The sequence below is a fragment of the Hydrogenophaga sp. A37 genome (assembly GCF_002001205.1).
GTDB lineage: Bacteria > Pseudomonadota > Gammaproteobacteria > Burkholderiales > Burkholderiaceae_C > Hydrogenophaga.
The window spans coordinates 1-56,208 of sequence record NZ_MUNZ01000068.1 but is presented as its reverse complement, the minus strand read 5'-3'; the positions used below and the strand labels follow the sequence as shown (position 1 = coordinate 56,208).

Here is a 56,208-nt window from a genome sequence, read left to right as displayed (position 1 = left end):
GCCTAACAATTCGCTCCAGAGGGACGCTACGCCAAAAAGCTGGCTTCGCGCCCCTGAGCTAGCACGTTATTTCTTTGAACGATCACGGATTCACCATGCATGACTCCAAGAAAATCGAAGAAGCGGTTCTCGCATTGTTCGGGGCCTTTGCATTCGACAACGGCCGGGTGTGGAAACGGTTCGATTTCGACGTGATGCAGTCGCAGGCGGATCAAGGTTTGATTTCGGACCCACGGGGCCGCGCCGAATCGGTTCATCTGACGCCCGAAGGCCTTGCTCGGTCCAAAGCGCTGGCCGACCGGTTGTTCGGCGCCTGAGCGGTCCCCAAACGGTCACAGGTGCCGCTCCACCCCTGTGGCAAACTCGCCCGCTTCGTATGAAACGGGCCCCCGTGGCCCCTCGGGACATGCAAAAAATCATCGCGCAGCTCGCGCAGGAAATCCGGGTCGGGGTTCACCAGATCAAGGCGGCCGTGGAGCTGCTGGACGGCGGCGCCACCGTGCCCTTCATCGCCCGCTACCGCAAGGAAGTCACCGACGGGCTGGACGACATTCAGCTGCGCGAGCTGGAGGCCCGGCTCAGTTACCTGCGTGAGCTGGAAGACCGCCGGGGCGCGGTGCTCAAGGCCATTGACGAGCAGGGCAAGCTGACCGACGCGTTGCGTGTGGCCATCGCCCAGGCGCCGACCAAGCAGGAGCTGGAAGACCTGTACCTGCCTTTCAAGCTGAAGCGCCGCACCAAGGGCCAGATCGCGCGCGAGTTCGGCATCGAGCCGCTGGCCGACAAGCTGTTTGCCGACCCGACGCTGGACCCGGCCGCCGAGGCGGCGGCGTTCACCAAGCCGGCTGAGGTGCTGGACGATGGCAAGCCTGGCGCCGACTTCTCCACCGTGCCGGCCGTGCTCGACGGCGTGCGCGACATCCTCTCCGAGCGCTGGGCCGAAGACGCTGCGCTGCTGCAGAGCCTGCGCGAGTGGCTGTGGACCGAGGGCCTGCTGCAGAGCAAGCTGGTGGCCGGCAAGGACGAGAACCACCCCGACGTGGCCAAGTTCCGAGACTACTTTGATTACGACGAACCGATTGGCCGCGTGCCCTCGCACCGCGCGCTGGCCGTGTTTCGCGGCCGCGCGCTGGAGATCCTGGACGCCAAGCTGGTGTTGCCCGAGCCCGAGGCGGTCGTGAGCGCCGCGACCGGCAAGCCCGCGCCCACCGTGTCGCTGGCCGAGGGCCGCATCGCCCTGCACCTGGGCTGGAGCCACAAGGGCCGCAAGGCCGACGACCTGCTGCGCAAGTGTGTGGCCTGGACCTGGCGCGTGAAGCTCAGCCTCTCCAGCGAACGCGACCTGTTTGCCCGCCTGCGCGAGAGTGCCGAGGCGGTGGCGATCAAGGTGTTTGCCGACAACCTGCGCGACCTGCTGCTGGCCGCGCCGGCCGGCCCGCGCGTGGTGATGGGGTTGGACCCAGGCATTCGCACCGGCGTGAAGGTGGCGGTGGTCGACGCGACCGGCAAGCTGGTGGACACCGCCACCGTGTACCCGCACGAACCCAAGCGCGACTGGGACGGCTCGCTGCACACGCTGGTGCGCCTGTGCGACAAACACGGCGTGAACCTGATCGCGATTGGCAACGGCACCGCCAGCCGCGAGACCGACAAGCTCGCCGCCGACTTGATCAAGCTGATCCAGAAGGGCGCGGCGCCCGATCACCCCTGCCACGGCCTGCAGAAGGTCGTGGTCAGCGAGGCGGGCGCCTCGGTGTACTCCGCGAGCGAATTCGCCTCGCAGGAAATGCCGGACGTGGATGTGAGCCTGCGCGGCGCGGCCTCGATTGCCCGTCGCCTGCAAGACCCGCTGGCCGAGCTGGTGAAGATCGACCCCAAGAGCATCGGTGTGGGCCAGTACCAGCACGACGTGAACCAGAGCGAGCTGGCGCGCACGCTGGAGGCGGTGGTGGAAGACTGCGTGAACGGTGTGGGCGTGGACCTGAACACCGCCAGCGTGCCGTTGCTCTCGCGGGTGTCGGGCCTCTCGGCCACGGTCGCCAAATCGGTGGTGCGCTGGCGCGAGGCGCACGGCGCGTTCAAGAGCCGCCAGCAGCTGATGGAGGTCAGCGGCCTGGGCGCCAAGACGTTCGAGCAGGCGGCCGGTTTCCTGCGCATCCGGGGCGGTGACAACCCGCTGGACATGACCGGCGTGCACCCCGAAACCTACCCGGTGGTCGAGCAGATCATCGCCAAGACCGGCCAGCCGGTCGCCACGCTCATGGGCCGCGCCGACATGCTCAAGACGCTTCGGCCCGAGCTGTTTGCCAACGAGAAGTTTGGTGTGATCACGGTCAAGGACATCCTGACCGAGCTGGAAAAACCGGGCCGCGACCCGCGCCCGGACTTTGCGGTGGCGCGCTTCAACGACGGCGTGGACGACATCAGCGATCTGCGCGAGGGCATGATCCTGGAGGGAACGGTGTCCAACGTCGCCCAATTCGGCGCCTTCATCGACCTCGGCGTGCACCAGGACGGCCTGGTCCACGTGAGCCAGCTGGCCAACAAGTTCGTCAACGACGCGCGCGAAATCGTCAAGACCGGTGACATCGTCAAGGTCAAAGTGATGGAAGTCGACGTGGCGCGCAAGCGCATCGGCCTGTCCATGCGGCTGGACGCCACGCCCGCGAAGCGCGAGCCCGGCGCCCCGCGCGACAACCGCTTCGAGCCGGCCCGGGGCGGGCCGCGGGCCGCGGGCGGGCAGGGCGGCGGTCAGCGCCAGCCCGAACCGGCCAGTGCCATGGCCTCGGCTTTCGCCAAGCTGCAGGGCGTGGGGAAGCGCTGAACGGGCGGTTCGCGGGGCGGACCGGGTCCGTTTCGCGGACCCTGAAGCGCGGTGGTTCGGTGCCATTTCGGGCGGTGTTTCGAGCCTCAAGTTGCCATCAGGCGGGCCGATAAAGGTGGTGTCACACCGCCCTATACCGACCTTCGGACTTCAGACCATGCAACTCGAAGCCCTGCTCAATTACCCCCGAGCCCTGCCGGCCATGCCGCGCGCCGTTTCGGACCTGTTGGCCGAGATGAACCGGGAAGACCCCAGCCCCAAACGGGTGGGTGAACTGATCGGGCGCGACCCGGCCCTGACCACGCGCGTGCTGCGCCTCTCGAACTCCGCCTTCTTTCGCGTCAGCCGCAAGATCGGCAGCGCCGACGAGGCCGTGGCCCTGCTGGGCATGACCCATGTGCGCTCGCTGGTGATGGCGGCAGCACTGGGCGCGAGCTTCAAGAACGTGCCCGGCATCGACCTCAAACAATTCTGGCGCTACAGCCTGCGCGCGGCCGATATTGCGCGCGCGCTCGCCGGCGTGCTGCACCAGAACCAGGGCAACGCCTTCACCGCGGGCCTGATCCACGCCATCGGTGTGCTGGTGATGCACATCGCCATGCCCGACCAAATGCTCACGCTCAACGTCAGCACCCAGCCGCTGGACTTTGACCGGGCGGCCGCCGAACAGGCGGTGTTGGGCTACAGCTACGCCCAGGTCGGCGCCGGCATGGCGGAGAAATGGCAATTCCCGCAGGAGATGGTGTCGGCCCTTGCCAACCAGCTCACTCCCTTCGAAGGCGAGGCTTACGACCCGCTGGCCGGGTTGCTGCACCTGGCTTCGTGGCGCGCGCGCGCCGAGGAGCTGCAGCTCGACATCAACGGCATGGCCGCCACCTTTCCCGACATGGTCGGGCTCACGCTCGGGCTGGACCTCGACAGCGTGCTGGGCAAGGACCCGGCCGAGTGGTCCTTCAGTCAGGCCCTGGGTGCTTTCATCGGCTGATACCGGCTTGCCGGTATGAAGCCCCGAACGACACCTCAAGTCCTGTGCGCGTTGGACGAAGAACCTAACAACAGACATCGCTTTCCATCCACGAGGCAATCACCATGCAGCTCGAAAAACTTCTCAAGCAGCCCAACGCCCTGCCTTCGGCTCCCAAAGTGGTTCGCCAGCTGATAGAGACCTTCGACCAGGAGGATGTGGACCTGCTGCGTGCGGCGGCCCTGATCGAGTCCGACCCGGTGTTGACCGCCAAGCTGATCAAGACCGCCAACTCGGCGTTCTTCGGTCTGCACCGCAGCGTGACCAACGCCCGTGAAGCCATGAACATGATGGGCCTGATCAAGGTCCGTGCGCTGGTGATTGCGGCCGCGCTGGGCGACGGCTTCCACCGCCTGGGTGGTGTCAACCTCAACCAGTTTTGGCGCTACAGCCTCAATTCGGCCAACCTCTCGCGCTACATCGCGCTGCCGATCAAGATCGACGAAAACACGGCGTTCACGGCCGGCCTCGTGCACGGCATCGGTGAGCTGGTCATGCATGTGGGCATGCCCGAGGCGATGATCGATCTGGACCGCAGCGTGCCCATGCTTGACCTCAAGCGTGCTCGCGCCGAAAAGGGCCTGTTTGGCTACAGCTACGCCGAAGTCGGCGCGGCGCTGGCCCGTGAGTGGCGCTTCCCCCAGAAGATGATCAACGCCATCGAACACCAGGCCGCCCCGTTCGACAACGAGGTCTACGAACCCATCGCCGGGGTGATTCACATCGCGTCCTGGCGCTCCCGCGCCGAGGAGCTGTCGATGGGCAGCGAAGGCCTGATCAACACCTACCCGGACCCCATCGGCCTGGTGCTCGGCATCGACCCCGACACGGTGATCGGCGAAGAAATTCCTTCGTTGACCCGCCACACGGAAAAGAGCGAGACCCCGGTCACGGCTTGATGCGCCGGTGACCTGGCAGGGCGGTTCAGCCCTTGAGCTTGAGCATCATGGTCACGGCGCTGGCCATGGCCTGCTCGATCATCAGCACCTTGGTGAACTCCTCGCCGTGCATCAGGGCGTCGGTCCACTTCTCCTTCTGCAGCGCCTGTTTCCATGAGGGCGTCTGGGTGGCGGCGACCACGATGTTGCGCAGATGGGCGCGCTCGGCCTCCGAGATCTGACCGGGGCCGAACACCGCCCGCCAGTTGCCGAGGTCGGTGTTGACGCCCAGCTCGTTGAGCGACGGAATGCCGTGCAGCGCCTTGCGCGCCGACACGGCCAGGGGCCTGAGGCTTTTGTTTTCGATCGCGGTCTGAAACTCGCTGTAGCTCGAGATGGCGACCTGGGCCTCGCCCTTCTCCAGCAAGGCCATGGCTTCGCGACCGCTGCTCGTGGGCAGGTACTTCAGCCGACCGACATCGAGGCGCAACTGGCGCGCGATCATGCCGGCGAGCATGTGGTCCACCCCGCCCGCCGAGCCGCCGGTGAACGCCACCGCAGACAGGTCTTTGCGCATCGCTTCCTTGAGCGCGTTCATGTCGGGCAAGCGGCCGCCGCTGGGCGTCACCAGCACCATGAAGTCGTTGGTCAGGCGGGCGATGGGGCTGACCTGCGCCAGCGTGACCGCGGGGCGGTTCACCGCGATGGCACCCAGCATGACCATGCCGCCGATCAGCAGCGCGGCGGGGTCGCGGTTGAACCGTTCCACGAAGTCGGTCAGGCCGAGGGTGCCGCCTTTGCCGCCCTTGTTTTCGTAAACCACCTGTTGCGCCAGACCGGCCGACTGGATCGCCGCCCCGAGGGCGCGTCCGGTCTGGTCCCAACCGCCGCCGGCACCCCCGGGGATGTAGACGGTGAGCTTCGCGAGGGGCGTGGGTGCGTTCGCTGGCGGGGCAGCGGCGGGTGCCGTCTTCTGGGCGAACGACGGTGTCGCCCAGAGCGCCGTGGCAGCGCCACACGTCTTCAGCCAATGTCTGCGGATCATGGGCGCTGCCTTTGAGATGAGGTGGGATTTGGATTCAATCCTCGAAGACTGTCGTTCTGCTGTCAGCCTTGTCAGGGGAAACCCGATCTCCGACGGACCGCGGGCCAGCGGGGTGTGAACGGTCGTTTCCCGTTTGCGCCATGATGCGGGGCTGTCTGTTTGCTCCCTCCCACACCATGCCTGCCTTGCGTTTGTATGCCGGTCCTCTGGCCCGTCAGCACCTGGAACGCCACGGCCTTCGTCCGCAGGACGTCGGTGCCATTCCCGCCGCCGCCGGTGGCCCCAAGGGCCTGATCCTCGGGCCGCTCGACCGCTTCATCTTTGGGGAGTGGCTGCCGCGCAGCCAGCAGCCGGTGGACCTGATCGGCGCGTCCATCGGCGCCTGGCGCATGGCCACGGCCTGCCTGGACGATCCCGCCGCCTCGCTGGCGCGGCTGGAGCGCGACTACATCGGCCAGCACTTCGAGCTGCCGCAAGGCCAGAAGCGACACACCGCCGAGCAGATCAGCCGCCAGTTCGCGCGCAACCTCCAGGTGTTTTATGGAGAGCGCGTCGAAGAGGTGCTGCGGCACCCGCGCTACCGCTTGCACATCGTCACCTCGCGCGGGCGCCATGTGCTTTCGCGAGACGGCGCGCTGCGCACGCCACTGGGTTACCTCGGCGCCTACGTGGCCAACGCCATGGGGCGCAAGGCCCTGGGCGCCTGGCTGGAGCGCGTGGTGTTTTCTTCGCTGCAAGGTGACGAGCCCGCCGCGTTGCCCTTCGGCACACAAGATTTCCGCACCCGCCAGATGCCGCTGAACGCCGGCAACTTCATGGACGCTCTGCAGGCCAGTTGCTCCATTCCCTTTGTGCTGCGCCCGGTGCACGCCATCGCCGGCGCGCCGCCCGGCCCCTATTGGGACGGTGGCATCACCGACTACCACCTGCACCTGCGTTACCAGACGCCCGACACCGCGCCGCTGGTGCTCTACCCGCACTTCCAGCGCGCCGTGGTGCCCGGTTGGCTGGACAAGCGCTGGAAGGGCCGGCACGCGGCCAGCCCCGCGCTGGACCGCATGGTGGTGGTCGCACCCGACCCGGACTGGGTCAAGACCCTGCCCCATGGCCGCCTGCCCGACCGCAGCGACTTCAACCGCTACAGCCAGAACCTGGCCGCGCGCGTGCAGGCCTGGAGCGCGGCCACGGCCGCCGCCGTGCGGCTGGCCGACGAGTTCGCGCAATGGCTGGAGCGGCCCGACCTGTCGCGCGTGGGCGCGCTGTAACCCCCGCTTCAGGGGCGCCCGCGCCGATAATTCACCCATGTCCGCCGAACCCTCCACTCCCGCCCGCTACCTCACCGCCGCGCTCTACAAGTTCGTCGACTTGCCCGACTTCGCCGCGCTGCGCGAGCCCTTGCTCGCGGTCTGCGAAGCCCACCAGGTCAAGGGCACGCTGCTGCTCGCGCGAGAGGGCATCAACGGCACCATCGCCGGCCCTGAGGCGGGCGTGCAGGCCGTGCTGGCGTTCCTGCACGCCGACCCGCGCCTGGCCACCCTGGGCCACAAGGCCTCGTGGGCCGACAAGCCGCCGTTCTCGCGCATGAAGGTGCGTTTGAAGAACGAGATCGTCACCTTGCGGGTGCCCGGTCTCGACCCCAACCGCACGGTGGGGCAGTACGTGAAACCGCAGGACTGGAACGCGCTGCTGGCCGACCCGGACGTGCTCGTGATCGACACGCGCAACGACTACGAGGTGGCCATCGGCACCTTCAAGGGCGCCATCAACCCCGACATCAAGACCTTCACCGAACTGCCGGCCTGGCTCGATGCCCAGCCCGCGTTGCAGGACGGCAAGAAACCGAAGGTCGCCATGTTCTGCACCGGTGGTATCCGCTGCGAGAAGTCCACCGCGCTGATGAAGATGCGTGGCTTCGACGAGGTCTACCACCTCGAAGGCGGCATCCTCAAGTATCTCGAAGAGGTGCCGCCCGAGCAGAGCACCTGGGAGGGCGATTGTTTCGTGTTCGACGAGCGCGTGAGCGTGGGCCACGGGCTGCGGCCCGGCCCTCACGAGCTGTGCCGCTCGTGCCGCTGGCCGCTGGGCGAAGCCGAGAAGGCGTCGCCGCTGTACGTGAAGGGCGTGAGCTGCCCGCATTGCCACGACCTGCGCAGCCCCGAAGAGAAAGCGAAGCTGGCCGAGCGCCAGCGGCAGGTGGAACTGGCCGATGTGCGCGGCGAGGTGCACGTGGGGGCACGCATGCCCACGCGAGAAGGCCACTGAACCTGCCACTCGGGTGTTTCATCGTGCGGTGGTTGCAAAGTGCGTCGCTCCGGTAAAGCGGGTAACGCTTCCCAACACCTGGGTTTTTGCGGTGGATTCGTCCCTAGACTGGCGACCTTTGCAACACCCAAGGAGTTTTCATGAAGCGTCTCATTCCCTTCCTCGCCGTCGCCACGCTCGCCACCGCCTCGGTGGGTGCCAGCGCCCAGGGCCTGTACGGCGAACTGGGTTACACCCCATTGAAGCTCGAAGGCAAGGTCTCTGGTGTGGGCGTCACGTCCAAGCCGTCCAATGTGCGCGGCATCATCGGTTACGAGCTCAACGACAACCTCGCCGTCGAAAGCATGCTCAGCCTTGGCCTGCGCGACTCCGACGTGAAGGTGGGCGGTTTCAACTTGGGCGGCAAGGCCGAGGTGGACAACATGATTGGTGTGTTCGTCAAACCCAAGGTCCATGTCGGCGAGGGCCTGGAAGTCTTCGGTCGTGTCGGTGCCACGCGGGCCAAACTGTCCATCGGCAGCGAGAACGCGAGCGACACCTCCATCGCCTACGGTCTGGGCGCGAGTTACCACATCAACACCCAGCTCTCGCTCAACGCCGACTACATGACCTACCACGACAAGGACGACGTCACCCTCAAGGGCTTCACCGTCGGCGTGGGCTACAAGTTCTGACCTGACCCGGTAGGCTGTGGCGGTGCTTACGCTCAACCGAGCTGCACCGCCTCGCCCTCGGGGTTGAAGGGGATGAACGCCTGCAGGCGCCCCAGGCGGATCGCCTCCACCATGTCCTGCAAAGGTTTTTCCGCGTCTTCGCTGGTGGGCGCGCGGCCTGAGCGGCCCGCCAGCGCCGCCGCAAACACCATGCCCCAGGCAGGCCCCATCTGGGTGGCTTCCTGCTTGAACTGCTCGAACGACACGATCTCGTCGGGCGCCTTGTCCACACACATCTGAGGCACCAGCGCACCGCCCTCGCCACGCTCGAAACCCGCGCGCTCGGCGGGGCTGGCGTCGTCGGGCAGCTCGATGCCGGCGAACACAAAGAGCAGGCGCTGCGGTTGGGGCTGGGCGCGAGCGGCGTTCAGCAGATCGTCAAAAGTGGCAATGTTCATGGTGTCGCTACCGTTTCAGAAATAAGAGGGAAGCCGGTGGGCGCCTCAAGGTTCAATGACCTGTCCGTCGTGTTCCACATAAGGCTGGTAAGGGCCGGTGCCGCTGTGGGTGGACACCGAGGCGGGCACGAAGTCGCCCCGCTGGGCGTCGAACACATGCACCTCGCCCTCTTCGATCACATAGTGCCAGCCGTGCAGGGTGAGGCGCCCGGCCTCCACCTCGCGCCGCACCATGGGGTAGTCCATCAGCCGTTCGAGCTGCAGCACCACGGCGCGCTGTTCGGTGCGGTGCAGGACCTCGGGGCGCAGTCCGGCGCCGGGCCGCCCCAAGCCGGACGCTCTCCCTTGGGGGGAAGGCGCCTCTGGCGCCTCGGGGGCAAACAACCTGACGGGCAGCAGCGCCTCTTCGACCAGCTTGAGCCAGGCCTTGAGCGCCACGGCTTCTTCGGGCGCGCCTTCGTAGGCGGTGCGGATGGCGCCGCAATGGCTGTGGCCGCAGACGATGATGCGTTCCACCTTCAGGCTGAGCACAGCGAATTCAATGGCGGCCATGGTGCCGTGCAATCCATGCGACTGGTCGTAGGGCGGCACGAAAGCGCCCACATTGCGCACCAGAAACAGTTCACCCGGCGCCGCGCCCGTGAGCAGATAAGGCACGAGACGCGAATCGGAACAGCCGATGAATAGCGTCTTGGGGTGCTGCCCCTGCGCCACCAGGTCCTGAAACCGCTGCTGGTGCAGCGGAAAGTAGTCCTCGTGGAAATCGCGCAGGCGCAGCAGCAGGTCGTCAGGCATCGCGGGCCATCACTGCACGAGGGGTGAGTCGGCGCCTTCGAGCTCGATGCCCTCCACCTGGGCCTGTCCCACCAGCAGCTGCATGTACTGGCGCAGCGCGGTGCTGCGCGACTGCAGCGCGAGCCGGCTGGCGATCTGGTCGCGCACCTGCTCGAACTCGGGCAACACGCCTTTCTTGCGGCCCAGCACCTCGATGATGTGCAGCCCGAAGCGCGTGTGCACCAGGCGCGGATGAACCCCCATGCCCCAACGGCTGTCGGTCTGGAAGAACAGCTCGTTCGCCAGCTCGGGGGCGCAGGCTTCCGGTGTCACCCAGCCCAGGTCGCCGCCCTGGGCGCCCGAGGGGCAGTTCGACAACTCGGCGGCCAGGGCCTCGAAGCGGCCCGGCGCCAGCCCTTTGCGCGACAGCTCGAGCAGCGCCGTTTCGGCGCGCTGCGACAGCGCGTGCACGTTCACGCCCGGCGTCACGGCAAACAGGATGTGCCGCACGTGCAGCGCCTGCCCGACGATCAGCCGATTTTTCTGTGCCTCGTAGTGGCGGCGGCACTCGTCTTCGGTGGGGTCGGGCGAGGTCACGGCCTGGTCGATCATGGTCTCAATGATCAGCCGTTGCGCGTCGTCTGGCTGCTGCGCGACCAACCCCCGGTAACGCGGCAAGAGGCCTTGTTTCACCGCCTGCTGCATCAGCAGTTCGGTGAAGGCGCGCTCGCGCAGGGTCTGGGCATCGAGCACCTCATCGGGCTCGTGCAGGGCGATGCCGTTGATGCTGGCCAGCTGGGGTTGGGCCAGCCCGGCGCAGGCGCAGCTGCTGCTGCCGCAACCCACAGAAGAGCTTGTGCTCATGGTGATGTCCTGGTTCATGGTGGGTGGGTTCAGCGCTGGCGCGTGGTGTCGGCGTTCAGGCCCAGCTTGCGGCTGCGCACCACCTGGTAGGGACGCAGCACATAGGCCAGCGTGCCGAAGCCGCTCCACACATGCACCAGGCGCGAGAAGGGAAAGAGCAGAAAGATCGTCATGCCCAGCACCAGGTGCACCTTGTAGGGCCAGTCCAGCGCCACCAGGCCGGCGGCGTCGGGCCTGAAGGTCACGATGTGCTGAGCCCAGTCAGCCAGCGCCAGCATCACGCCCGCGTCCTTGTGGCCGAAGGAATAGGGCAGGGTGATCAGGCCCAGCACCAGCTGCACCCACAGGATGATCAGGATGCCGAGGTCGGTGCGGTGGCTGGTGAGGCGGATGCGCTCGTCGAAGATGCGGCGGTGCAGCAGCAGCGTCAGGCCAATGAAGCAGATCACGCCAGCGATGCCGCCCGCGGTCACCGCCACCAGCTGCTTCTGTTCGGCGGTGATGAAGGGCTCGTACATGAAGTGCGGCGTGAGCAGGCCCACGGCGTGGCCACCGAACAGGAACAGGATGCCGATGTGGAACAGGTTGCTGCCCCAGCGCAGCTGGCCCTTGCGCAGCAGCTGCGACGAATCGCTTTTCCAGGTGTACTGGTCGCGGTCGAAGCGCGCCAGGCTGCCCATGAGGAACACCGACAGGCAGATGTACGGGTAGACGTTGAAGAGGAAGTTGTGCAGCGTGTTCATTCCTGCGCTCCTTGAGAGGGTTGGGGTGACTTTCTGACGATCTGGATCGGTTGCGGCTGGTTCGGTTTGGCCTGGCCTTCGGTCGAGCAACCACCGAACACCTCGGGCTCGGCCCAGCTCTGATCCATTTCCGGCTCTGGCGCAACGGCCACCGCTTCGGCCTTCTCGCCCGCCAGCTCCAGCACGGCGGCCAGCACGCTGGCGTAGGGGCTCTGGCGACCGGCCAGCGCGCTGAAGATCACGCGCACGATGTGCGCGATCTCGCCCATGAACTCACGCGCCTGCTGGGGCGGCTGGGTGGACGCAAATTCCAGCACCACCGGCAGGTAGTCGGGCAGCTCGTCGGGGCCCAGGTACAGGCCCGCCTTTTCGTAGGTCTGGATCAGGTCGACCATGGCCGGGCCGCGGTCGCGCGAATCGCCGTGCACGTGTTCAAACAGGTGCAGCGCGGTGCGGCGCCCACGGTCGAACAGCTCGACGTACTCGGCCTCGACGTCCAGCGCGAGCTGGGTGCCCAGGTGCTTGAGCAGCGCGTCGAGCTCGGCCAGCCGGGCGGCCGGCAAAGCCGCTTCGGTGCGCAGCGCCTGCTGCAGCTCGGCGGTGTGTTCGCGGAACGCCGCGTCGGGGTAACGCAGCAGGTGCGCCAGCACGCGCAGCGTGAGGCGGGCCTGCGGAGGGGATGAAGAAAACAAACTCATCTCAACTCTCCATCCGGATCGGGATGGTGCGCTTCTTCTCGCTGCCAAACAGACTGGTTTCGGTCTCGCCTTCGGAACATCCGTTGCCGAAACTGAAGCCGCAACCGCCCTTCACGTTGAAGGTGTTTTCGGCGTACTCGCGGTGCGTGGTCGGGATCACGAAGCGGTCTTCGTAGTTGGCAATCGCCATGTAGCGGTACATCTCTTCCACCTCGCGGGCGGTCAGGCCCACCTGGTCGAGCACCTCCTGGTTGATCAGGCCGTCCACGTGTTTGGCGCGCTGGTAGGAGCGCATGGCCAGCATGCGTTCGAGCGCGCGAACAACAGGGCCGGTGTCGCCGGCGGTGAGCAGGTTGGCCAGGTACTTGACCGGAATGCGCAGCTGCGACACGTCCGGGATCTCGCCGTTCTGGCTCAGCATGCCGGCGTTGGCCGAAGCGGTGATGGGCGAGAGCGGTGGCACGTACCAGACCATGGGCAGGGTGCGGTATTCGGGGTGCAGCGGCAGGGCCACCTTCCACTCCACCGCCATCTTGTAGACCGGGCTCTGGCGGGCCGCGGCCATCCAGGCATCGGGGATGCCGTCGATGCGCGCCTGCTCGATCACCTTGGGGTCGTTCGGGTCCAGGAACAGGTCGAGCTGGGCCTGGTAGAGATCGATCTCGTTGGGCGTGCTTGCGGCCTCGGCGATGCGGTCGGCGTCGTACAGCAGCACGCCGAGGTAACGGATGCGGCCGACGCAGGTCTCGGAACACACCGTGGGCTGGCCGGATTCAATGCGCGGGTAGCAGAAGGTGCACTTCTCGGCCTTGCCGCTTTTCCAGTTGTAGTAGATCTTCTTGTAGGGGCAGCCGCTGACGCACATGCGCCAGCCGCGGCACTTGTCCTGGTCGATCAGCACGATGCCGTCTTCCTCGCGCTTGTAGATCGAGCCTGAAGGGCACGAGGCCACACAGGCCGGGTTCAGGCAGTGCTCGCACAGGCGCGGCAGGTACATCATGAAGGTGTTCTCGAACTGGCCCATCATGTCTTTCTGGGCCTGCTCGAAACCGTCCAGGTTGGCGTCCTTGCTGCGCTTGCTGAACTCGCCGCCCAGGATTTCTTCCCAGTTCGGGCCCCACTCGATTTTCTCCATGCGCTTGCCGGTGATCAGCGAACGCGGGCGGGCGGTGGGCGCGTGCTTCATCTCCGGCGCCGAATGCAGGTGGTCGTAGTCGAAGGTGAAGGGCTCGTAGTAGTCGTCGATCTGTGGCAGGTTGGGGTTGCTGAAGATCTTCATCAGCAGCGACCACTTGCCGCCCTGTTTCGGGACGATGGATCCGTCGGCCTTGCGGACCCAGCCACCGTTCCACTTGTCCTGGTTCTCCCACTCCTTGGGGTAGCCGATGCCGGGCTTGGTTTCGACGTTGTTGAACCAGGCGTATTCCACACCGGGCCGGCTGGTCCAGACGTTCTTGCAGGTGACCGAACAGGTGTGGCAACCGATGCACTTGTCCAGGTTGAGCACCATGCCGATTTGGGCGCGTATTTTCATGATTGACTCCGAATGAAGGGCAATGGGCTCAGGGGTTTTCACCTTCGGACTGGTAGGCCCGAATGAGGTGGTCGTCCGCCGGTGTGTCGAGCCAGTCGACCTTGTCCATCTTGCGCACCACCACGAACTCGTCGCGGTTGGTGCCGATGGTTCCGTAGTAGTTGAAGCCGTAGCTGAGCTGCGCGTAGCCGCCGATCATGTGGGTGGGCTTCAAGACGATGCGGGTGACCGAGTTATGGATGCCGCCGCGCACACCGGTGATCTCGCTGCCCGGGGTGTTGATGATCTTTTCCTGCGAGTGGTACATCATCACCATGCCGGGGTTGACGCGCTGGCTCACCACCGCACGGGCCGCCACGGCGCCGTTGATGTTGAACAGCTCTACCCAGTCGTTGTCCACGATGCCGGCGCTCTTGGCGTCGTCTTCGCTGAGCCAGATCACGGTGCCGCCGCGGTTCAGCGTGAGCATCATCAGGTTGTCGCTGTAGGTGGAGTGAATCCCCCACTTCTGGTGCGGCGTGATGAAGTTGAGCTGGATCTCTTTGTTGCCGTTGGGCTTGATGTTGTGAATGCCCTCGGTGGTCTTCAGGTCCACCGGCGGCCGGTAGCTGCCGAAGCCTTCACCGAAAGCGATCATCCAGGGGTGGTCCTGGTAGAACTGCTGGCGACCGGTGAGCGTGCGCCATGGGATGTATTCGTGCACGTTGGTGTAGCCGGCGTTGTAGCTCACCGTCTCGCTCTCGATGCCGCTCCAGGTGGGCGAGCTGATGATCTTGCGCGGCTGCGCCTGGATGTCGCGGAAGCGGATCTTTTCGTCTTCGCGGTAGAGCGCCAGGTGCGTGTGGTCGCGCCCGGTCTGCTTGCCCAGCGCCTGCCAGGCTTTCACCGCGACGTGGCCGTTGGTCTCGGGCGCCAGCTGCAGGATCACCTCGCAGGCGTCGATGTCGGTGACGATCTTCGGCATGCCCTGCGACACACCTTCGTCCAGCGTCTTGCCGTTGAGTTGACCCAGCTGCTCGACCTCGGTGCCGGTCTTCCAGCCGATGCCTTTGCCGCCGTTGCCCAGTTTGTCGAGCAGTGGCCCTAAGGCCGTGAAGCGCTTGAAGGTGTTGGGGTAGTCGCGTTCGACCACGGCGATCTGCGGCGCGGTCTTGCCGGGGATCAGTTCGCAGTGGCCCTTCTTCCATTCCTTGACCTCAAAGGCCTGCGCCATTTCGCCGGGGGTGTCGTGCATGATGGGCGAGAGCACCACCTCTTTTTCCACGCCCAGGTGGCCGACGCAGACCTCGCTGAAGGTCTTGGCGAAACCCTTGTAGATCTCCCAGTCCGAACGCGATTGCCACACCGGGTCCACGGCCGCCGACAGCGGGTGGATGAAGGGGTGCATGTCGCTGGTGTTGAGGTCGTTCTTCTCGTACCAGCTGGCCGTGGGCAGCACGATGTCGGAATACAGGCAGGTGGTGCTCATGCGGAAGTCGAGGGTGACCAGCAGGTCCAGCTTGCCTTGCGGCCCGTTCGGGTGCCACTTCACTTCGGCCGGCTTCGCATCGTCCTTGCCGAGGTCCTTGCCCTGCACGCCGTTCTCGGTGCCGAGCAAGTGCTTGCAGAAATACTCGTGGCCCTTGCCGCTGGAGCCCAGCAGGTTGGAGCGCCACACAAACATGTTGCGTGGCCAGTTCTGCGGTGCGTCCGGGTCTTCGCAGCTCATCTCCAGCGTGCCGTCTTTCAGCGCCTGGACCACGTAGTCCTTGGCGTCCAGGCCGGCGGCCTGCGCGTCCTTGACGACCTGCATCGGGTTGGTCTTGAGCTGCGGTGCGCTGGGCAACCAGCCCATGCGTTCGGCGCGCACGTTGAAGTCGATCATGCTGCCGCTGAAGGCGGCCTTGTCGGCGGCGCTCAGCGTGGGCGAGACGATCTCTTCCATGCCGAGTTTTTCGTAGCGCCACTGGTCGGTGTGGGCGTAGAAGAAGCTGGTGCTGTTCATCTGGCGCGGCGGGCGCAGCCAGTCGGTGGCAAAGGCCAGCGGCACCCAGCCGGTTTGCGGGCGCAGCTTTTCCTGGCCCACGTAGTGCGCCCAGCCGCCACCGCTCTGGCCGATGCAGCCGCACATCATCAAGAGGTTGATGACGCCGCGGTAGTTCATGTCGGCGTGGTACCAGTGGTTCATGGCCGCGCCGATGATCACCATCGACTTGCCATGCGTCTTGTCGGCGTTGTCGGCGAACTGGCGCGCCACGGTGATGACCTGGTCGCGCGGCACACCGGTGATGCTCTCTTGCCAGGCCGGGGTGTAGGCGGCGTTGTCGTCGAAGCTCTTGGCGCCACTGCCCAGACCGCGGTCGATGCCGTACTGCGCGACCTGCAGGTCGAACACGGTGGCGACCAGCGCGTAACGCTCGTCACCAGCCTTGCCCAGGCGCAGGCGCACGGCCGGCACCTTGGCGTGGTTGATCTCGCCGTGCTGCGCGTTGGCGGTGAAGTGGGGCGTGGCGTTGCCACCGAAATACGGGAAGCCGACATCGACCACCTGGGTCTCTTGCTCGCCGTCTTCGATCACCGAGAGCTTGAGTTTCACGTCGGTGTTGCCGCGCGCTTCCTTGGCCTCCAGGTTCCACTTGCCTTCGTCTTCGCGGCCCGCTTCGCCCCAGCGGAAACCGATGGAGCCGTTGGGCAGCACCGCTTTGCCGTCGGTGTCAAACGCCACGGTCTTCCACTCGGGGTTGCTCTTCTGGCCCAGCTGGCCGTTGAAGTCGCTGGCGCGCAGGTAGCGGCCGGGCACCATCGTCACCGTGCCGTCGGGCAGGGTGTGTTCCGTCAGCATCACCAGCAGCGGCAGGTCGGTGTAGCGGCGGGCATAGTCGTCGAAATAGCTGGACCTGGCCTTGCCGCCGTCGGGGAAATAGAACTCCTTCAGCGCCACGTGGCCCATGGCCATGGCGAGCGCCGCGTCGGTGCCCTGCTTGGGGTGCAGCCAGAGGTCGGAGAGCTTGGCGACCTCGGAATAGTCGGGCGTGACCGCCACGGTCTTGGTGCCCTTGTAGCGCACCTCGGTGAAGAAGTGGGCGTCGGGCGTGCGGGTCTGGGGCACGTTGCTGCCCCAGGCGATGATGAACGAGCTGTTGTACCAGTCGGCCGATTCGGGCACGTCGGTCTGTTCACCCCAGACCTGGGGAGAAGCCGGTGGCAGGTCGCAGTACCAGTCGTAGAAGCTCATGCACACGCCGCCAATGAGCGACAGGTAACGCGAGCCCGCGGCGTAGCTCACCATGGACATGGCGGGGATGGGCGAGAAGCCGATGATGCGGTCGGCGCCGTGCTGCTTGATGGTGTAGACGTTGGCCGCCGCGATGAGCTGGTTGACCTCGTCCCAGGTGCTGCGCACAAAGCCACCCATGCCGCGCACCTGCTGGTAGTCGCGCCGGGCGTTGGCGTCTTGCTGGATCAGCGCCCAGGCGTCCACCGGGGTCTTGCTGACCTTGAGCGCCGCGCGCCAGCGCTCCAGCAGGCGGCCGCGCACCATGGGGTATTTCACGCGGTTGGCGGAATACAGATACCAGCTGTACGACGCCCCACGCGCGCAGCCGCGCGGCTCGTGGTTGGGCATGTCCCAGCGCGTGCGCGGGTAGTCGGTCTGCTGGGTTTCCCAGGTGACGATGCCGCCCTTGACGTAGATCTTCCATGAGCACGAACCGGTGCAGTTCACGCCGTGGGTGCTGCGCACGATCTTGTCGTGCGCCCAGCGGTTGCGGTAGGCGTCTTCCCAGGTGCGGTCTTCGTTGGTGGTCAGGCCGTGGTTGCCCGAGAAGGCTTCTTTGGGCAGCGTGAAGTGGGTCAATCGGTCCAGAAAGTGGCTCATGGGATGCTCCGGTTGGGGTGTGTGGTTGGGGTCATTTGCAGCTTGCTGTTTGGTTTGTTGGGCCGGGCTTTTTGGGCTGCTTTTGCATGCCTGCTTTTGTGGGGGCCGAGGGCAGTGGGGCGGATGCTTCCGTTCGTGTCCCCCGCCCTTCGGGCTCCTCCTTTACCTCACTGCAGCATCCACCCCACTGCCCTCGGCTGCCAGCACGGCTGTGTGCAAAGACTGAATGCCTTTGTGCGCCTACATCGTTGGCAGACTCAGGCCGGCGTGGCGCTCCGCTCCGGGAGGTAAAAGGAGGAGCCCGAAGGGCGGGGGACACGGACGGAGCGGAGCGCCACGCTGGCCTGAGTCCCGAAGCAACCGTGGAGCGAAGTGACTTCATGGGTTCTTGAACTCCGAGCCAACCCGCAGATAGAACCACCAGTTCAAGACCAGGCAGACGGCGTAGAAGATGGCGAATCCGTACATCGCGAACTGCGGCGTGCCGGCCTTGATCTGCGCGCCGATGACCACCGGCGCGATGAAGGCACCGTAGGCCGCGACGGCCGAGGTCCAGCCCAGCACGGGGCCGGCCTGCTGGCGGTCGAAGATCACGCCGATGGTGCGGAAGGTCGAGCCGTTGCCGATGCCGCTGGCAAAGAACAGCACGATGAACAGACCGATGAAGGCGGGGAAGTACTGCTCCGGCGTGGCCGAACCGTAGGCCTGCATCATCACGTAGCCCACCGCTGCGGAGGCCAGCACCATCACGGCCGAGATGACCTGGGTCACGATGGAGCCGCCGACCTTGTCGGAGATCCAGCCGCCGAGAGGACGCACCGCGGCACCGACGAAAGGGCCGATCCAGGCGTAGGTGAGGGCAGAGGGCGCGTTCGGGTTCTTCAGCGTGTGCGTCATCACGCCAGCGGCATCGGCCACGTGCTGGAAGCCGAAGATCACGGTGATGGCCAACGGCAGCACCATCGAGAAGCCGATGAAGGAACCGAAGGTGACGATGTAGAGCGCGGTGAGTGACCAGGTGTGCTTGTTGCGGAAGATCGCGAACTGTTTGGTCACGCCCTCTTTCATGGGTCCGAAGGCCGCCAGCTTCATCACCACCAGCGCCAGCACGATGTCCAGCGGGATCGCGACCCACATGTTCAGGATGCCCAGGCCGGTGGGGGCCGGCAGGTACAGGTAGAGCATGAAGATGGCCGGGATGAAGGCCAGCGTGTAGAGGTAGGTGACCTTGGCGAAGGCGCCGATGGGGCTGCCGGCTTCGGGTGACACGGTCTTCAAGTTGTTCATGCCGAACCAGGCCAGGATCGACAGGGGAATCAGCGAGATCACCCAGGCAAAACCGGCGTTCTGGATCCAGGTGGGGGTGCCGGCGGCGATCTTGCCGAAGATCCAGCCGCTGTCTTTCACCAGCGTCATGGGCTCACCACCGAAGGCGCCCAGCAGCGGCAGCGTCATCACCAGCGGGATGACGATCTGCATCGTCGTCACGCCGAAGTTGCCCAGGCCCGCGTTCAGGCCCAGCGCCGTGCCCTGCAGCCGCTTCGGGAAGAAGGTGCTGATGTTGGACATGGATGACGCAAAGTTGCCGCCGCCCACGCCCGACCACAGCGCCAGCAACTGGAATGCCCACAGCGGCCAGTCCTTGTGCTGCAGCGCGATGCCGGTGCCGATGGCCGGGGCCAGCAACATCGCAGTGGTGAGGAAGATGGTGTTGCGGCCACCAGCCAGGCGCACCAGGAAGGACGCCGGGATGCGCATCGTCGCGCCAGCGATGCCGGAGATGGCGGTCAGCGTGAAGAGTTCGGCCTGGGTGAAGGGGAAACCCAGGTTGAGCATCTGCACGGTGATGATCCCCCACATGCCCCAGACCGCGAAGCCGCAGAGCAGCGCGGGCACCGAGATCCAGAGGTTGCGGTAGGCGATTTTTTTGCCGGTCTGTTCCCAGAACTTGTCGTCTTCAGGGCGCCAATCGGCGATGTCCGCTCCTTGGCTGCTGGCAGCAGCACCCGAGGCAGACAGGGAGTTTGCTTTGGTGTTCATGGTGGGGTTCTGACCGTTGCCGGTTCAGTTTTGAAGGGAGAAAGATTTGGCGTCCGCGCCCATGACCGGGGTTTGGCGCACTTCGGTCCAGTACATCCAGATCAGCGAGACCCAGACCACGCCGTACATCAGCATGAAAGCGCTGGAGCGGATGCCAGTGAGGTCCATCAGCGCGCCAAACATGATGGGGAGCACGAAGCCGCCCATGCCGCCGGCCAGGCCGACGATGCCGCTGATGGCGCCGATGTTCTTCGGGTAGTCGTCGCTGATGTACTTGAAGACGCTGGCCTTGCCGAAGGCCCAGGCGATGCCCAGGATGAACATCAGGCCGGTGAAGGTGTAGACGTTCAGGCCGATGTGGAAGGTCTGCGGGCCGTTGACCGTCTGGATGGTGAAGTCGGTCTGCGGGTAGCTCAGCAGGAACAGGCAGATCCAGCTCACCCACATCACCCACCAGGTGACCTTGTGGGCGCTGTATTTGTCCGCCAGGATGCCGCCGATGGCGCGCAACACGCCGCCGGGCAGCGAGAAGCAGGCGGCCAGCAGAGCGGCGACGCGGATGTCCAGGCCGAACTCGCCGACGTAGTACTGCACCATCCAGAGCGAGAGCGCCACGTAGCCGCCGAACACGATGCTGTAGTACTGGCAGTACTTGATGACCTTGGGGTCCTTCAGCGCCTTGAGCTGGTCTTTGAAGCTCACGTTGCTTGGCACCAGGTGCGCCGGGTCGCTGTGGCTGAAGAGCCAGAACAGCACCACCGTGCCCAGCATGATGGCCGCATAGACCTGCGGCACCATGGTCCAGCCAAAGGCCACCAGCAGCACCGGCGCGACGAACTTGTTGACCGCCGCACCCGAGTTGCCCGCGCCGTACACGCCCATGGCCATGCCCTGGCGGTGCTTGGGGAACCAGCGCGCCACGTAGGGCGTGCCGACCGAGAACGATCCGCCCGCCAGACCGACGAAGAGGCCGATGGTGAGGAAGTGCCAGTAGGCGGTGGCGTAACTCATCATCCAGATCGCCGGCACGGTGAGCGCCATCAGGATGGTCATCACGATGCGGCCGCCGAAGCGGTCGGTCCAGATGCCCAGCGGCACGCGGATCAGCGAGCCGGTCAGCACCGGCGTGGCCATCAGCAGGCCGAACTGGGTGGAGTTGAGGTCGAGCGCTTTCTTGATCGGTATGCCGATCACGCCAAACATCATCCACACCATGAAGCACACGGTGAAGGCCAAGGTGCTGACGATCAGCACCGACCAGGCTTTTCTTTGATTGCGAAGTTCAGAGGCCATGTTCTTTCTCCAGAGACATGGCAAGACTGTCCGGTTTTGCCCGGCGGCTGAACATCCACCGGTGGCACGCGCGCTCACGGCAGAAGGACGATGCGCCCACAGGGCGGCATCGTCCGGAAGAACTACCCCGGGGCCGGAATCACACGGGCTTGATGTGGATCAAGCGGATTTCAAACCAGCCCATGGCTGGTCGCGAACACCGCAGCCTGCACCCGCGAACTCAGCCCCAGCTTGCGCAGGATGTGCTGCACATGGATCTTCACCGTGGTCTCGGCGATGTCGAGCGCGCGCGCGATCAGCTTGTTGCTGTCGCCGCGTGCGATCAGCAGCAGGATCTCGCGCTCGCGCGGCGAGAGCAGGGCGGGCGAAGGGCCGTTGGGCGGTTCCAGAGGGGCCGGTGTGGTCTCGGCCGGGCGGGCGCGGAACACCGAGACCAGCTTGGTCAGCATCTCGGGGCTGATCACCGATTCGCCGTCCAGCACCTTCACGATGGTCTCGGCCAGCTGGTCGGACTCCACCGTCTTGAGCAGGTAGCCGTCGGCCCCGGCGCGCAGGGCGGCGGCGAGGTCGTCTTCGTTTTCGCTCACGGTGAGCATCAGGATGCGCGTGCCCGGCGCGGCATCTTTCAGCGTGGGGATGGCGTCCACCCCGCGCACCCCAGGCAGATGGTTGTCAAGCAGGATCACGTCGGGCCGGGGCGCCTGCGCCAGGCAGCGCAGCGCCTCGCCGATGTCGCCCGCCTCACAGACCACCTCGAAGCGCTCGTCCTGCGAGAGCAGGGCCCGCAGGCCGCGGCGAAACAGGTGGTGGTCGTCGACCAGCAGCAGCTGGATGCGGGGTGTGGGGGTTTGGGTCATGGGGCAGGCAGGATCTCAGACAGTTCTTGCAGGTTGAGGCCCAGCGTGCCGATGCCTTGGGCGCTCACCGGGTACGGGGGCAGGGTCAGGGTCACCGTGGTGCCCTGGCCGGGGCTTGACTCCAGCTCGACGCTGGCACCGATGCGTTCGGCCCGCTCGCGCATGATCTTCATGCCGACGTGGTTTTCGCTGCGCTGCTGGCCGGTGTCGAAGCCCGCGCCGTTGTCGCGCACCACAAAGCACCAGCGCGCGGCCTTGTGCACGTCCAGGCTCACGTGGCTGGCGCCCGCGTGCTTGCGCACGTTGGACAGGGCTTCCTGCAGCACGTGCAGCACCTGCACCTGCACGTCGGCCGGCAGCGGCAGGCCTTGCCCTTCCAGCTGCAGGCGCGTGGGCAGGCCGGTCTGGTGCTGGAACTTCTGCAGCGTTTCCTGCAGCGCGGCCTCGATGTCGTCGGTGTTGGTGCGGGTGCGGAAGTGCACCAACAGCTCGCGCACGTCGTTGATGCTTTCTTTCAACCCGGCGTCGAGTTCGTCCAGCGTGGTGTTCACCTTGTCGGGCTGCTGCTTCTGCACCGCGCTGCGCAGCAGCCCGGCCTGGATCTTCAGGAACGCAAGCGACTGCGCGATCGAATCGTGCAGTTCGCGCGCCAGCAGGGCCCGCTCTTCACCCACCGCGGCTTCGCGCTCCAGCGCGGCGGCGCGCAGGCCTTCGAGCGCGCTGGCGAGGTGGCTGGCCAGCGCGTCGAGCAGCTCGGTTTCGTCGGCGTTGAGCTGCACCTCACTGCGGAAGAAGAGGTCGATCTCGCCGATCAGCCGCTGCTGCAGCCGCACCGGCACGCTCACCAGGCTTTCGTAGCCCGCGCGCGCGCAGTGGCGCATGGGCGCGGCGTCGTGGGTGTGGATAGGGATCACGCGCGTGCGGGCGTCTGGCTTGAGGTTGCCGCAGGCGCAGGCGCCGGCCAGCAGGCTGCGCTCTTCCTCCTGCATGTCCTGCGGAAAACAGTCGGAGGCCAGCATCAGGTAGCGCTGGTTGGCTTCGTCGGACCAGCGCACCGCCACCGCGTCGGCCTTCATGACCTGGCGCACCCGCTGCGAGAAACCACGCGAGAGCTCTTCGATGGTGTTCGCCTGCGCGAGAAAGGCGCTCACTTCGTAGAGCGCTTCCAGCCGGGCACGCTGTGCCTCGATGCGCTGCGTCTTGGCCTGCACCTTGGCCTCCAGTCCTTCGTAGAGCGACTGCAAGGTGCTGGCCATGCGGTTGAAGCCGGCCGCCACCTGGCCAAACTCGTCCTGCGTGTCGACGTCGATGCGGGTGCCGAATTCGCCCGCTTCCACCCGCGCCAGCACCTTGCGCAGGTGCGCCAGCGGGTTGATCACGTAGAGGTAGCCGGTGTAGAGCATGATCACCGCGCTGCCGATGGCCAGCGCCATCATCACGAACTGGAACAGGTTGAGGATGGCGGTGTAACCCGAGAGCTGCTTCTCGATCACGAGCACGAAGCGGTCGATGGCGTCGACGAACTCGCCCGCGGCCTGCAGCGAGCGCGTGGCGTCGGGCGGCACCTCGCCCAGCCACAGCGGGCGCTGGTTCTGCCAGAGCGCTTCAACGATGACGAACTGCTGGCTCACCTCGTCGTCCCAGGGCACGAAGAGTGGGCGGCTCGGGTCGCCGCTGCGCAGCAGGCCCAGGCTCTGGTCGAACTCGGCCACCAGCGCGTTGATGTCGCTGGCCGGCAGCTGGGCCGCCACCGAGCTGTTGAGGCGCCAGGTCTGCATGCGCATGCGGCCGGCCTCGTTCACCGCCGCGGCACCGCCTTCGAGTTGCCAGGTCACCCACAGCGTGAGGCCGATCGAGGCCAGCGCGATGACCAGCAGGCCCGCGCCGATGCGGATCAGCTTGATCGAGAGGGAGACGGTGGAGGCCATGGGTGTAGGTTAGCGGCTTTGCGCGCGCCCCGATACACCGAGGCGGGGATTCTGGCCCGGAGACCCTGGGTCAAGCAAGGACATGCCCGGTGCCTGGTGTTCCAACTAAGGTGCATCTAAAATGCATATTTTAGGTTGCCCCACCGCCGCCATGTCAACACCTCCCGAACCGGCGGCGCAGCCGGTGTTCTTTCCCCTGCTGGACCAGCAACAGAAGATCTATCCCCGCTCGGTCAGCGGCCGCTTCGCGCGCTGGCGCTGGGTGATGGTCTGGCTGACCCAGATCGTGTTCTACGGCCTGCCCTGGCTGCAGTGGAACGGCCGTCAGGCCGTGCTCTTCAACCTGGAAGAACGCCACTTCTACGTGTTCGGCCTGGTGCTGCAGCCGCAGGACTTCATCTACCTCGCGGCGCTGCTGGTGCTCTCGGCGCTGGGGCTGTTTTTCGTCACCGCCATCGCCGGCCGCGTGTGGTGTGGCTACGCCTGTCCACAGACCGTCTACACCGAGATCTTCCTGTGGGTCGAGCGCCGCATCGAGGGCGACCGCAGCGCCCGCATGCGGCTGGACGCGAAGCCCTGGGGGCTGGAGAAGCTGGCCCGCAAGATCGGCAAACAGGCGGCCTGGATCGCCATCGCGCTGTTCACCGGCTTCAGCTTCGTCGGCTACTTCATCCCCATCCACAGCCTGGCCGAACAGAGCCTGGCGCTGACGCTCACGCCCTGGGCCACCTTCTGGGTCTTCTTCTACGGCTTCGCCACCTACGGCAACGCCGGCTTCCTGCGCGAGCAGGTCTGCAAATTCATGTGCCCCTACGCCCGCTTCCAGAGCGCGCTGATCGACATGGATTCGATGGTCATCGCCTACGACGCGAAGCGCGGCGAGAACCGGGGTGCGCGCTCGCGCAAGGCCGACCCGAAGGCATTGGATCTGGGCGACTGCATCGACTGCACGCTGTGCGTGCAGGTCTGCCCGACCGGCATCGACATCCGCAACGGCCTGCAGAACGAATGCATCGCCTGCGCGGCCTGCATCGACGTCTGCGACGAGGTGATGGACAAGATGGGTTACGCCCCCGGCCTCATCCGCTACTCCTCGGGCAACGGCATCGCGCAGGGCTGGTCGGTCGCGCGCATGCTGCGCCGGGTGTGGCGGCCGCGGGTGCTGACCTACGCCGCGCTGCTGCTGGTGCTGGGCAGCGCCTTCGTCTGGAGCGTCGGGAACCGCAGCGACTACAGCGTGGCCGTCAGCCGCGACCGCGGTGCGCTGGCGCGCCAGACCGGCAACGGCGACACCGAGAACACCTACCAACTGCAGATCACCAACAGCCTGGAGCAGCCCCAGGGCTATGTCGTCCGCGTCTCTGGCCAGGAGGGGCTGCGGCTTGACACGGCTGCGGGGCTGCTGGTCGGCGCGACCAGCACCCACAGCATGGCGGTGCGGCTGGTGCTGCCGCTGGCCTGGGCTCAGCGCCACAGCGGAGAGACGCTGCCGGTGGTGTTCCAGATCGAACCCGACACGGCGGGCGCCCACCAGCCGGTCGAGGTGAAGAGCACCTTCATCGTGCCGCGCTATTGACGCGGCGGGGCGGGGCGAAAGGCCAGCGCCCAGCCCGCCCGGGAACCTACTCCCTTGCCTGCCAGACCGCTGCGCTCCAGGTGGGCGCGGCGGATTGGATGAGCTTGAGAATCTCGGGCGGAAGGTCACCAGGCCCGGTCAGCTGGCGAACCTCCAGCACGTCGTCGGAACCCCACCCGGAGGGCGCGCGCAGCGCCCACTCAATGGCTTCTTCGAGCGACTTCACCTCGATGATGTAGAAGCCTCCGACCAGCTCCTTCGACTCAGCGAAAGGACCGTCAACGAGGTGCCGCTTGCCCTGCGAAACCGCGACACGCGCGCCCCGCGCCGCAGGGTTCAGTCCCTCGGACGCGATCAAGATGCCGGCCTGGTGCATCGCTTCGTTGAACTGCATGTAAGCCGTGAAGAGCTTCTCGTCGAAACCCGTTGGCGGGTCTGTTTTCGCGTCGCCCGTGCCTGCCTGTGCTGTGATGATGAATCGCATCGTGATTTCTCCGTTGGTTGGTGTTGGGTGGTGCCGCCACTGCCACGACGAACGGTAACGCTTCGGATCGACATGGGCACGCATTTTTTGTTCGCCAGGCTTCAGCGAGAAGGCAAAGCTGCTGGGATTCGTGATTCAACCCGCGACGCCCACTCCGCCCGCGAATGCTGCGGTCGCACTCAGTCTTCGGAATCCGCATCGGTTCTGAAGACGGGGGGTGATGGCGCCCATTCGCGGCAGCGAAGGGCAAATCGTCGCTCTGTCGTGTGGGGCATCGTTCTTTCGGACAGCTCGTGTCGTTCTATAGAAATATTCACTCCACATGAATTTGATCTTCCAATACATGCAGCAAACATGCATGTATTAGGAAGCCCCATGAACCACGCCGCCACCGTTGCCCTTCCCACCACCGACCGCGCCCAGCAGGCCATCGGCCAGATCGCCGTTGATCTGCCGGGCTCCACCGCGGTCTTTCGCCGCCTCAAGCTCGACTTCTGTTGCGGCGGCCAGATTCCGCTGCAGCAGGCCTGCGCCAGCAAGGGCCTGCCGCTGGACGCGGTGCTCGACGAGCTCTCGCAGCTGGAGCGCCCGAACACCCTGCCCGTCACCGAGTCGCCCGAGGCGATGGTGGACCACCTCCTGGTGCGCTACCACGCGGTGCACCGCGAGCAGTTGCCCGAACTGATCCGCATGGCGCGCCGCGTGGAAGCGGTGCACAGCAACAACCCCGACGTGCCCGCCGGTCTGGCCGAGCACCTGGAGATCATGGAGGCCGAGTTGCTGGACCACATGGAGAAGGAAGAACAGGAGCTGTTCCCCCTGCTCAGGAGCGGCGGGCGTTCGCTGGCCACCGGGCCGATCAACATGATGCGCAGTGAGCACACCAGCCACGGCCTGCAACTGGACCGGCTGATGGAGCTCACGAACGACGCCACGCCGCCGATGGGCGCCTGCAACACCTGGCGCGCTCTGTACACGGGCATCGCGCAGTTCTCCGACGACCTGATCAACCACATCCACACGGAAAACAACCTGCTGTTTCCGCAGTTTGAGGAAGAGGAACTGCAACCGTCCACCGGCTGCGGATCGGCCTGCGGTTGCGCTTGAGACCAGGCCACTTGCGCCAGATCAAGCCATGAGCCCATTGACCCAGGTCAACGCCCGCGCGGTGGGCGGTTGATAAGGTCGCGCCGGCCTGGTTTCGGCCAGTCCACCGCGCCCTGCTCACGACCTACTCATCTATGGCCACCGACCGCACGTTAGAGAACCCCCGCACCCTGGAGCTGGTCTGCCCGGCCGGCAGCCTGCCCGCGCTCAAGGCCGCGGTGGACCATGGCGCGAACTGCGTCTACCTGGGTCTGCGCGACGCGACCAATGCGCGCAACTTCGCCGGCCTGAACTTCGACGACGCGGCCATCGCGACTGGTGTGGCCTATGCGCATGCGCGTGGCTGCCAGGTGTTCATGGCGCTCAACACCTACCCCCAGGCCGCGCAGCCGGAGCGCTGGCGCACCGCGATGGACAAGGCGGTGAACCTGGGCGTGGACGCGGTGATCCTGGCCGACCCCGGCCTGATGCGCTACGCCACACAACGCCATCCGCAGCTGCGGCTGCACCTCTCGGTGCAGGGCTCGGCCACCAACCCCGAGGCGATCAACCTCTACCACCGCGAGTTCGGCATTTCGCGCGCCGTGCTGCCGCGCGTGCTCTCGCTCGACCAGGTGCGCCAGGTGGTGCAGAAGACGCCGGTGGAGATCGAGGTGTTTGGCTTCGGCAGCCTGTGCGTGATGGTCGAGGGGCGCTGCGCGCTCTCGTCCTACGTCACCGGCGAGTCGCCCAACACGCACGGCGTGTGTTCACCCGCCAAGGCGGTGCGCTGGCAGGAAACGCCGAGGGGTTTGGAGTCGCGGCTCAATGGTGTGTTGATCGACCGCTACGCCGCTGGCGAGAGCGCGGGCTACCCCACGCTGTGCAAGGGCCGCTTCGATGTCGAGAACGACACCAGCTACTACGCGATCGAAGAGCCCACCAGCCTCAACACGCTCTCGCTGTTGCCGCAGCTGGCGCAGATGGGCGTGCGCGCGATCAAGATCGAAGGCCGCCAGCGCAGCCCGGCCTACGTGGCCCAGGTGACGAAGGTCTGGCGCGAAGCCATCGACAGCTGCCAGGCCCAGCCCCAGCACTACACGCCCAAGAGTGCCTGGATGGCCGCGCTGGACCAGGTGGCGGAGGGCCAGCAGCACACCTTGGGCGCCTACCACCGTCCATGGAAGTGACCATGAAACTCTCTCTCGGACCCCTGCAGTACCACTGGCCGCGCCAGACCGTGTTCGACTTCTACGAGGCGATGGCAGCGACGGCGGTGGACATCGTCTACCTCGGCGAGGTCACGTGCTCGCGCCGCCACGAGCTGCGCCTGTGTGACTGGCTGGACGTGGCCGAGCTCATGCGCGCGGCGGGCAAGACCGCCGTGCTGTCCACCCAGGTGCTGCTGGAGTCGGGCTCGGACGTGAGCGCAATGCAGAAGATCGCGGCGAACACCGACTTCGTCATCGAGGGCAACGACATGGGCGCGGTGAGCGCGCTGGCCGGTGAACGCGGTTTCGTCGCCGGCCCGCACCTCAACGTCTACAACGGCCCCACGCTGCAATGGATGGCGTCGCTGGGTGCATCGCGCTGGGTGGCGCCGCTGGAGATGCCGCGCCAAGACCTGGCCCTGCTGCAGCAGCAGCGCCCGGCCGGCCTGCAGACCGAGGTGTTCGTGCACGGCCGCCTGCCGCTGGCGTTTTCGGCCCGCTGCTTCACCGCGCGCCACCGCAACCTGCCCAAGGACGACTGCCGCTTCAGCTGCATTCACCACCCCGACGGCCTGATGCTCAAGACGCGCGAGCAGGCGGAGTTCCTGGTGTTCAACGGCATCCAGACCCAGTCCGCGCGGGTGCACAGCTTGATCGACGCCTGGGACGATCTGACGGCGCTCGGCGTGGACGTGGCGCGCATCAGCCCGCAGTCCTTGCACACGGCGGAGGTGATCGGCCTGTACGACGCGGTGCGCCGCGAAACGTTGAACGGCCCTGCGGCGCGCGCCGCGCTGCTCGGCCTGTTGCCCGACCGCGACTGCAACGGCTACTGGCACGGCCAGCCCGGGCAGGAGCGCGTCGAACCCGCCCTGGCCTGAACACCCCCACCGCCCCATGACCCACACCTTTGTCCAGTCCCAGCGCCACACCGTCCCGCCGCCGCTCGCCGCGGTGCTCTCGCGCCTGCCGCCGTACCCCGGCTCGCTGCTGCTGGTAACCGGGCTCAACCTGGTGCTGGCGCGCCAGCTGCCTGCCGACGTAGCCGAGCGCCTGCAGGGCCAGCGCATCCGCATCCACGTGCGAGACGCCGGCCTGAAGTTCGACTTTGCCTGGCGGGGCACGGTGTTCCGCGCCAGCGCGCCGCAGCCCGCCACCGAGCTCACGCTGAGCGCCAACGCGCACGACTTCCTGCGCCTGGCGCAGCGGCTGGACGACCCCGACACCCTGTTCTTCAACCGCCGCCTCTCCATGGAGGGTGACACCGAGCTGGGTCTGGTGGTCAAGAACGCGCTCGACGCGCTGGAGCTGCCGGTGTTCGACTTTGCGCAATGGGCGCCAGCGGCGATGCGCTCCCGTCTGAAGCAGTTGCGCCCCTCGTGGGCGCCAGGTTCCCGCCATGGCCCGCGCTGACCCCCACCTGCCCATCGTCTACGCGTGCTCCGGTTGCTCCAGCGCCGCGCAGCTGGCCAACCACGTGGCCGTGCGGCTGGACCGCATGGGCACGGCCGAAATGTCCTGCATCGCGGGCATCGGCGGTGACGTGCCCAGTCTGCTGAAGACGGCCCGCTCGGGGCGCCCCATCGTGGTCCTGGACGGTTGTCCCCTGGAGTGCGCGCGCCACTGCCTGGGCCGCCACGGCATCGAACCCACCCAGCACCACCAGTTGAACGTCTACGGCGTGCGCAAGCGCCTGCACCAGGATTTCGACCCGGACCAGGCCGAGGCCGTGCTGTTCCGGGTGCGCAACGACCTGCAGCGCCTCTTGCAAGACACCGCCACGCCACCCGATGAGCCCTCCACCCCCTGAACCACGCCGCCTGCTGGTGGCCATCACCGGCGCCAGCGGCGCGGTCTACGGCCTGCGCCTGCTGCAGGTGCTGCAACACGCGCCCGGGGTGCAGATCCACGCGGTGGTGTCCGACGCGGGCTGGCTCACGCTGCGCCATGAGCTGGACGTGAACGCCGATGCGCTGCGCCCGCTGGTGCACACCCTGCACGACGCGGCCCAGCTTGGCGCCGGCCCGGCCAGCGGCTCGTTCCGCTGCAGCGGCATGGTGGTCGCACCTTGCTCCATGCGCACGCTCGCGGCCATCGCGCACGGCCTGTCGGACAACCTGGTCACGCGCGCCGCCGACGTGATGCTCAAGGAACGGCGACGCCTGGTGCTGATGACCCGCGAGACCCCGCTGCACCTGGGCCACCTGCGCAACATGGTGAGCGTGACCGAGATGGGCGCCATCGTCTGCCCGCCCATGCCCGCCTTCTACCTGCGGCCCCAAACGATCGACGAGCTGGTGGACGCCAGCGTGGCGCGCGTGCTCGATCTGCTCGACGTGCCGCACACGCTGAGCCAGCGCTGGGAAGGGCTGAAATGACCTACCGCGACTTGCGCGACTTCATGGCCCAGCTCGAAGCCGCCGGCGAACTGCGGCGCGTGCGCGAACCGGTCTCGCCCCACCTGGAAATGACCGCGCTGTGCGACCGCGTGCTGCGCGCCGGTGGCCCGGCCCTGCTGTTCGAGCGGCCCACCGGCCACTGCATGCCGGTGCTGGGCAACCTGTTTGGCACCACGGGCCGCGTGGCGCGCGCCATGGGCGTGAGCAGCCTGGGCGAGCTGCGCCAGTTTGGTGAGGTGCTCGCCGCACTCAAGGAGCCGCAGGCGCCGGGCGGGCTCAAAGACATGGTGGCCTTGAGCGGCCTGATCAAGACGCTGTGGCACATGAGCCCCAAGGAACGCAGCTCCGCGCCCTGCCAGGACCTGGTGTGGGAAGGTGCCGACGTGGACCTGGCGCGCCTGCCCATCCAGCACTGCTGGCCGGACGACGTGGCCCCGCTCATCACCTGGGGCCTGGTGATCACGCGCGGGCCGCACAAGACACGGCAGAACCTGGGCATCTACCGCCAGCAGGTGCTCTCGCGCAACCAGCTCATCGTGCGTTGGCTCGCGCACCGCGGCGGCGCGCTCGACTTTCGCGACCACTGCCGGCAGCACCCGGGCCAGCCCTACCCGGTGGCCGTGGCCCTGGGCGCCGACCCAGCCACCATCCTGGGCGCGGTCACGCCGGTGCCCGACAGCCTCTCCGAATACCAGTTCGCCGGCCTGCTGCGCGGCGCACGCACCGAGGTCGTCCGCGCCGTGGGCGTGCCGCTGCAGGTGCCGGCCTCGGCCGAGATCGTGCTCGAAGGCCACATCCAGCCCGATGCCTCGCACCCCAGCGGCTGGCAACACGCGCTTGAAGGCCCCTACGGCGACCACACCGGCTACTACAACGAACGCGCCGAGTTCCCGGTGTTCACGGTCGAGCGCATCACGATGCGCCGCGACGCGATCTACCACTCCACCTACACCGGCAAGCCGCCGGACGAACCCGCCATGCTCGCGCTGGCGATGAACGAGCTGTTCATCCCGCTGCTGCAGCGCCAGTTCCCCGAGATCACCGACTTCTACCTGCCGCCCGAGGCCTGCAGCTACCGCATGGCGGTGGTGCAGATCCGCAAGGCCTACGCCGGCCATCCGCGGCGCGTGATGATGGGCGTGTGGAGCCACCTGCGCCAGTTCATGTACACCAAGTTCGTGCTGGTGGTGGACGAAGACATCGACGTGCGCAACTGGGCCGAAGTCATCTGGTCCATGAGCACGCGCATGGACCCGGTGCGCGACACGATGATGATCGAGCACACCCCCATCGACTACCTCGACTTCGCCTCACCCGTGAGCGGCCTGGGCAGCAAGATGGGGCTGGATGCGACGAACAAATGGCCCGGCGAAACGCAGCGCGAATGGGGCCGGGTGATGGCCATGGACCCGACGGTGACGGCCCGCATGGAGCCGCTGTTCGCAGCGCTGATGGCGTGAGAAGCCCCCATTCAGGTTTTTGGTGTTGCGGTGTCACTGTCATCTCGACACGCTTCAGGACCCCAGGCGGGCGTCGCGCCGGAGTGACTGAGGCGGCTTGCCGAAGCCGCGCATGAACGCCTCGCGAAGGTGGCGCCGGTCGCGGAAGCCCGTTTCGCGTGCAACCACCTCCAGCGGATGGCGGCTGCGCTCGATCATCAAGCGTGCCGCCTCCACGCGCAGACGCTCTACCGCCTTGGCTGGCGACTGCCCGGTCTCTGCGGTGAAGACACGGCTGAACTGGCGCGGGCTGAGGTTCGCGGCCGCAGCGAGTTCTTCCACGCCCAGCGACTGCGCCAGGTGGCCGCGTGCATGCTCCAGCGCGCGCGCGATGCGGTCCGAGCGTGGCGCGAGTTTCAGGATCTCCGAATGCTGCGACTGGCCGCCCGAACGGCGCTGATGCATGACCAGCCGGTGTGCCACTGATCGCGCCACGTCGTCGCCAAGATCCTTCTCGACGAGGCCGAGCGCCAGGTCCAGCTCCGCCGTCATGCCGGCCGAGGTCCAGATCGGGTCATCGGCGATGAAGATGCGGTCCGGCTCGACCTGGACGTCTGGATGCCGCTGTTGCAGTGCGTCCGCATAGGCCCAGTGCGTCGTGGCACGTCGCCCTGCCAGCAAGCCGGCATCGGCCAGCACGAAGGCTCCGGTGCACAGCCCCACGGTCCGACGCGCCCGAGCGCTGCACTTTCGCAGCGCATGCAGCAATTCGGGTGGTGATGGTGTGGCCAACGGGTCGATCACGCCCACCACCATCCAGGTGTCGGCCGCGCTGCGCGCGGTGAAGGGCCTTGTCTGCAGGGCAGTGCCCAGTGAAGCCTTCACGCTGCCGCCGGGCATCGAGTGACAAGTCATCTCGTAGAAGGGCTCGCCCGCCACCAGGTTGGCGAACTCGAAGACCGCCTGTGTGGCCAGCGCCATCACCTGGAAGCCAGCCGGCAGGACGTAGCCTATTTTGTGCATGTGATTCTCCGGAGACGATGGCATAAAACATGACTATAAGCGTCATTTACGACATGCGCCAGACAGCGCAATATTGGCTCCATCGCAACCCCGAAACGGAACACCACCATGACGCAGACCAACTTGGGCACCGCCCTCATCACCGGAGCCTCCTCCGGCATTGGAGCCCTCTACGCCGACCGCCTGGCGCGACGAGGCTACGACCTGATCCTCGTCGCCCGCAACCGCGAGCGTTTGAACCCATTGGCGGAGGACATCAGCAGCCGCCACGGCCGCGCGGTGGAGGTCTTTCCCGCCGACCTGAACAACCCGGTGGAGCTGCGCAGCGTGGAAAACAAGCTCAAGCGCGATGCGAGCATCACCCTGCTGGTCAACAACGCCGGCATCGGCACACACACGTCGCTGCTGGAGAGCGACGTGGACCAGATGTCTCGCATGATCGACCTCAACGTCACGGCGCTGACCCGGCTGAGCTACGCGGCGGTGCCCGGCTTCGTGGCACGCGGCAACGGCGCGTTGATCAACATCGCCTCCATCGTGGCCGTCTCGCCGGAAGCCTTGAATGGCGTGTATGGCGGCAGCAAGGCCTTCGTGTTGGCCTTCAGCCAATCGCTGCAGCACGAGCTGGCCGGCAAGGGCGTGCGGGTGCAAGCCGTGCTGCCGGGTGCGACGGCCACCGGGTTCTGGGCACGCGGCGGCCTTCCCGTGGAGCACCTGCCGGCGCAGATCGTGATGCGTGCCGAAGACCTGGTGGATGCCGCCTTGCAGGGCTTCGAGCGCGGCGAGTCGGTGACGCTTCCGTCGCTGCACGACGGCGCCCTCTGGGACGCCTTTGAGGGCGCGCGCAAGGCGATGGCGCCCCACCTGTCGAGCAACGAAGCGGCGTCGCGCTACCAGCCCTTGCGCTGAGTGGTCGCATCGCATTCGGCCTGCATCCCCCCCAAAAAAATTCAAGGAAACCCACCGTGCCACCCACCAGCAATGATTCACTGTCCGCCATCAAGATTCCCGGGACGGATCAACACTTTCTCGATCCGCTCGGATCACGCGAGGGAAGCGTGGGGCGATTGCGCTATCTCTCGGGTGGAATGGGGCCACCGTTGGTCTTGCTGCACACCGTGCGCACCCAGGCCGAGCACTTCCGTCACCTCATCCCACTGGTCCAGGATCGGTACACGGTGTATGCCCTCGATCTCCCAGGGATGGGCTACTCGCAGATCGTGCCGGGCGCCTCTTATGACGAGCCCACGATGCGCGCGGCGGTCAAGCGCCTCATCACCCGCCTCGACTTGCGCGACGTGACGCTGCTCGGCGAGTCGATGGGCGCGACGCTCGCCCTCACCACCGCGGCCGATCTGCCAGAGAGAGTGCGGCGTGTCGTGGCGATCAATGCGTATGACTATGCGGGCGGCATCGCGCGGTCCAGCCTGCTGGCCCGGTTCGTCGTGACCGGCGCGCTGGCGCCGGGTGTCGGCCAGACCATCGCGGGTGTCCAACCCAAGCCGATCGTGCAAGCCGTGCTCCGTGGGGGTCTCGGCAACGCGGCCGCCCTGCGCGATGACTACCTCGATGAACTGTTGAAGGTCGGACGTCGGCCCGGCTATCCGGTCGTTGCCCGCGCGGTGTACGGCAACCTGCCCAGCCTCATCGCGGCCCGCGCCCGTTACCCCGAGATCAGTGCACCGGTCCATTTCATCTACGGCGAAAAAGATTGGTCACGACCGTCGGACCGACAAGCCAACAAGCAGCTCCTTCCTGCCGCCGACTTCGTTCAGGTGCCTGGCGCCGGTCACTTCATCGTCCTCGAGCGGCCGGACGTGCCTGCCAAGGTGTTGAACGACGCGATGCGAATCGCGAGCGTTCCGAAAGCCGCGGCCTGATGCCGCTCGGCGCGAAATCTCCTCTGAGCTTCGATCAACCCGCAACAACCTGAGGTGCCCTCATGCCTACCCCTGACATCGTTCTCTGCGCGCCGGTCCGAACACCGATCGGCAGTTATGGCGGCTCGCTCAAGGAAACGTCCGCGTCCGCACTGGGTGCCGCGGTGATTCGCGAGACCCTTCATCGCTCAGGTCTGGCCGCCGAAGCCGTCGACACCGTGGTGATGGGACACGTGATCCAGGCCGGCACTCGGATGAATCCGGCACGACAAGCCGCCATCGGCGGCGGACTGCCTGTGCAGGTGCCCGCACTGACGGTGAATCGGGTGTGCGGATCGGGTGCACAAGCGATCGCAACGGCGGCACTCGAGATCGCGGCGGGTTATGCCGCGGCTGCGGTTGCCGGCGGCATGGAGAACATGGACCAGGCCCCCTATCTCGTGCCCGGCGCGCGCTGGGGACACCGCATGGGGGACGCTGAGATGCTGGACAGCATGCTGCGAGACGGTCTCCATGATGCTTTCAGCGGTCAACACTCGGGCTGGCATACCGAGGATCTCGTCGGTCGCTACGGCATCACGCGCGAGGACCAGGATCGCTGGGCCGCCCGTTCCCAGCAACGGTTCAGCGCGGCTCAGGCTGCCGGCAAGTTCGCGGAAGAGATCGTCGCCATCGAGCTCTCCGGCCGCAAGGGACCGGTGAGCTTCTCCAGAGACGAAGCCCATCGGCCCGACACCACGGTCGAATCACTGGCCAAGCTCAAACCGGCGTTTCGAAAGGACGGAACGATCACGGCCGGCAACGCGCCAGGGCTCAACAGCGGCGCAGCGGCGATGATCGTTGCGGAGCGCAGCTTTGCGGAGAAGCAGGGGCTGCGGCCATGGGCGCGCCTGGTCTCGCACGGCGTCGCGGCGGTTGAGCCGGGCATGTTCGGTATCGGGCCGGTGCCGGCGGTCAAACTGGCCCTGGAACGCGCCAACTGGAAGCACACGGACATCCAGCGCATCGAGATCAACGAGGCCTTCGCCGCGATCACGCTGGCCTGCCTGCGTGAGCTGGACCTGCCGGAAGACATCGTCAACGTCGAGGGTGGCGCCATCGCCCACGGCCACGCCATCGGCGCAACGGGCGCCGTGCTGACCACGCGCTTGCTGCATTCGATGCGACGCGACGGCTTGAAGCGGGGCATCGTGACCTTGTGCATCGGCGGCGGTCAGGGCATCGCGCTGGCGCTCGAAATGCTCTGATGAACAAGAGATTGCATCGATGAGCTGCACCTTCGATCTGTGGAGATGAAGTTCTTCTCGCTCTACAGACCGTTTCGCGATCCGAGTCGGTGATCGTGCCCACGCTCAGCAGCAGGCCGCTGGTGAGCACCTGTGCGGAGCACTCACCACCAGAAAAACAGCGCCGACCAGCCGGCCACCACCAGGCCGGCACCGACGGCGATGAGGCCGGTCGCGAGAGCGCGGCGCGCCCGGCTCTGGCTGTGGACCGCGCTGGACTGCCAGGCCAGCCACAGGCCCCACAGGGCCGCGCCCGCGAGCAGCAGGGCGCGGGTGGCGTCCACCCAGGGCACGGCGAGCCCTTCGTGGCGCAGCATGGTCACGGTGGTCATGGATAGCCCCAGGAACGCCCCGCAGCCCCCGAGCGGCACGTAGGCCAGGGCCAGGTGGTGCTGCGCGCCGGGGCGGGCGAGGGCGCGCGCGGCGACCAGGCACAGCCCGTACAGCGCGGCCCCCACCGCCAGCCCGGTGGCCAGGATGTAGGCCACGATCAGCACGCCGTCGAGCCAGACGAACACGTCCTGGTTCTGCGGGTAGTGCGTGAGCAGCCACCAGGGCGCGTTGTCCGACAGCAGCCACCACCAGCCCCGCTCCACCGCCCAGTCGGCCAGCGCCACGCGCAACGCCACAAAGCCCGGGCTGGCGCCCCAGTGAAAGGCGCCCATCGCCACGCCGATGAGCCCGAACAGCAGCAGGGCCGTGTCCCAGCCGCTGGCCGTGTTCGCGCCGTGGCGCACGATCTCCGAGCCGGGCGCGCGCGCGACCAGGGTCACCGCATCGCGCTGGCCGCTGCAGCGGCCGCACATGTGGCAGGCCGCGGCGCTTTCCATGCGGCGGATGTCGATCAAGGGCGCGCAGTTGGGCAGGTGGGTGATGCCGCCGGTGCGCGCCTCCCAGCGCGCCCGGTCCACCTGGAAGTGCAGCGGCGCGAGCCGCGCCAGCAGGCCGAACACGCCGCCCACCGGGCACAGGTGGCGGCACCAGACCCGCTTGCCGCGCCCGACCCACGCGCCCACCAGCACGGCCGCCACGGTGGAACCGCCCAGCACCAGCAGGGCGGCCTGCGGGTACTGGTACACGCTCACCAGCTGGCCGTAGATGGTGGTGATGACGAAGGCCCCGGCGGGCCAGCCGCCCCAGCGCATCCAGCGCGGAATGCCGCGCCCGCGCCCGTGGCGGCTCACCGCTTCGCTCAGCGCGCCCTCGGGGCAGAACACCCCGCACCAGACGCGGCCCAGCAAGACCATGCTCAGCAGCACGAAGGGCCACCAGATGCCCCAGAACAGGAACTGCGCGAACAGGCCCAGGTGGTTCAGGATGCGCGCGGCATCGTCGGGCAGCGGCAGCAACGCCGGCAGCACCACCAGCACCGCGTAGGCCAGCACGATGGCCCACTGCACGCCGCGGATCAGGCGGCCATGGCGGCGCATGGCGTCGCCCAGCGCCGGCAGTGCGCCCACCGGGCGGCGCGCCACGAAGTGCAGGGGCACGGGAGCTGCGAGCGCTGCTCCTTCGTCCTGCGGGCTGCGCTGCGAGCTGGCGTCGCCACAGCCCAGAATTGCACTCATGACCGCACCGTGGCGGGCAGGGCCCGCGCCGGCTGGCCGGCGCGCAACAGGGCCGCCACACCGAGCCAGAACCCGACGTAGGCCAGCACCGTGATCAGCGCGGGCTGCGCCCGGTAGCCGGTCAGCGCCGCGAGCAGGCCGCCCATGGCGCCGCTGTCGTCCAGCCAGCCGGCGCTGTTCCAGAGCGGGTCCACCAGCGTGGGCAGCACGTCCAGCGAGATCAGCCGGTCCACCGCGTTGACCCACAGGGACGCGGCGAGCAACAGCAGCAGGGCCTCGCTGAGGCGGAAGAAACTGCGCCACGACAGCCAGCGCCGACCCGACTGCAACAGCCAAAAGCTCGCCAGCGCCAGCCCCAGGCCCAGCAGCGCCGATGCGGCGAAGCCCAGCTGACCAGCGCCGGTGTGCCGGCCGGCCACGCCGTAGAGAAAGATCACGGTTTCGCTGCCCTCGCGCGCGATGGCCAGCGCCGCCAGCAGCGCGATGCCCCAGCCGCTGGCGCGCGCGAGCTGGCCAGCGGCCTGGTGTTCGAGGTCCTGCCGCAGGGCGCGGCCGTGGCGGCGCATCCACCACACCATCTGCAGGATCAGCGCCGCCGCGCTCAGCACCATCACCGCCTGGAACCATTCGCCGGACTCGCCGTCCAGCACGCTGGCCGCGCCCAGCATGAGCAGCGCCAGCCCGAGCGCGGCGACCAAGCCCAGCGCCACACCTGCATAGAGCCAGCGCAGGCCCCAGGCCCGGTCGGGGCGCTCGCTGAGCCAGGCCCGCAGGATGCCGACCACCAGCAGCGCTTCCACGCTTTCGCGCCAGGTGATGAAGATGACCTCGCCCATGGTGTGCTCCTGTGGGTGTCAACGCGCCACGATGGCGCCTTGCCCCGTGGTCTGGTGGAAATCGTCGAAGAAGCGGTAACGGCCCGCGTCCAGCGGGCGGAACACCAGCGATGAGGTCACGCCCGGCGCCAGCACCTTTTCCTTGCGCAGCTCCAGGCTCTCGAACTCCACCGGATCGGGCCCGGCGTTCGTGATCTCCAGCCGGAACTTCAGCCCCTTCGGCACCACCAGCTCCGCCGGCTCGAACCGCCCCTCCCGGGCCGTGAGCCGGTAGGTCGGCATGCCATCCGCCTGCGCCAGGCCCAGGGCCGAACCCATGAGCAACGCCGCCAGCAGCCGCACACACCAGTTCAACCTGCCGGAGCGCGAGGCAGCCCAGCCCAGGACACCGCCGGGCCGGCTCCGCCGGACGGCTGGTGTCGCCCCCTTGAGGGGGTCGCGCGCAGCGCGGCAGGGGTGGGGCATCAATACCCGCCTTTCTTGCCCGTGCCCGCGTAGGTGAACTCGTAGCTCACGTCGAAGGGCTTGAACCATGGAGCGACGCCGGTTTCCTTGTCGGTGTGGCGGCCAAAATGCGCCGCGTGGTCGCCCGGCGGGCTGATGCGCAAGGTCAGCTTGTATTTGCCGGGGCCCATCAGCTTGACGTTGTCACCGTAGTGCGGGCCGTCGGAGGCCACCATCGGCATGAAGTGGCCGCTGACCTTGTCGGTCGTGCCCAGCTTGAGCAGTTCGAAATCGATGCTGAGGTGGGGCATCCAGGCCCCTTCCTCGAAGCCGTTCGGGTGGTCCTTGAGCGCGTGGATGTCGGCTTCGAGGTGGATGTCCGAGGCTTCGGCCTTGCGCATCATGCCCTCGGGCTCCATCTTGACCGGCGCCAGGTACACCGCGGCGATCTCCATGCCGGCCAGCTTGTGCGGCGTGCCGATCGGGAATTCCTTGGCATGCGCGGCGAAGGACAAGGACAGGGCGGCACTGGCCGCGAGCGTGGCGAAGAAAGGGGTGAATTTCATGGGTGATCCTTGGTGTCTCGAAGACGGGCAGGCTGCACCGTCCGAGTCGGATGCTAAACACGAATCACTCCTATTTGCTTGACCCAAATCAAGCTTCGGTCACGCCCTACAAATCCGGCAGCCCGGGGATGTGTTTCACCACCCGCACGAGCTTGCGCGCGCCAGGTCCCGGAGATGGCATGGGTTCCAGCAGATCGGCCAGGGTCACGCCGTCGAGCACCGCGAGGTAGCTGTCCATCGCGCGCTGCAGCGTGCCTTTGAGTCGGCAATGGCCGTCGAGGCGGCAGGTGTTGTGTTCGCTGTCAAAACACTCGACCAGGGTGAAGTCGGTTTCGGTCAGGCGGATCACCTCGCCCAGCACGATGGCTTGCGCCGGCTTGAGCAGGCGCAGGCCGCCGCCGCGCCCGCGCGTGGTCTCCAGCAGGCCCATGCCCGAGAGCGTCATCACGATCTTGGTCAGGTGGCTGCGCGAAATGCCGTGGGCCTCGGCGATTTCGCTGATGGTGGCGGGCTTGTCGCGCTGCGCGCAGGCCGCACAGTACATCAGCACCCTCAGGCTGTAGTCGCTCCAGTGGGTCAGTCGCATGCCGTGATCTCCTGCGGGGTCGTTCTTCCGGATACCCCGTGTCGTTCTGTGGAAATATTCACTTGGTATGAATTTTATCTTCTAATACATGCATTGAATGTGCATGTTTAAAGGACGCCCCGTGAACCACACCCCCACCGTTGCCATCCCCACCACCGACCGCGCGCAGCAGGCCATCGGCCAGATCGCCGTCGATCTGCCGGGAGCCACGGCCGTCTTCCGCCGGCTCAAGCTCGATTTCTGTTGCGGTGGCCAGGTGCCGCTGAAGCAGGCCTGCGACAGCAAGGGTCTCCCGCTGGATGCGGTGCTGGCCGAGCTGGTCTCGCTGGAGCGCTCCAGCGAGCCGCCCGTCACCGAGTCGCCGGAGGTGATGATCGATCACATCCTGGCCCGCTACCACGCGGTGCATCGCGAGCAACTGCCGGAGCTGATCCGCATGGCACGCCGTGTGGAAGCGGTTCACCGCGAAAGCCCCGACGTTCCCCACGGTCTGGCGGAACACCTGGAGGCGATGGAGGACGAGCTGCTGGACCACATGGACAAGGAAGAGCAGATCCTGTTCCCGATGCTGCAGGCGGGCAGCCAGCCGCAGGCCTCGGGCCCCATCCATGTCCTGCGTGAGGAGCACAACGGCCACGGCCTGATGCTGGAACGGCTGATGGCGCTGACCGGTGACGCCACCCCCCCGAGGGGCGCCTGCAACACCTGGCGCGCCCTGTACGCTGGCATCGCGCAGCTGTCGGACGACCTGATCAACCACATCCACCTCGAAAACAACCTGCTGTTCCCGTTGTTCGAGCCGGCGCCCCAGGCACCTCAGGTGGCGGCCTGAGCCTCGGCGCGGCGCCGCATCGACCCGCTCGCTGCGGCGCTCATTGGGCTGACCTCACGCCGTCGGCTGCAGGCGCAGCAGGCGCCCGTATTTTTCCGCCAGGTGGCCCTCCGCCCGCTCCAGCATGAAATAGCGGAACGCCTCGGCCGCGGGTGACAGCAGCTTGGAGAGCGTGTGCACCACGTTCCAGGCGCGCACGATGGGCGTGTCTTCCACGTCGAGCGTGGCAATCAGCCCGTGCTCCAGCTCCAGGCCGATGGTGTGCAGCGACAGGAAGCTGATGCCCATGCCCGCCATCACGGCCTGCTTGATGGTTTCGTTGCTGCTCATCTCCATCACCACGCGCGGCTCCATGCGCGACTTCTCCAGGAACTTCTCCATCGCGGCGCGCGTGCCCGAGCCGCGCTCACGCAGGATGAAGCCGTAGGGTTTGAGCGAATCCACCGTGGGGTGACCCACCTTGAGCAAGGGGTGGTCGGTGGGGGCGACGAACACGTGGGGGTGCGCGGCAAAGGGCTCGGCCCGGGTGGCCAGCTCCTTGGGTGGGCGGCCCATGATGGCGATGTCCACCTCGTTGCCGTGCAACATCTTCACCAGCTGCTCGCGGTTGCCCACGGCGAGCCGGATCTCCACGCCCTCGTGCTCGTGCTGGAACTCGGCCAGCAGCCGGGGCAAAAAATACTTGGCGGTGCTGACCATGCCGATGGTGAGCGTGCCCGTCTCCAGCCGCTGCAGGCGCGCGGCGGCGTCCTCGGCGTCCTTGAGCGTGGCGATCACCTTGCGTGCGTAGACCAGCATGTATTCGCCCGCCGTGGTCAGCGCGACCTGGCGGCCGGTGCGCTCGAACAGGGGCAGCCCCACATGGCCCTCCAGCTCCTTCACCTGCATGGTCACGGCCGGTGGCGTGAGGTGCAGCACCTCGGCCGCGCGCGCAAAACTGAGGTGTTTGGCGACCTCGGTGAACACCCTGAGCTGGCGGAAGGTGGCGTTTCTCATTCAGCAATCACTTAATTGAAAATGCATTAATCGTGAATTTACCTTATTTGATGCCGTCCCTATAGTCCGTCCATCTGCCCGACTGCCGGGTCTTGAAGCCAGGTGAACACCATGTTGAATGCACTGATTTTTGATGTCGATGGCACCCTGGCCGACACGGAGAGCGTGCACCTGGAAGCGTTCAACCACGCTTTCAAGGTCGAGGGACTGGGCTGGCACTGGACGGTGGAGCAGTACACCCGGCTGCTCGACATCTCGGGCGGCAAGGAGCGTTTGCTGCACCACTGGCGCAGCGTGGACCCGGACCTCAAAGAGGTGGACGCGGGCGCGGTGCGCGACACCATCCACCGCCTGCACGAAACCAAGACCGCGTACTACGAAAACGCGGTCAACAACGGCGCCGTGCACCTGCGCCCGGGCGTGCTGGCCCTCATGAGCGAGGCGCGCCGCCTGGGCCTGCAGCTGGCCATCGCCACCACCACCTCGCCGGTCAACATCGCCGCGCTGCTGCGCTCGGCCATCGGCACCGACTGGCGCTCGCACTTTCTCGCCATCGGCGATGCCAGCAACGCCCCGATCAAGAAGCCGAACCCGCAGGTCTACATGAAGGTGCTGGCCGAGCTGGGCCTGCGCGCGGCGGACTGCGTGGCCTTCGAAGACTCGGCCAACGGCCTGCGCGCCGCCCGCGCAGCGGGGCTGGACACCGTGATCACCCCCAACGGCTTCACCGCCCACCACGACTTCACGGGCGCGCTGCGGATCGTGCCCGACCTGAGCGGCGTCAATGTGGCCCGGCTCAAGGAGTGGCACAACCGCTGAAACGCCCTTGCGATCGTTCTCTTCACATACCCCGTTTCCCATGACCCTCCGCATCGCCCCCTCCATCCTGTCCGCCGACTTCGCCCGCCTGGGCGACGAGGTGCGCGCCATCGAAGCCGCCGGCGCGGACCTGGTGCACTTCGACGTGATGGACAACCACTACGTGCCCAACCTCACCATCGGCCCGCTGGTGTGCGAGGCGATCCGCCCTCACGTGAAGATCGGCATCGACGTGCACCTGATGGTCGAGCCGGTGGACGCGCTGATCCCGCTGTTTGCCAAGGCCGGCGCCAACATCATCACCTTCCACCCCGAAGCCAGCCGCCATGTGGACCGCACGCTGCAGCTGATCCGCGACCACGGCTGCAAGGCCGGCCTGGTGTTCAACCCGGCCACGCCGCTGGGCCTGATGGACCACGTCATGGACAAGCTCGACGTGGTGCTGCTGATGAGCGTGAACCCCGGTTTTGGCGGACAGGCCTTCATCCCGTCCACGCTGGCGAAGCTGCGTGCCGCCCGCCAGCGCATCGACGCCCACACCGCTGCAACGGGTCGCGAGATCTGGCTGGAGGTGGACGGCGGCGTGAAGGTGGACAACATCGCGCAGATCGTGGCCGCCGGTGCCGATACCCTGGTGGCGGGCAGCGCCGTGTTTGGCGCACCCGACAACGATGGTGGCTACCGCACGGTGATGAAAACCCTTCGTAAGAATGCCGACCCCCACACTCCGTCGCTTCGCGAGTCGCTGCCCCCCGAGGGGGTGCGTTCTCAGCTTGGGGCGGCCCGGCGCTGAGAACCGTCCGCTGTCCCACCGAATTCCAGCAACTCCCCGAAAGCTTCCCATGACCACGCGCCGCCGCTTCACCCTGACGCAGTACCTGATCGAACAACGCCGCCGCTTCCCCGGCGCCAGCGGTGACTTCAACGCGCTGCTGCTCGACGTGGCCCTGGCCTGCAAGGCCATCGCGCGCACGGTGGCGTTCGGGGACCTGGGCAGCATGCTCGGGCAGCCCGCGCCCGAGGTCACCACCAGCGTCAACGTGCATGGTGAAGAGCAGAAAAAGCTCGACGTGATCAGTAACGAGTACTTCACGCAGATGACCGAATGGGGCGGCCACCTCGCGGGCATGGCCTCCGAAGAGATGGACCACCCGTACCAGATCCCGCCCACCCTGCAGCGCGGCAAATACATGCTGGTGTTCGACCCGCTCGACGGCTCCAGCAACATCGACGTGAACGTGACCGTGGGCAGCATCTTCAGCGTGCTGCGCGCGCCTCAGGACGTGATCGACAGCGGGCGCGACGTGGTCGAGGCCGACTTCCTGCAGCCCGGCGCCCAGCAGCTGGCCGCCGGCTACGCGCTTTATGGCCCCACCACCATGCTGGTGCTCACTGTGGGCAACGGCGTGGCCGGTTTCACGCTCGACCCGAACCTGGGCCAGTTCATGCTCACGCACCCGAACCTGCAGGTCCCCGAAGACACGAACGAGTTCGCGATCAACGCGTCCAACAGCCGCTTCTGGGAGGCGCCCGTCAAGCGCTATGTGGACGAGTGCCTGGCCGGCAAGACCGGCGCGCGCGGCAAGGACTTCAACATGCGCTGGATCGCCAGCATGGTGGCCGAAGCCCACCGCATCCTCATGCGCGGCGGTGTCTTCATGTACCCGAAGGACAGCAAGGACGTGAGCAAACACGGCCGCTTGCGCCTGCTCTACGAAGCCAACCCGGTGGGCATGATCATCGAACAGGCCGGCGGTCGCGCCAGCACCGGCCGCGAGCCCGTACTGAGCGTGAAGCCCACCGCTCTGCACCAGCGCATCGGTTTTGTGTTCGGGTCGAAGAACGAGGTCGAGCGCATCGAGCGCTATCACCGCGAACCCGGCGCCTACAAGGACGACAGCAATCCGCTGTTCGCGGAACGCTCCCTCTTTCGCGCCTGATCGCACACCAAATTTTTCATCTCCGGAGACAAAGTCATGTCTGAACGCCACCCCATCATTGCGATCACCGGTTCCAGCGGAGCCGGTACCTCGACCGTCACGCGAACCTTCCAGAACATCTTCCGCCGCGAGAGCGTGACGGCCGGGATCATCGAGGGCGACAGCTTCCACCGTTACGACCGCAAGGAAATGAAGCTCAAGGCGGCCGAGGCCGAGAAGGCGGGCAACCACAACTTCAGCCACTTCGGCGCCGAATCCAACCTGTTTGGCGAGATCGAAAACCTGTTTCGCACCTACAGCGAAACCGGCCGGGGCCAATGCCGCAAGTACCTGCACAACGCCGAAGAGGCCGCGCCCTACCAGCAGGACCCAGGCACCTTCACGCCCTGGGAAGACCTGCCCAAAGACACCGACATGCTGTTCTACGAAGGCCTGCACGGAGCGGTGGTCACGCCCGAACACAACGTGGCGCAGTACCCGGACCTGCTGGTCGGCGTGGTGCCGGTGATCAACCTGGAGTGGATCCAGAAGCTCTACCGCGACAAGAACATGCGCGGCTACAGCGCCGACGCGGTGACCGACACCATCCTGCGGCGCATGCCCGACTACGTGCACTACATCACCCCGCAGTTCCAGCACACGCACGTAAATTTCCAGCGCGTGCCCATCGTGGACACCAGCAACCCCTTCGTGGCGCGCGACGTGCCCACGGCCGACGAGAGCATGGTGGTGATCCGTTTTGCCCAGCCCAAGGGCATCGATTTCCAGTACCTGCTGAGCATGATCAACGGCTCCATGATGAGCCGCGCCAACACCATCGTGGTGCCGGGCGGGAAGATGGAACTGGCGATGCAGCTGATCTTCACGCCGTTCATCTGGCGGATGGTCGAGCGGAAGAAGAGAGCCATGGGACTGGCCTGACTTTTGGATGGGGTTGTCTCGCGCGGGCCCCCATCCCCGCCTTCCCCCAGAGGGGGAAGGGGTCAGGCACGTGCTCCGGGAAAGGGTGGGATTCAATGTCTTGCTCCTTCCCCCTCTGGGGGAAGGCAGGGATGGGGGCCCGCCTGCCAGGAATCTGCCCATGAAGCCACAACCCCTGGGTATTCCCCCCTACGCCGAGCTGAAGTGCCTCTCCAACTTCAGCTTCCTGCGCGGCGCGAGCAAGCCCGAAGAACTGGTGGAGCGAGCCCAGGCGCTGGGCTACAGCGCGCTCGCCCTCACCGACGAGTGCTCGCTGGCCGGCATCGTGCGAGCCCATGTGGCCGCCAAAAAACAGGGTCTGAAGCTGCTGGTGGGCAGCCAGTTCCAGGTTCAGTGCGCCGCGCCGTTCACCCTCGTCGTGCTCGCCACCAACCTCAACGGTTACGGCAACCTCTGCGAGTTCATCACCCGGCTGCGCCGCACGGCGCCCAAGGGCACCTACCGCCTGACGCTCAAGCACATCAGCGCCGACGCACTGGCCGATTGCCTGGTGATCGCCGTGCCACAGCGCGGCAGCAGCCAGGCGCAGATGGACGCGGTAGCGCGCTGGCTGCTCCAACATTTCCTGGGTCGCTGCTGGCTGGGCGTGGAGCAACTGCAGCTGATGGACGATGAGGTGCGCCTGCACCGGCTGCGCCAGAGCAGCGAACTCACCGCCGTGCCGCTGGTGGCCGTGGGCGACGTGCACATGCATGTGCGCTCACGCAAGGCCCTGCAGGACGTGCTCACCGCCACGCGCATCGGCAAACCCTTGGTCGAATGCGGCCACGCGCTCGCGCCCAACGCCGAGCAGCGCCTGCGCTCGCGCCTGGCGTTGGCGCAGAGTTACCCCGAAGCGCTGCTGGCCGAGACGCTGAAGGTCGCCGGGCGCTGCGCCTTCTCGCTCGACGAACTGCGCTACCAGTACCCCAGTGAGGTGGTGCCACCCGGCGAAACGCCGGCCAGCCACCTGCGCCGCCTGAGCTTTGAGGGCATGGACCGGCGTTGGCCCGCAGGTGCTTCAGACAAGGTGCAAAAGCAGGTGGAGCACGAGCTCGCGCTGATCACCGAGCTGGGTTACGAGCACTACTTCCTCACCGTGCACGACATCGTCGCCTTCGCGCGCTCGCAGCACATCCTCTGCCAGGGCCGTGGCTCTGCGGCCAACAGCGCGGTCTGCTACTGCCTGGGCATCACCGAGGTGGACCCGGCGCGCGCTTCGGTGTTGTTCGAGCGCTTCATCTCGCGCGAGCGCAACGAGCCGCCCGACATCGACGTGGACTTCGAACACGAGCGGCGCGAAGAAGTCATCCAGTACCTGTACCGAAAATACGGGCGCGAGCGCGCCGCGCTCACCGCCACCGTCATCAGCTACCGCCCGCGCAGCGCCCTGCGCGATGTGGGCAAAGCCCTGGGCTTTGATGAAGCGGCGCTCAACGCACTGGGTAGCGGCCACCGCTGGTGGGGCGAAGACGGCTTCGCTCCCGAGCGCATCCTTGAGGCCGGGCTCGACCCGAACAGCCTGAAGGTGCGCCAGCTCGTCGAACTCACCACCCAGCTCATGGGTTTTCCGCGCCACCTCTCGCAGCACACCGGCGGCTTCGTGCTCACGCGCAGCCCGCTCTCGCGCCTGGTGCCGATCGAAAACGCCACCATGGCCGACCGCACCGTGATCGAGTGGGACAAAGACGACCTCGACGCCATGGGCCTGCTCAAAGTGGACGTGCTCGCGCTGGGCATGCTCACCGCCATCCGCAAGTCGCTGAACTTCATCAGCCAGCGCAAAGGCTTTGAATTCCGCCTGCAGGACATCCCCGACAAAGACGAAGCCACCTACGACATGATCTGCGCCGCCGACACCGTGGGCGTGTTCCAGATCGAGAGTCGCGCGCAGATGAGCATGCTGCCGCGCCTGCGGCCGCGCGAGTTCTACGACCTGGTGATCGAAGTGGCGCTGGTGCGGCCCGGGCCCATCCAGGGCGGCGCGGTCCACCCCTACCTGAACCGCCGCCAGGGCAAGGAGCCGGTGGACTATCCCAAGGGGCTCGAAGCCGCGCTCAAGCGCACGCTGGGCGTGCCCGTGTTCCAGGAACAGTGCATGCAGATAGCCATCATCGCGGCCGATTTCACGCCCGGAGAGGCCGACGCCCTGCGCCGCGCCATGGGCGCGTGGCGGCGCACCGGCGGCCTCGGCCAGTACGAGCACCGCCTGATCGACGGCATGACGCGCAACGGCTACCCGCTCGACTTCGCGCAGCGCGTGGTCGAGCAGGTGAAAGGCTTTTCCAGTTACGGCTTCCCCGAAAGCCATGCCGCCAGTTTCGCGCTGCTGGTCTACGACAGCAGCTGGATCAAGCGCCACCACCCGGCCGAGTTTCTCGCTGGGCTGCTCAACAGCCAGCCGCTGGGTTTCTACACGCCCAGCCAACTGGTGCAGGACGCGAAACGCCACGGCGTCGAGGTGCGGCCGGTGGACGTGATGGTGAGCGACTGGGACTGCACGCTGGAAGAACAGGGCTTCAGCCCCCTCTCCCCCTGGGAGAGGGTTGGGGTGAGGGCCAGCCCAGCAGCAACCCCAGCCAACGCCCAGGCCGTTCACTCCCTCTCCCGCCAGCGGGAGAGGGCTGGGGTGAGGGCCGCCCCCGACACCCTGCCTGTCGTGCGCCTGGGCCTGCGGCTGGTCAGCGGTCTCTCGCGCGACGAAGCGCAGCGCCTCGTGTCTGCGCGCAAAGAAGCGGCATTCACGGATTCAGAAGACCTCGCTCGCCGCGCCGGGTTGGACCAGCAAGCCATGCAACAGCTCGCCGCCGCCGACGCGCTGCAGTCCCTCAGTGGACACAGAAGACAACAGGTCTGGGACGCCGCCGCCCTCAAAGCACCGCCCGAGTTGCTTAAGGAAGCGCCGGTCGAAGAAGCGGCGCTGGCCCTGCCCGAAGCCCCCGAAGGCGAGGCCATCGTGTGGGACTACGCCTCACTCGGCCTCACCCTGCGCCGCCACCCGCTCGCCCTGCTGCGCGAGCGTCTGCAAGCGCGCCGCTTCATGACCGCCGAGACCCTGAAAGACGCCCCCAACGGCAGGCTCGTGCGCGCCTGCGGCATCGTTACCGGCCGCCAGCAACCCGGCACCTCCAAAGGCGTGGTGTTCGTGACACTGGAAGACGAAACCGGCGTGGTGCAAGTCATCGTCTGGAAGGCCCTGCGCGAGCGCCAGCGCAACGAACTCACCCGCTCACGGTTGATGGCGGTTCACGGCGTGTGGCAGCGCGAAGGCGAGGTGTGCAACCTGATCGCAGGAAGGCTGGAAGACCTCACGCCGCTGCTGGGCCGGCTGGCGACGGAGAGCCGGGATTTTCATTGAGCGCGCGCGCAGGGGTTGATCTCCCTCTTGTGTTCCCGAGCACCACAAGCGGAACTCAAAGGTGTGAGGATCATCGGCAGGCGTGATGCCAAGATCGCTTCGAATGGCCAGCAACAGTTGGTTGAGGCAACGGTCATGTTCATCTGTGGACCGATTGGGGTGGCTGATCGCAGTCGCGTTCTGAAAGCGCCTTTGGGCTTGCAGAACCTGCAATGAGGCAACAAGTCCCATCGTATTGGAGGCCCGCGCCCAGCGGCGCTGGTTTTCGGCAGTCGAGTCGGTTCCTACAACCCCGCTGAGTGCATCTAGAAACTCTTTGTGGTGCTCCAATTTCTGTTTTCGAAGCTCAGCTTCGCGCTCCCAGGGAAAAGGTGAGCGCAGCAGCAAAAACGCTGGCTGCTGCAGAAATCGTTGCAACGAATATTGCTGTGTCCATGGATTGGATGCTCCGTGCGAAGTGATGGGCAGTTCTGTGGGGATTACGCTGCTCGAATCTCGCTCAACAACTCGGAATGCCGATCCAGCACCCGAAAACTCCTATAGGGTGTTTCAAAGTCACAGCGCAGCCAGCGGCACAGCCCAGAGGCCATTGCCGAACGACAGGGCTTGACTGCCGTCGTACAGCACCAGACCGGTGATGAAAGCCTCGCCCGCGAGGGACTGGAATTTTTTCAGGCCTTTGAAGTCGCTGGCGTTCACCGTGGCCGAGGCTTTGACTTCGATGCCGATCAGCTGGCGCAGCGGGGATTCGAGCACAAAGTCCACCTCGACCTGGTCTTTGTCGCGGAAGTGGGAGAGGTACCAATCGTCTGCGCTGAGGCTGAGGGCTTTGCGCAGTTCGGCGTGTACCCAGGTTTCGAGGGTGGCGCCCCAGCGTTCACGTTGGGTGAACACCAGCTCAGGGGTCAACCGGGTGAGGGTGGCTTGTAGACCCGCGTCGAGAAAGTGGAGCTTGGGCGTCTTGATGAGGCGGCTGAGTTCGTTGCGGCTCCAGGCGGGCAGGCGCTGCACGAGAAACAGCTTCTCCAGGATACCGAGGTATTTGTCCACCGTCTTGCCGTTCAGGCCGAGTTGGCCGCCGGTTTGCGCGGCGTTGAGCAACTGTCCGCAGTGCGCAGCGGCCACGGCCAACAGTTGGGGCAGTTGATGCAATTGGTCGATCTGCGCCACGTCGCGCACGTCACGCTCAACCAGGGTCTGGATGTAGGCCTTGGCCCAGGCTTGCCGACGGGCCCCGGTGGGGCGTTGGCGCATTTCAGGGTAGCCACCTGCGAGCACGTGGGCCACGGTGTCGCCTTGCGGGGTGGCCCAGGTGGGATGGGTGAGTGGCCAGTCTTGTGTCTGCGCACGCTGCAGAAAGTCGTTGGGGCGGCCTTGCAGTTCGGACTGAGACAGGGGCAGCAGGGTATGCAGGGCCATGCGGCCTGCGAGGCTGTCGGCGATTTGCGGCAACGCCATGAGGTTGGCCGAGCCCGTGAGCAGGAAGCGGCCCGGACGGCGGTCCTGATCGATGACGAGCTTGAGCGCCAGCAACAGTTGAGGTGCGCGCTGCACTTCATCAATGATGGCCCGGTCGAGCTGGCGGGCAAAACCCAGGGGGTCTTGCTGCACGGCGGCGAGCAGGTTGGGATCGTCGAGGGTGAAGTAGGCCAGGTCACCTGCAAACTGTTGGACCAACGTGGTCTTGCCGCATTGGCGCGGGCCGTTGACCAGCACGGCCGGGGTGTCTTGAAGCGACTCGCCCAGCAAGGGGGCCAGATGACGTGTGACCAGGTTGCTCGCCGTTGCTGGCTGGTGGGCGTGTGGGGTGTTCATGGCGCCGTTTAATGTGTATTTTAGTTTCGTCCAGTATGGATTATCTTATCGTCCAATATGTATTATTTAATCGTCCAGTATGGATGATATGCAGGTCTCTTAGAGGATATCTGCATGCATTCCTCGTCTGGACTGGCCTCTGCGGCGTCACCCCGTTGTCAGCGCCGGTGAAATGCCATCGACCGGTCGCAACGCGCTGGCTACCATCGTCCATCCCCATGCTGGAGCCCAACATGTGCCGCAACATCAAGACCCTGTTCAACTTCGAGCCACCCGCGAGCGAGCTGGAGATCCGCGACGCATCGCTGCAGTTCGTGCGCAAGCTCAGCGGGTTCAATGTGCCTTCGAAAGCGAACGAAGAAGCGTTTGATCGCGCGGTGGCCGAGGTGGCGGAGTCGGCTCGGCGGTTGATCCAGTCGCTGGTGACCAACGCGGAGCCGAAGAACCGGGAGGTGGAGGCGATGAAGGCGCGCGAGCGCTCGGTGCAACGCTTTGCGGGCGGGCCGCGCGGCTGAGTGCGCCGCGCGTCAGCCGCCCAGCAATTGCTCGGTGATGAACCGCCAATGCGCCTCGCTCACCGGCGTGATCGACAGCCGGCTGCCGCGTTGCAGCACCACCATTTCGGCCAGCTCGGGTGTGGCACGCAGCTCGGGCAGGCCGATCAGGCGCGTCTTTTTCAGCGCCTGCACGTCGAGCAACAGCCAGCGCGGTGGGTCGGGCGGCGACTTCGGGTCGAAGTAGGGCGAGGCCGGGTCGAACTGCGTCGGGTCGGGACGCGTGCCCGAGGCGACCCGCGCCAGGCCCACGATGCCGGGCTCGGCGCAGCTGGAGTGGTAGAAGAGCACGCCATCGCCGATCTGCATGCCGTCGCGCATGAAGTTGCGGGCCTGGTAGTTGCGCACGCCGGTCCAGGGCACGGTGGCGCCGGGCGCGGCCAGCGCGTCGTCGATCGAGCACTCTTCGGGCTCGGATTTCATCAGCCAGTAGTGCACCATGGCCTCAGACACCACCGTTGGGGTGTGTCGGGTCGACCCACAGCACCTGCTCGGGTTTTTCCACCGGTTCGATGTCCAGGTTCACCGCCACCGCCTGGCCGTCGCTGCGGCACAGAACGCACTCCAGCACCTCGGTGGCGCTGGCGTTGATCTCCTGGTGCGGCACGAACGGCGGCACGTAGATGAAGTCGCCCGGGCCGGCCTCGGCGGTGAACTCCAGGTGTTCGCCCCAGCGCATGCGCGCGCGGCCCTTCACCACGTAGATCACGCTCTCCAACGGGCCGTGGTGGTGGGCGCCGGTCTTGGCGTTGGCGTGGATGGTGACTGTGCCGGCCCAGAGCTTTTGCGCGCCCACGCGCGCAAAGTTGATCGCGGCCTTGCGGTCCATGCCGGGCGTGCTCGGCACGTTGCCGTCGAGCTGGTTACCGGGCACCACGCGAACGCCGTCGTGCTTCCATGGCGTGGCGTCGCTGGGGTCGTGAGGGTGATCGTGATCGCCGTGGGGGTGCGGGTGGTCGTGCGGCATGGCGTCTCCTTCGATGGAACGGTCAGTGTGCCAGCTTGCCATGGCGCCTGTCTCAGGGGGCGTGTTTCCCGGGTGGTTCTGGGCGCCGGCCCCGCCGTCACGGGGGGCGGGCGTTTCCGGGTAGCCTACGAACCACCCCCAGCCAGATTCCCGCCTGGCCCGAACCCGTTTCTTCATCCATGACGTCTTCTCCCCCCAAGGCCGCGCCCCACGGCCTGCTGATCGCCAACCTGCTGGCCCAGCTCGCCTTCGGCCTGCTGGCCATGACCATCTGCCTGCCGTCCATGCAGGAGTGGGGTGCGATCTTCGGCTCCAGCCAGGCGGCGGTGCAGCTGACCTTCAGCGGCTTCGTGGTGACGTATGGGTCGTTGCAACTGCTCTACGGCCCGCTCTCGGACCGCATCGGGCGCAAGAAGATCCTGATGTTCGGCCTGGCGGTGTCGTTCGTGGGATCGGTGCTGGCCGCGCTCGCGCCCAGCCTGCCCCTGCTGGTGGCCGCGCGCGTGCTGCAGGGCGCGGGCGCGGCGGCGGGCATGGTGGTGGGGCGCGCCATGGTGCAAGACCTGTTCGAGGGCCCGGAGCGCACCAGGGTGATGGCCTATGTGGGCATGGCCATGGGCCTGTGCCCGCCGCTGGCGACCATCATCGGCGGGCAACTGCATGTGCGCCTGGGCTGGCAGGCCAACTTCGTGCTGATGGCCGGTCTGGCCGCTGTGCTCTTTGTCGCCGCCTGGCGCGGTCTGCCCGACCACCGCAAGGCCACGGCGGAGCAGTCGAATTGGCTGCGCGCCATGCTCTCTTCGTACGCGCGGCTGGCGCGCGAGCCCTCGTTCTTGTTGCATGTGCTGCTGCTGGCGATGACCACGGCCACCTTCTACGCCTTCCTCGGTGGCGCGCCCATTGTGCTCGGCAGCTACGGCGTGAGGCCCGACGGCATCGGTTTTTACATCATGGCCATCCCGGGCTCGTACATCGTGGGCAACTACCTGACCTCGCGCTTCGCCCGTTTCACGGGTGAGCGCCGGATCATGCGTTTTGGTCAGGCGCTCACCCTGGGCGGGATCGCGTTGATGCTGTTGCTCGCACTCGCCGGGCTGGACACCCCGCTGGCATTTGCGCTGCCGCTGGTGTTGCTGGGCATCGGTCATGGCCTGCTGGTCCCGCCCGCGCTGGCCGGCACGGTGGGCTTGTTGCCGGCGCTCGCGGGCTCGGCAGCGGCGGTGGCGGGCCTGTCGCAACAGCTGATGGGCGCGGTGGGCGGCTTTGCCGTCGGGCTGTTCCATCACGAGGGTGCGGTCAACCTCGGCTGGCTGATGCTGGGGCTGGCCTTGTGCGGTGCGGCGGCGCAGTGGATGCTGCACCGGAGCATGAAGCCATGAGGTGCTGGAGCGCCGATCAGGGAAAATCACGCCTTCGTTCCCTTGCCTTCGAGGTCTGCCTTGCCATTGCCCACCCCCCAGCCCCGCACCCCCATGCACACGCGCCGTGTTGAGTACCGCGGCTTCCAGCGCGAGGACGGCCTGTGGGACATCGAGGGTGAGATGCACGACACCAAACCCCATGCGTTCGAGATCGAAGGTGAAGGCGTGTGGGCGCCGAACGAGGCCATACACCACATGCTCATCCGCGTCACGCTGGACGACACCATGGTGATCCGCGACATCGCGGTCGCCATGGACGCCCATCCGCACGACCCTTGTCCGCAGGCCATGGTTCCGATGCAGCGCCTGATCGGCCAGACGGTGGGGCGAGGTTGGCGCCAGACCATTGAGCGTCACCTCGGTGGCATCCAGGGCTGCACGCACCTGCGCGAGCTGCTGTTCAACCTGGCCACTGCTGCCTTCCAGACGCGCTCGGCCTCCTTTGCACCGTCGGCTGATGGTCAACCGCCGATGCACCTGGGCCAGTGCCTGGCCTGGGATTTCAACGGCCCGGTGGTGGAGAAGGTCTACCCGATGTTTTTCCGCTGGCAGCGGCCAGTGAAGACCACCGCCTGACGGCCACTGGACACTGGCGAAGGCGGGAGGGCGAGACATCAGGTCGTGACGGTGACTGCCGGGGCGACGCGTCGGCGCTGCGCAAGCACAATCAGCGCATGGTCATTCCCCTCAATTCTGAAGTTGTCCTGACACCGCCGGTCGATGCGGCCACCGTGATGGTGGTGCGCGACGCAGCGCAAGGACTGGAGGTTTTGCTGGTGCGCCGGCACGGCAATTCCGGCGTGCTGGGCGGCGTGCATGTGTTCCCTGGCGGCAAACTCGATGCAGCCGATTGCGCCGCGCAGCCCGACTGGCTGGACCGCCCACCCGAGAGCTTTCAAGACGCCTTGGCCGAACCAGGGTTGGACCCGGTTGTGGCCGTGGGCCTGCATGTCGCGGCGCTGCGCGAGACCTGCGAAGAATGCGGCCTGCGCCTCGCGCCGACGCAGCTCGTGCCGTGGTCGCGCTGGGTGACGCCGCGCCAGCCCTCGGTCACCCACAAGCGGTTTGACACCCGCTTTTTTGTGGCACCAGCGCCCGTGGGGCAGGAAGCCGTTCACGACGACCATGAAGCCACCGAAGTGGTGTGGACGTCGCCACGCGCCGGGCTGGAGCGCTATTGGGCAGGCGAGATCGATCTTGCGCCGCCGCAGATCATGAGTCTGGTCCAGCTGGTTCGGCTGTCGGACGTGGCACACGTGATGGCGGTCGCACGCAGTCGGACGCCTGTGCTGATCGAGCCCCAGCCGTTTGATCTGGACGGTGAGCGGGTGATCTGTTATCCCGGCGATCCGTCACACCCGGTGCGGGTCGCCGCCTGGCAGGGCCCAACGCGGCTGAGTTACCGCAACCGGCGCTTCGAGGCCGATGGCGGGTTGGCGGCGCTGCTGGGCTGAGCCCGAAACGACAACGCCCACGGTCAGTGGGCGTTGAAGAAGGGGCAACCTTGGCGGAGAAAGAGGCTACCAAATGTCAGTGCCGTTAGGTGTCTCAAGGTGCCAATACTTGCTGGATCACCGATTCATTGCAAAGTAACTTAGTGCCATACGGTGTCAAGCGTGTGCACGGCGTTGTCCCAAGGATGATGGGTAGAGTGATGGGTTCCTATAACGCTACGCAAGAAGGTTCGAATCACGAGGAGGAAATGATGACCGAACTGGGCGACAGGAAAGCAAAGCTGAAGGCGCTACTTGTAACGTTTGCAGAAGGGCACTTCGGTAGGGGCCCCAGCATTCAAGTCGTTAAGCAGCACATTGAGGATCGCAGAGTCTCAGCGCTCGATGAACAACTTGCATTCATGACCAGCGATCAGGAAATCCAGAGCTTTCTAGGAGGCATCAACGCGTTGGCGCCATCGCCAAGGGCAAAGAAGGTCGCAGAAGAACTGGAGAAGAAGGAGCACCAGCTTCGTGTCGTCTTGAAAGCCATGTACGAATTGCCCCCCAAGGAAATGGAGGCTTTTGTGCAAGCGTCGTTTCTTCCCTTGCAGAAAGGCGATCCGGAGCGGGAGGGCATTTTCCATTGTCAAGATGAAGTGGAGTCCTGGGAGCACATGAGGGGACGGCTATTAACCGACCTTGCGTTGCTTGAGAGGATTGCTAGCAGAGTGCTGCTTCGATCTACCTTTCAGAAGCAACCGCGAACTCGAAGCGACGTAAGTAAGCCAAGTCGGAAGACGGGGGAGCGTGCTGTGGTTGATCCAAAGTATGTGCAAGCCTGTTGTCGCGTGCACTTCGCGATCCTTGATGCGTATTTCAGCGATCGTGGACGCCTGTTTCAGGCTGATCGTGGACGGAGAATCGGTGTTGCCGTGGCGGCGCTGGGGAAGCGCGCAGGAACTGGTGTGAATGTATCGCAATCGTCCACGATCAGC

53 protein-coding genes (1 of these 53 only partly in view) are annotated in these 56,208 nt (G+C 66.4%); 30 read left to right on the top strand and 23 right to left on the bottom strand.

The window, feature by feature from the left end:
* The 5 genes from B0E41_RS26440 to B0E41_RS04875 all read left to right on the top strand — a co-directional run.
* On the top strand, positions 1-6 hold the 3' portion of the coding sequence (locus B0E41_RS26440) for an MltR family transcriptional regulator (RefSeq protein WP_216350729.1). It extends 765 nt beyond the left edge of the window; 6 of the gene's 771 nt are visible here — the last part of the coding sequence; the start codon falls outside the window, past its left edge; its stop codon occupies positions 4-6.
* 89 nt (positions 7-95) lie between these two features.
* Positions 96-317 carry a DUF6429 family protein gene (locus tag B0E41_RS04890; protein WP_077329505.1) on the top strand — a complete coding sequence of 74 codons (222 nt, stop codon included), beginning with the start codon at positions 96-98 and terminating at the stop codon, positions 315-317.
* Positions 318-406: 89 nt separating this feature from the next.
* The gene (locus B0E41_RS04885) at positions 407-2,824 is read left to right on the top strand and encodes a Tex family protein (RefSeq protein WP_077329503.1); all 2,418 of its coding nucleotides are present in this window, start codon (positions 407-409) and stop codon (positions 2,822-2,824) included.
* A 157-nt stretch (positions 2,825-2,981) separates the two neighbouring features.
* Entirely contained in the window at positions 2,982-3,809 is an 828-nt protein-coding gene (locus tag B0E41_RS04880; protein ID WP_077329500.1) for an HDOD domain-containing protein, read from the top strand.
* Positions 3,810-3,913: 104 nt separating this feature from the next.
* Positions 3,914-4,747, top strand: coding sequence for an HDOD domain-containing protein (locus tag B0E41_RS04875; RefSeq protein WP_077329498.1), 834 nt, complete (start codon positions 3,914-3,916; stop codon positions 4,745-4,747).
* 25 nt (positions 4,748-4,772) lie between these two features.
* Here B0E41_RS04875 and B0E41_RS04870 read toward each other — a convergent pair whose 3' ends face one another.
* Positions 4,773-5,771 carry a tripartite tricarboxylate transporter substrate-binding protein gene (locus tag B0E41_RS04870; RefSeq protein WP_077329496.1) on the bottom strand — a complete coding sequence of 333 codons (999 nt, stop codon included), beginning with the start codon at positions 5,769-5,771 and terminating at the stop codon, positions 4,773-4,775.
* 176 nt (positions 5,772-5,947) lie between these two features.
* Here B0E41_RS04870 and B0E41_RS04865 point away from each other — a divergent pair, with 176 nt between their 5' ends.
* From B0E41_RS04865 to B0E41_RS04855, 3 genes are all read left to right on the top strand, one after another.
* Positions 5,948-7,036 (top strand): patatin-like phospholipase family protein, encoded by a 1,089-nt coding sequence (locus B0E41_RS04865; protein WP_077329534.1) that lies wholly within the window; start codon positions 5,948-5,950, stop codon positions 7,034-7,036.
* A 37-nt stretch (positions 7,037-7,073) separates the two neighbouring features.
* Positions 7,074-8,033 (top strand): rhodanese-related sulfurtransferase, encoded by a 960-nt coding sequence (locus B0E41_RS04860; protein ID WP_077329494.1) that lies wholly within the window; start codon positions 7,074-7,076, stop codon positions 8,031-8,033.
* A gap of 140 nt (positions 8,034-8,173) precedes the next feature.
* On the top strand, positions 8,174-8,707 hold the full coding sequence (locus B0E41_RS04855) for a porin family protein (RefSeq protein WP_077329492.1): 534 nt from the start codon (positions 8,174-8,176) through the stop codon (positions 8,705-8,707).
* A 32-nt stretch (positions 8,708-8,739) separates the two neighbouring features.
* Here B0E41_RS04855 and B0E41_RS04850 read toward each other — a convergent pair whose 3' ends face one another.
* The 11 genes from B0E41_RS04850 to B0E41_RS04800 all read right to left on the bottom strand — a co-directional run bounded on the left by B0E41_RS04850 (position 8,740) and on the right by B0E41_RS04800 (position 23,731).
* The gene (locus B0E41_RS04850; protein ID WP_077329490.1) at positions 8,740-9,144 is read right to left on the bottom strand and encodes a ribonucleotide reductase subunit alpha; all 405 of its coding nucleotides are present in this window, start codon (positions 9,142-9,144) and stop codon (positions 8,740-8,742) included.
* Positions 9,145-9,189: 45 nt separating this feature from the next.
* Positions 9,190-9,939, bottom strand: coding sequence for a carbonic anhydrase (locus B0E41_RS04845; RefSeq protein ID WP_077329487.1), 750 nt, complete (start codon positions 9,937-9,939; stop codon positions 9,190-9,192).
* 9 nt (positions 9,940-9,948) lie between these two features.
* Positions 9,949-10,782, bottom strand: a complete 834-nt coding sequence (locus B0E41_RS04840) for a peptidylprolyl isomerase (protein ID WP_077329532.1) — start codon at positions 10,780-10,782, stop codon at positions 9,949-9,951.
* Positions 10,783-10,811: 29 nt separating this feature from the next.
* Positions 10,812-11,525 carry a respiratory nitrate reductase subunit gamma gene (narI, locus tag B0E41_RS04835; RefSeq protein ID WP_077329485.1) on the bottom strand — a complete coding sequence of 238 codons (714 nt, stop codon included), beginning with the start codon at positions 11,523-11,525 and terminating at the stop codon, positions 10,812-10,814.
* On the bottom strand, positions 11,522-12,223 hold the full coding sequence (gene narJ, locus B0E41_RS04830; RefSeq protein ID WP_143433661.1) for a nitrate reductase molybdenum cofactor assembly chaperone: 702 nt from the start codon (positions 12,221-12,223) through the stop codon (positions 11,522-11,524). Before narJ ends, narI begins: the two co-directional genes overlap by 4 nt.
* A 1-nt stretch (position 12,224) precedes the next feature.
* Positions 12,225-13,757, bottom strand: a complete 1,533-nt coding sequence (narH, locus tag B0E41_RS04825) for a nitrate reductase subunit beta (RefSeq protein ID WP_077329483.1) — start codon at positions 13,755-13,757, stop codon at positions 12,225-12,227.
* Positions 13,758-13,785: 28 nt separating this feature from the next.
* On the bottom strand, positions 13,786-17,613 hold the full coding sequence (locus tag B0E41_RS04820; RefSeq protein ID WP_077329481.1) for a nitrate reductase subunit alpha: 3,828 nt from the start codon (positions 17,611-17,613) through the stop codon (positions 13,786-13,788).
* A gap of 378 nt (positions 17,614-17,991) precedes the next feature.
* Positions 17,992-19,653 (bottom strand): MFS transporter, encoded by a 1,662-nt coding sequence (locus tag B0E41_RS04815; protein WP_077329479.1) that lies wholly within the window; start codon positions 19,651-19,653, stop codon positions 17,992-17,994.
* 24 nt (positions 19,654-19,677) lie between these two features.
* A complete protein-coding gene (locus tag B0E41_RS04810; protein ID WP_077329476.1) occupies positions 19,678-20,946 on the bottom strand; it encodes a nitrate/nitrite transporter in 1,269 nt (422 codons plus the stop codon).
* Positions 20,947-21,116: 170 nt separating this feature from the next.
* Positions 21,117-21,803 carry a response regulator transcription factor gene (locus B0E41_RS04805; protein WP_077329474.1) on the bottom strand — a complete coding sequence of 229 codons (687 nt, stop codon included), beginning with the start codon at positions 21,801-21,803 and terminating at the stop codon, positions 21,117-21,119.
* Entirely contained in the window at positions 21,800-23,731 is a 1,932-nt protein-coding gene (locus B0E41_RS04800; protein ID WP_077329472.1) for a type IV pili methyl-accepting chemotaxis transducer N-terminal domain-containing protein, read from the bottom strand. The genes B0E41_RS04805 and B0E41_RS04800 overlap by 4 nt, the downstream gene beginning before the upstream one ends.
* Positions 23,732-23,882: 151 nt before the next feature.
* Here B0E41_RS04800 and ccoG point away from each other — a divergent pair, with 151 nt between their 5' ends.
* Positions 23,883-25,307 (top strand): cytochrome c oxidase accessory protein CcoG, encoded by a 1,425-nt coding sequence (gene ccoG, locus B0E41_RS04795; protein WP_077329469.1) that lies wholly within the window; start codon positions 23,883-23,885, stop codon positions 25,305-25,307.
* Positions 25,308-25,353: 46 nt separating this feature from the next.
* Here the strand turns inward: ccoG and B0E41_RS04790 are convergent, their stop codons facing one another.
* On the bottom strand, positions 25,354-25,791 hold the full coding sequence (locus tag B0E41_RS04790) for a YciI family protein (RefSeq protein ID WP_077329467.1): 438 nt from the start codon (positions 25,789-25,791) through the stop codon (positions 25,354-25,356).
* 375 nt (positions 25,792-26,166) lie between these two features.
* Between B0E41_RS04790 and ytfE (B0E41_RS04785) the strand changes: the two genes are divergently transcribed.
* From ytfE (B0E41_RS04785) to ubiD, 7 genes are all read left to right on the top strand, one after another.
* Entirely contained in the window at positions 26,167-26,898 is a 732-nt protein-coding gene (gene ytfE / locus B0E41_RS04785; RefSeq protein WP_077329465.1) for an iron-sulfur cluster repair protein YtfE, read from the top strand.
* 134 nt (positions 26,899-27,032) lie between these two features.
* Positions 27,033-28,067, top strand: coding sequence for a peptidase U32 family protein (locus tag B0E41_RS04780; RefSeq protein ID WP_077329463.1), 1,035 nt, complete (start codon positions 27,033-27,035; stop codon positions 28,065-28,067).
* 2 nt (positions 28,068-28,069) lie between these two features.
* Complete coding sequence (locus B0E41_RS04775) at positions 28,070-28,969, top strand: U32 family peptidase (protein WP_077329461.1); 900 nt, start codon at positions 28,070-28,072, stop codon at positions 28,967-28,969.
* 16 nt (positions 28,970-28,985) lie between these two features.
* A complete protein-coding gene (locus tag B0E41_RS04770; protein ID WP_077329458.1) occupies positions 28,986-29,501 on the top strand; it encodes an SCP2 sterol-binding domain-containing protein in 516 nt (171 codons plus the stop codon).
* Positions 29,488-29,898, top strand: coding sequence for a putative zinc-binding protein (locus B0E41_RS04765; protein ID WP_077329456.1), 411 nt, complete (start codon positions 29,488-29,490; stop codon positions 29,896-29,898). Before B0E41_RS04770 ends, B0E41_RS04765 begins: the two co-directional genes overlap by 14 nt.
* On the top strand, positions 29,879-30,466 hold the full coding sequence (locus tag B0E41_RS04760; protein WP_077329435.1) for a UbiX family flavin prenyltransferase: 588 nt from the start codon (positions 29,879-29,881) through the stop codon (positions 30,464-30,466). Before B0E41_RS04765 ends, B0E41_RS04760 begins: the two co-directional genes overlap by 20 nt.
* Positions 30,463-31,947 (top strand): 4-hydroxy-3-polyprenylbenzoate decarboxylase, encoded by a 1,485-nt coding sequence (gene ubiD / locus B0E41_RS04755; protein ID WP_077329414.1) that lies wholly within the window; start codon positions 30,463-30,465, stop codon positions 31,945-31,947. Before B0E41_RS04760 ends, ubiD begins: the two co-directional genes overlap by 4 nt.
* 54 nt (positions 31,948-32,001) lie before the next feature.
* Here ubiD and B0E41_RS04750 read toward each other — a convergent pair whose 3' ends face one another.
* Entirely contained in the window at positions 32,002-32,949 is a 948-nt protein-coding gene (locus B0E41_RS04750; RefSeq protein WP_077329394.1) for a GlxA family transcriptional regulator, read from the bottom strand.
* A gap of 108 nt (positions 32,950-33,057) precedes the next feature.
* Between B0E41_RS04750 and B0E41_RS04745 the strand changes: the two genes are divergently transcribed.
* The 3 genes from B0E41_RS04745 (at position 33,058) to B0E41_RS04735 (ending at position 36,076) form a co-directional block, all read left to right on the top strand.
* Positions 33,058-33,858 (top strand): SDR family oxidoreductase, encoded by an 801-nt coding sequence (locus B0E41_RS04745; RefSeq protein ID WP_077329383.1) that lies wholly within the window; start codon positions 33,058-33,060, stop codon positions 33,856-33,858.
* 56 nt (positions 33,859-33,914) lie between these two features.
* The gene (locus B0E41_RS04740; RefSeq protein WP_077329381.1) at positions 33,915-34,829 is read left to right on the top strand and encodes an alpha/beta hydrolase; all 915 of its coding nucleotides are present in this window, start codon (positions 33,915-33,917) and stop codon (positions 34,827-34,829) included.
* A 62-nt stretch (positions 34,830-34,891) separates the two neighbouring features.
* A complete protein-coding gene (locus tag B0E41_RS04735; RefSeq protein ID WP_077329378.1) occupies positions 34,892-36,076 on the top strand; it encodes an acetyl-CoA C-acetyltransferase in 1,185 nt (394 codons plus the stop codon).
* 143 nt (positions 36,077-36,219) lie between these two features.
* On the opposite strand, the gene B0E41_RS04730 is transcribed toward B0E41_RS04735, so the two are convergent.
* The 5 genes from B0E41_RS04730 to B0E41_RS04710 form a co-directional block, all read right to left on the bottom strand.
* Complete coding sequence (locus tag B0E41_RS04730) at positions 36,220-37,683, bottom strand: 4Fe-4S binding protein (protein ID WP_077329377.1); 1,464 nt, start codon at positions 37,681-37,683, stop codon at positions 36,220-36,222.
* A complete protein-coding gene (locus B0E41_RS04725) occupies positions 37,680-38,519 on the bottom strand; it encodes an FTR1 family protein (protein ID WP_077329374.1) in 840 nt (279 codons plus the stop codon). The genes B0E41_RS04730 and B0E41_RS04725 overlap by 4 nt, the downstream gene beginning before the upstream one ends.
* Before the next feature lie 18 nt (positions 38,520-38,537).
* Positions 38,538-38,984 (bottom strand): cupredoxin domain-containing protein, encoded by a 447-nt coding sequence (locus B0E41_RS04720; RefSeq protein ID WP_253194618.1) that lies wholly within the window; start codon positions 38,982-38,984, stop codon positions 38,538-38,540.
* Complete coding sequence (locus tag B0E41_RS04715) at positions 38,984-39,529, bottom strand: iron transporter (protein ID WP_077329372.1); 546 nt, start codon at positions 39,527-39,529, stop codon at positions 38,984-38,986. Before B0E41_RS04715 ends, B0E41_RS04720 begins: the two co-directional genes overlap by 1 nt.
* A 106-nt stretch (positions 39,530-39,635) precedes the next feature.
* Complete coding sequence (locus B0E41_RS04710) at positions 39,636-40,115, bottom strand: Rrf2 family transcriptional regulator (RefSeq protein ID WP_077329369.1); 480 nt, start codon at positions 40,113-40,115, stop codon at positions 39,636-39,638.
* A 121-nt stretch (positions 40,116-40,236) separates the two neighbouring features.
* On the opposite strand from B0E41_RS04710, the gene ytfE (B0E41_RS04705) reads away from it, so the two are divergent.
* Positions 40,237-40,947 (top strand): iron-sulfur cluster repair protein YtfE, encoded by a 711-nt coding sequence (gene ytfE / locus B0E41_RS04705; RefSeq protein ID WP_253194616.1) that lies wholly within the window; start codon positions 40,237-40,239, stop codon positions 40,945-40,947.
* Between the two features lie 54 nt (positions 40,948-41,001).
* Here the strand turns inward: ytfE (B0E41_RS04705) and B0E41_RS04700 are convergent, their stop codons facing one another.
* Positions 41,002-41,943, bottom strand: coding sequence for a LysR family transcriptional regulator (locus B0E41_RS04700; protein WP_077329365.1), 942 nt, complete (start codon positions 41,941-41,943; stop codon positions 41,002-41,004).
* 111 nt (positions 41,944-42,054) lie between these two features.
* Here B0E41_RS04700 and B0E41_RS04695 point away from each other — a divergent pair, with 111 nt between their 5' ends.
* From B0E41_RS04695 to B0E41_RS04675, 5 genes are all read left to right on the top strand, one after another.
* Positions 42,055-42,762: an HAD-IA family hydrolase gene (locus B0E41_RS04695; RefSeq protein ID WP_077329525.1), complete on the top strand. Its 708-nt coding sequence runs from the start codon at positions 42,055-42,057 to the stop codon at positions 42,760-42,762.
* Positions 42,763-42,802: 40 nt separating this feature from the next.
* Positions 42,803-43,555: a ribulose-phosphate 3-epimerase gene (gene rpe / locus B0E41_RS04690; protein ID WP_143433659.1), complete on the top strand. Its 753-nt coding sequence runs from the start codon at positions 42,803-42,805 to the stop codon at positions 43,553-43,555.
* Positions 43,556-43,604: 49 nt separating this feature from the next.
* Positions 43,605-44,702: a class 1 fructose-bisphosphatase gene (locus B0E41_RS04685; protein WP_077329361.1), complete on the top strand. Its 1,098-nt coding sequence runs from the start codon at positions 43,605-43,607 to the stop codon at positions 44,700-44,702.
* 36 nt (positions 44,703-44,738) lie between these two features.
* Positions 44,739-45,623 (top strand): phosphoribulokinase, encoded by an 885-nt coding sequence (locus tag B0E41_RS04680; protein ID WP_077329358.1) that lies wholly within the window; start codon positions 44,739-44,741, stop codon positions 45,621-45,623.
* A gap of 160 nt (positions 45,624-45,783) precedes the next feature.
* Positions 45,784-49,020: an error-prone DNA polymerase gene (locus tag B0E41_RS04675; RefSeq protein ID WP_077329356.1), complete on the top strand. Its 3,237-nt coding sequence runs from the start codon at positions 45,784-45,786 to the stop codon at positions 49,018-49,020.
* Positions 49,021-49,575: 555 nt separating this feature from the next.
* Here the strand turns inward: B0E41_RS04675 and B0E41_RS04670 are convergent.
* Positions 49,576-50,835, bottom strand: a complete 1,260-nt coding sequence (locus B0E41_RS04670) for an ATP-binding protein (protein WP_077329354.1) — start codon at positions 50,833-50,835, stop codon at positions 49,576-49,578.
* Between the two features lie 233 nt (positions 50,836-51,068).
* Here B0E41_RS04670 and B0E41_RS04665 point away from each other — a divergent pair, with 233 nt between their 5' ends.
* Positions 51,069-51,350, top strand: a complete 282-nt coding sequence (locus tag B0E41_RS04665; RefSeq protein ID WP_077329523.1) for a DUF2277 domain-containing protein — start codon at positions 51,069-51,071, stop codon at positions 51,348-51,350.
* Between the two features lie 12 nt (positions 51,351-51,362).
* On the opposite strand, the gene B0E41_RS04660 is transcribed toward B0E41_RS04665, so the two are convergent.
* Together B0E41_RS04660 and B0E41_RS04655 are read right to left on the bottom strand one after the other, a co-directional pair.
* On the bottom strand, positions 51,363-51,830 hold the full coding sequence (locus B0E41_RS04660; protein WP_077329352.1) for an EVE domain-containing protein: 468 nt from the start codon (positions 51,828-51,830) through the stop codon (positions 51,363-51,365).
* Between the two features lie 4 nt (positions 51,831-51,834).
* Positions 51,835-52,356: a cupin domain-containing protein gene (locus tag B0E41_RS04655; protein ID WP_077329519.1), complete on the bottom strand. Its 522-nt coding sequence runs from the start codon at positions 52,354-52,356 to the stop codon at positions 51,835-51,837.
* Positions 52,357-52,535: 179 nt separating this feature from the next.
* On the opposite strand from B0E41_RS04655, the gene B0E41_RS04650 reads away from it, so the two are divergent.
* The 4 genes from B0E41_RS04650 to B0E41_RS04635 form a co-directional block, all read left to right on the top strand.
* Entirely contained in the window at positions 52,536-53,735 is a 1,200-nt protein-coding gene (locus B0E41_RS04650) for a multidrug effflux MFS transporter (RefSeq protein WP_171984664.1), read from the top strand.
* 93 nt (positions 53,736-53,828) lie between these two features.
* The gene (locus B0E41_RS04645; protein WP_363350261.1) at positions 53,829-54,353 is read left to right on the top strand and encodes a DUF2889 domain-containing protein; all 525 of its coding nucleotides are present in this window, start codon (positions 53,829-53,831) and stop codon (positions 54,351-54,353) included.
* A 98-nt stretch (positions 54,354-54,451) separates the two neighbouring features.
* Complete coding sequence (locus tag B0E41_RS04640; RefSeq protein WP_077329347.1) at positions 54,452-55,231, top strand: NUDIX domain-containing protein; 780 nt, start codon at positions 54,452-54,454, stop codon at positions 55,229-55,231.
* 251 nt (positions 55,232-55,482) lie between these two features.
* Positions 55,483-56,208: hypothetical protein (locus B0E41_RS04635; RefSeq protein WP_143433658.1), on the top strand; the 726-nt coding region annotated here is incomplete at its 3' end.

Bases quoted from the DNA above. Each gene is read 5' to 3' on its own strand.
- B0E41_RS04775 (WP_077329461.1), top strand. From the start codon at position 28,070: ATGAAACTCTCTCTCGGACCCCTGCAGTACCACTGGCCGCGCCAGACC.
- B0E41_RS04820 (WP_077329481.1), bottom strand. From the start codon at position 17,613: ATGAGCCACTTTCTGGACCGATTGACCCACTTCACGCTGCCCAAAGAA.
- B0E41_RS04720 (WP_253194618.1), bottom strand. From the start codon at position 38,984: ATGCCCCACCCCTGCCGCGCTGCGCGCGACCCCCTCAAGGGGGCGACA.
- B0E41_RS04750 (WP_077329394.1), bottom strand. From the start codon at position 32,949: ATGCACAAAATAGGCTACGTCCTGCCGGCTGGCTTCCAGGTGATGGCG.
- B0E41_RS04790 (WP_077329467.1), bottom strand. From the start codon at position 25,791: ATGCGATTCATCATCACAGCACAGGCAGGCACGGGCGACGCGAAAACA.
- B0E41_RS04780 (WP_077329463.1), top strand. From the start codon at position 27,033: ATGGCCACCGACCGCACGTTAGAGAACCCCCGCACCCTGGAGCTGGTC.
- B0E41_RS04645 (WP_363350261.1), top strand. From the start codon at position 53,829: ATGCACACGCGCCGTGTTGAGTACCGCGGCTTCCAGCGCGAGGACGGC.
- narJ (WP_143433661.1), bottom strand. From the start codon at position 12,223: ATGAGTTTGTTTTCTTCATCCCCTCCGCAGGCCCGCCTCACGCTGCGC.
- B0E41_RS04660 (WP_077329352.1), bottom strand. From the start codon at position 51,830: ATGGTGCACTACTGGCTGATGAAATCCGAGCCCGAAGAGTGCTCGATC.
- B0E41_RS04715 (WP_077329372.1), bottom strand. From the start codon at position 39,529: ATGAAATTCACCCCTTTCTTCGCCACGCTCGCGGCCAGTGCCGCCCTG.
- B0E41_RS04860 (WP_077329494.1), top strand. From the start codon at position 7,074: ATGTCCGCCGAACCCTCCACTCCCGCCCGCTACCTCACCGCCGCGCTC.
- ytfE (WP_077329465.1), top strand. From the start codon at position 26,167: ATGAACCACGCCGCCACCGTTGCCCTTCCCACCACCGACCGCGCCCAG.
- narI (WP_077329485.1), bottom strand. From the start codon at position 11,525: ATGAACACGCTGCACAACTTCCTCTTCAACGTCTACCCGTACATCTGC.
- B0E41_RS04850 (WP_077329490.1), bottom strand. From the start codon at position 9,144: ATGAACATTGCCACTTTTGACGATCTGCTGAACGCCGCTCGCGCCCAG.
- B0E41_RS04865 (WP_077329534.1), top strand. From the start codon at position 5,948: ATGCCTGCCTTGCGTTTGTATGCCGGTCCTCTGGCCCGTCAGCACCTG.
- B0E41_RS04890 (WP_077329505.1), top strand. From the start codon at position 96: ATGCATGACTCCAAGAAAATCGAAGAAGCGGTTCTCGCATTGTTCGGG.
- ccoG (WP_077329469.1), top strand. From the start codon at position 23,883: ATGTCAACACCTCCCGAACCGGCGGCGCAGCCGGTGTTCTTTCCCCTG.
- B0E41_RS04760 (WP_077329435.1), top strand. From the start codon at position 29,879: ATGAGCCCTCCACCCCCTGAACCACGCCGCCTGCTGGTGGCCATCACC.
- B0E41_RS04700 (WP_077329365.1), bottom strand. From the start codon at position 41,943: ATGAGAAACGCCACCTTCCGCCAGCTCAGGGTGTTCACCGAGGTCGCC.
- B0E41_RS04805 (WP_077329474.1), bottom strand. From the start codon at position 21,803: ATGACCCAAACCCCCACACCCCGCATCCAGCTGCTGCTGGTCGACGAC.
- B0E41_RS04880 (WP_077329500.1), top strand. From the start codon at position 2,982: ATGCAACTCGAAGCCCTGCTCAATTACCCCCGAGCCCTGCCGGCCATG.
- narH (WP_077329483.1), bottom strand. From the start codon at position 13,757: ATGAAAATACGCGCCCAAATCGGCATGGTGCTCAACCTGGACAAGTGC.
- B0E41_RS04655 (WP_077329519.1), bottom strand. From the start codon at position 52,356: ATGCCGCACGACCACCCGCACCCCCACGGCGATCACGATCACCCTCAC.
- B0E41_RS04800 (WP_077329472.1), bottom strand. From the start codon at position 23,731: ATGGCCTCCACCGTCTCCCTCTCGATCAAGCTGATCCGCATCGGCGCG.
- B0E41_RS04810 (WP_077329476.1), bottom strand. From the start codon at position 20,946: ATGGCCTCTGAACTTCGCAATCAAAGAAAAGCCTGGTCGGTGCTGATC.
- B0E41_RS04885 (WP_077329503.1), top strand. From the start codon at position 407: ATGCAAAAAATCATCGCGCAGCTCGCGCAGGAAATCCGGGTCGGGGTT.
- B0E41_RS04710 (WP_077329369.1), bottom strand. From the start codon at position 40,115: ATGCGACTGACCCACTGGAGCGACTACAGCCTGAGGGTGCTGATGTAC.
- B0E41_RS04870 (WP_077329496.1), bottom strand. From the start codon at position 5,771: ATGATCCGCAGACATTGGCTGAAGACGTGTGGCGCTGCCACGGCGCTC.
- B0E41_RS04735 (WP_077329378.1), top strand. From the start codon at position 34,892: ATGCCTACCCCTGACATCGTTCTCTGCGCGCCGGTCCGAACACCGATC.
- B0E41_RS04770 (WP_077329458.1), top strand. From the start codon at position 28,986: ATGACCCACACCTTTGTCCAGTCCCAGCGCCACACCGTCCCGCCGCCG.
- B0E41_RS04685 (WP_077329361.1), top strand. From the start codon at position 43,605: ATGACCACGCGCCGCCGCTTCACCCTGACGCAGTACCTGATCGAACAA.
- B0E41_RS04670 (WP_077329354.1), bottom strand. From the start codon at position 50,835: ATGAACACCCCACACGCCCACCAGCCAGCAACGGCGAGCAACCTGGTC.
- B0E41_RS04855 (WP_077329492.1), top strand. From the start codon at position 8,174: ATGAAGCGTCTCATTCCCTTCCTCGCCGTCGCCACGCTCGCCACCGCC.
- B0E41_RS04695 (WP_077329525.1), top strand. From the start codon at position 42,055: ATGTTGAATGCACTGATTTTTGATGTCGATGGCACCCTGGCCGACACG.
- rpe (WP_143433659.1), top strand. From the start codon at position 42,803: ATGACCCTCCGCATCGCCCCCTCCATCCTGTCCGCCGACTTCGCCCGC.
- B0E41_RS04840 (WP_077329532.1), bottom strand. From the start codon at position 10,782: ATGAGCACAAGCTCTTCTGTGGGTTGCGGCAGCAGCAGCTGCGCCTGC.
- B0E41_RS04815 (WP_077329479.1), bottom strand. From the start codon at position 19,653: ATGAACACCAAAGCAAACTCCCTGTCTGCCTCGGGTGCTGCTGCCAGC.
- B0E41_RS04650 (WP_171984664.1), top strand. From the start codon at position 52,536: ATGACGTCTTCTCCCCCCAAGGCCGCGCCCCACGGCCTGCTGATCGCC.
- B0E41_RS04730 (WP_077329377.1), bottom strand. From the start codon at position 37,683: ATGAGTGCAATTCTGGGCTGTGGCGACGCCAGCTCGCAGCGCAGCCCG.
- B0E41_RS04680 (WP_077329358.1), top strand. From the start codon at position 44,739: ATGTCTGAACGCCACCCCATCATTGCGATCACCGGTTCCAGCGGAGCC.
- B0E41_RS04875 (WP_077329498.1), top strand. From the start codon at position 3,914: ATGCAGCTCGAAAAACTTCTCAAGCAGCCCAACGCCCTGCCTTCGGCT.
- B0E41_RS04725 (WP_077329374.1), bottom strand. From the start codon at position 38,519: ATGGGCGAGGTCATCTTCATCACCTGGCGCGAAAGCGTGGAAGCGCTG.
- B0E41_RS04665 (WP_077329523.1), top strand. From the start codon at position 51,069: ATGTGCCGCAACATCAAGACCCTGTTCAACTTCGAGCCACCCGCGAGC.
- B0E41_RS04845 (WP_077329487.1), bottom strand. From the start codon at position 9,939: ATGCCTGACGACCTGCTGCTGCGCCTGCGCGATTTCCACGAGGACTAC.
- B0E41_RS04765 (WP_077329456.1), top strand. From the start codon at position 29,488: ATGGCCCGCGCTGACCCCCACCTGCCCATCGTCTACGCGTGCTCCGGT.
- ubiD (WP_077329414.1), top strand. From the start codon at position 30,463: ATGACCTACCGCGACTTGCGCGACTTCATGGCCCAGCTCGAAGCCGCC.
- B0E41_RS04745 (WP_077329383.1), top strand. From the start codon at position 33,058: ATGACGCAGACCAACTTGGGCACCGCCCTCATCACCGGAGCCTCCTCC.
- B0E41_RS04675 (WP_077329356.1), top strand. From the start codon at position 45,784: ATGAAGCCACAACCCCTGGGTATTCCCCCCTACGCCGAGCTGAAGTGC.
- B0E41_RS04640 (WP_077329347.1), top strand. From the start codon at position 54,452: ATGGTCATTCCCCTCAATTCTGAAGTTGTCCTGACACCGCCGGTCGAT.